The organism is Halalkalibacter sp. AB-rgal2 (assembly GCF_041821005.1).
GTDB lineage: Bacteria > Bacillota > Bacilli > Bacillales > Bacillaceae_D > Halalkalibacter.
This window is the reverse complement of the sequence record NZ_JBGUAV010000001.1, coordinates 230687-288357: the sequence shown is the minus strand read 5'-3', so window position 1 is coordinate 288357 and position 57671 is coordinate 230687. Positions and strand designations below refer to the sequence as shown.

The 57671-nt window shown below is 38.1% G+C and carries 43 protein-coding genes, 1 pseudogene and 1 riboswitch (2 of these 45 running past the window's edge); of the genes and pseudogenes, 10 read left to right on the top strand and 34 right to left on the bottom strand.

Annotated elements, in window-relative coordinates; translation table 11 throughout:
- On the top strand, positions 1 to 944 hold the 3' portion of the coding sequence (locus ACERJO_RS01305; protein ID WP_373646353.1) for a sensor histidine kinase. The gene continues 187 nt to the left of window position 1, outside the view; 944 of the gene's 1131 nt are visible here — the last part of the coding sequence; its start codon lies off the left edge, out of view; it ends in the stop codon at positions 942 to 944.
- 138 nt (positions 945 to 1082) lie between these two features.
- Here the strand turns inward: ACERJO_RS01305 and mgtE are convergent, their stop codons facing one another.
- The gene (gene mgtE / locus ACERJO_RS01300; RefSeq protein ID WP_247105303.1) at positions 1083 to 2444 is read right to left on the bottom strand and encodes a magnesium transporter; all 1362 of its coding nucleotides are present in this window, start codon (positions 2442 to 2444) and stop codon (positions 1083 to 1085) included.
- Between the two features lie 256 nt (positions 2445 to 2700).
- Positions 2701 to 2870, bottom strand: a riboswitch (M-box (ykoK) riboswitch).
- A 215-nt stretch (positions 2871 to 3085) separates the two neighbouring features.
- Between mgtE and ACERJO_RS01295 the strand changes: the two genes are divergently transcribed.
- The 4 genes from ACERJO_RS01295 to ACERJO_RS01280 all read left to right on the top strand — a co-directional run bounded on the left by ACERJO_RS01295 (position 3086) and on the right by ACERJO_RS01280 (position 7758).
- Positions 3086 to 4360 carry an MFS transporter gene (locus tag ACERJO_RS01295; protein WP_373646352.1) on the top strand — a complete coding sequence of 425 codons (1275 nt, stop codon included), beginning with the start codon at positions 3086 to 3088 and terminating at the stop codon, positions 4358 to 4360.
- Between the two features lie 98 nt (positions 4361 to 4458).
- Positions 4459 to 4566, top strand: a complete 108-nt coding sequence (locus ACERJO_RS01290) for an FAD-dependent oxidoreductase (RefSeq protein ID WP_247105301.1) — start codon at positions 4459 to 4461, stop codon at positions 4564 to 4566.
- Positions 4567 to 4892: 326 nt separating this feature from the next.
- Positions 4893 to 5834, top strand: a complete 942-nt coding sequence (locus ACERJO_RS01285; RefSeq protein WP_247105300.1) for a class I SAM-dependent methyltransferase — start codon at positions 4893 to 4895, stop codon at positions 5832 to 5834.
- A gap of 364 nt (positions 5835 to 6198) precedes the next feature.
- Entirely contained in the window at positions 6199 to 7758 is a 1560-nt protein-coding gene (locus tag ACERJO_RS01280) for a Vga family ABC-F type ribosomal protection protein (RefSeq protein WP_373646351.1), read from the top strand.
- Positions 7759 to 8016: 258 nt separating this feature from the next.
- On the opposite strand, the gene ACERJO_RS01275 is transcribed toward ACERJO_RS01280, so the two are convergent.
- The 4 genes from ACERJO_RS01275 to ACERJO_RS01260 form a co-directional block, all read right to left on the bottom strand.
- A complete protein-coding gene (locus tag ACERJO_RS01275; RefSeq protein ID WP_373646350.1) occupies positions 8017 to 8475 on the bottom strand; it encodes a low molecular weight protein-tyrosine-phosphatase in 459 nt (152 codons plus the stop codon).
- A 23-nt stretch (positions 8476 to 8498) separates the two neighbouring features.
- Positions 8499 to 9413 (bottom strand): protease HtpX, encoded by a 915-nt coding sequence (htpX, locus tag ACERJO_RS01270; protein WP_247105298.1) that lies wholly within the window; start codon positions 9411 to 9413, stop codon positions 8499 to 8501.
- 133 nt (positions 9414 to 9546) lie between these two features.
- Entirely contained in the window at positions 9547 to 10269 is a 723-nt protein-coding gene (locus tag ACERJO_RS01265; RefSeq protein WP_247105297.1) for a polysaccharide deacetylase family protein, read from the bottom strand.
- Complete coding sequence (locus ACERJO_RS01260; protein ID WP_247105296.1) at positions 10266 to 10985, bottom strand: MerR family transcriptional regulator; 720 nt, start codon at positions 10983 to 10985, stop codon at positions 10266 to 10268. The genes ACERJO_RS01265 and ACERJO_RS01260 overlap by 4 nt, the downstream gene beginning before the upstream one ends.
- A 140-nt stretch (positions 10986 to 11125) precedes the next feature.
- Between ACERJO_RS01260 and uvrA the strand changes: the two genes are divergently transcribed.
- Together uvrA and ACERJO_RS01250 are read left to right on the top strand one after the other, a co-directional pair.
- A complete protein-coding gene (gene uvrA / locus ACERJO_RS01255) occupies positions 11126 to 13609 on the top strand; it encodes an excinuclease ABC subunit UvrA (protein ID WP_373646349.1) in 2484 nt (827 codons plus the stop codon).
- A gap of 29 nt (positions 13610 to 13638) precedes the next feature.
- Complete coding sequence (locus tag ACERJO_RS01250; protein ID WP_373646348.1) at positions 13639 to 15378, top strand: ABC transporter ATP-binding protein; 1740 nt, start codon at positions 13639 to 13641, stop codon at positions 15376 to 15378.
- 292 nt (positions 15379 to 15670) lie between these two features.
- On the opposite strand, the gene ACERJO_RS01245 is transcribed toward ACERJO_RS01250, so the two are convergent.
- The 19 genes and pseudogenes from ACERJO_RS01245 to ACERJO_RS01155 form a co-directional block, all read right to left on the bottom strand.
- Positions 15671 to 17239 carry a bifunctional metallophosphatase/5'-nucleotidase gene (locus ACERJO_RS01245; RefSeq protein WP_373646347.1) on the bottom strand — a complete coding sequence of 523 codons (1569 nt, stop codon included), beginning with the start codon at positions 17237 to 17239 and terminating at the stop codon, positions 15671 to 15673.
- 22 nt (positions 17240 to 17261) lie between these two features.
- A pseudogene (locus ACERJO_RS01240) lies at positions 17262 to 17504 on the bottom strand (PhnE/PtxC family ABC transporter permease); the annotation flags it as partial.
- Positions 17505 to 17687: 183 nt separating this feature from the next.
- On the bottom strand, positions 17688 to 20084 hold the full coding sequence (gene pelA / locus ACERJO_RS01235; RefSeq protein ID WP_373646346.1) for a pectate lyase: 2397 nt from the start codon (positions 20082 to 20084) through the stop codon (positions 17688 to 17690).
- A gap of 101 nt (positions 20085 to 20185) precedes the next feature.
- Positions 20186 to 21040 carry a helix-turn-helix transcriptional regulator gene (locus tag ACERJO_RS01230; protein WP_247105288.1) on the bottom strand — a complete coding sequence of 285 codons (855 nt, stop codon included), beginning with the start codon at positions 21038 to 21040 and terminating at the stop codon, positions 20186 to 20188.
- A gap of 150 nt (positions 21041 to 21190) precedes the next feature.
- Positions 21191 to 21661, bottom strand: a complete 471-nt coding sequence (locus tag ACERJO_RS01225; RefSeq protein WP_247105287.1) for a DUF4188 domain-containing protein — start codon at positions 21659 to 21661, stop codon at positions 21191 to 21193.
- Between the two features lie 16 nt (positions 21662 to 21677).
- Positions 21678 to 22229, bottom strand: a complete 552-nt coding sequence (locus tag ACERJO_RS01220) for a PadR family transcriptional regulator (protein ID WP_373646345.1) — start codon at positions 22227 to 22229, stop codon at positions 21678 to 21680.
- Positions 22230 to 22438: 209 nt separating this feature from the next.
- Positions 22439 to 23074, bottom strand: a complete 636-nt coding sequence (locus ACERJO_RS01215) for a YesL family protein (protein ID WP_247105285.1) — start codon at positions 23072 to 23074, stop codon at positions 22439 to 22441.
- A gap of 41 nt (positions 23075 to 23115) precedes the next feature.
- Positions 23116 to 23952 carry a carbohydrate ABC transporter permease gene (locus ACERJO_RS01210; RefSeq protein ID WP_247105284.1) on the bottom strand — a complete coding sequence of 279 codons (837 nt, stop codon included), beginning with the start codon at positions 23950 to 23952 and terminating at the stop codon, positions 23116 to 23118.
- A gap of 3 nt (positions 23953 to 23955) precedes the next feature.
- Positions 23956 to 24891 carry a carbohydrate ABC transporter permease gene (locus ACERJO_RS01205; protein ID WP_247105283.1) on the bottom strand — a complete coding sequence of 312 codons (936 nt, stop codon included), beginning with the start codon at positions 24889 to 24891 and terminating at the stop codon, positions 23956 to 23958.
- Positions 24892 to 25000: 109 nt separating this feature from the next.
- On the bottom strand, positions 25001 to 26326 hold the full coding sequence (locus ACERJO_RS01200) for an ABC transporter substrate-binding protein (protein WP_373646344.1): 1326 nt from the start codon (positions 26324 to 26326) through the stop codon (positions 25001 to 25003).
- Between the two features lie 331 nt (positions 26327 to 26657).
- Positions 26658 to 27647: a LacI family DNA-binding transcriptional regulator gene (locus tag ACERJO_RS01195; protein WP_373646343.1), complete on the bottom strand. Its 990-nt coding sequence runs from the start codon at positions 27645 to 27647 to the stop codon at positions 26658 to 26660.
- 206 nt (positions 27648 to 27853) lie between these two features.
- Positions 27854 to 29179, bottom strand: coding sequence for a glycoside hydrolase family 30 protein (locus tag ACERJO_RS01190; RefSeq protein ID WP_247105280.1), 1326 nt, complete (start codon positions 29177 to 29179; stop codon positions 27854 to 27856).
- The gene (locus ACERJO_RS01185; protein WP_373646368.1) at positions 29176 to 31146 is read right to left on the bottom strand and encodes a beta-galactosidase; all 1971 of its coding nucleotides are present in this window, start codon (positions 31144 to 31146) and stop codon (positions 29176 to 29178) included. Before ACERJO_RS01185 ends, ACERJO_RS01190 begins: the two co-directional genes overlap by 4 nt.
- Before the next feature lie 65 nt (positions 31147 to 31211).
- Positions 31212 to 32039, bottom strand: a complete 828-nt coding sequence (locus ACERJO_RS01180) for a carbohydrate ABC transporter permease (RefSeq protein ID WP_247105279.1) — start codon at positions 32037 to 32039, stop codon at positions 31212 to 31214.
- Positions 32036 to 32926, bottom strand: a complete 891-nt coding sequence (locus ACERJO_RS01175; RefSeq protein WP_247105320.1) for a carbohydrate ABC transporter permease — start codon at positions 32924 to 32926, stop codon at positions 32036 to 32038. The genes ACERJO_RS01180 and ACERJO_RS01175 overlap by 4 nt, the downstream gene beginning before the upstream one ends.
- Positions 32927 to 33063: 137 nt before the next feature.
- The gene (locus ACERJO_RS01170; RefSeq protein WP_373646342.1) at positions 33064 to 34359 is read right to left on the bottom strand and encodes an ABC transporter substrate-binding protein; all 1296 of its coding nucleotides are present in this window, start codon (positions 34357 to 34359) and stop codon (positions 33064 to 33066) included.
- A 741-nt stretch (positions 34360 to 35100) separates the two neighbouring features.
- Positions 35101 to 36162: a response regulator transcription factor gene (locus ACERJO_RS01165; protein ID WP_247105277.1), complete on the bottom strand. Its 1062-nt coding sequence runs from the start codon at positions 36160 to 36162 to the stop codon at positions 35101 to 35103.
- Between the two features lie 18 nt (positions 36163 to 36180).
- Complete coding sequence (locus ACERJO_RS01160; RefSeq protein WP_373646341.1) at positions 36181 to 37941, bottom strand: sensor histidine kinase; 1761 nt, start codon at positions 37939 to 37941, stop codon at positions 36181 to 36183.
- Positions 37942 to 38240: 299 nt separating this feature from the next.
- Positions 38241 to 40532: a glycoside hydrolase family 3 C-terminal domain-containing protein gene (locus ACERJO_RS01155; protein ID WP_373646340.1), complete on the bottom strand. Its 2292-nt coding sequence runs from the start codon at positions 40530 to 40532 to the stop codon at positions 38241 to 38243.
- 129 nt (positions 40533 to 40661) lie between these two features.
- On the opposite strand from ACERJO_RS01155, the gene ACERJO_RS01150 reads away from it, so the two are divergent.
- The gene (locus ACERJO_RS01150; protein WP_373646339.1) at positions 40662 to 41882 is read left to right on the top strand and encodes a helix-turn-helix domain-containing protein; all 1221 of its coding nucleotides are present in this window, start codon (positions 40662 to 40664) and stop codon (positions 41880 to 41882) included.
- A gap of 575 nt (positions 41883 to 42457) precedes the next feature.
- On the opposite strand, the gene glpK is transcribed toward ACERJO_RS01150, so the two are convergent.
- Genes glpK through ACERJO_RS01125 form a run of 5 tightly spaced genes read right to left on the bottom strand, consistent with a single transcriptional unit; the run spans position 42458 to position 48687 of the window.
- A complete protein-coding gene (glpK, locus tag ACERJO_RS01145; RefSeq protein ID WP_373646338.1) occupies positions 42458 to 43930 on the bottom strand; it encodes a glycerol kinase GlpK in 1473 nt (490 codons plus the stop codon).
- A 14-nt stretch (positions 43931 to 43944) separates the two neighbouring features.
- Positions 43945 to 44910, bottom strand: coding sequence for a transketolase family protein (locus tag ACERJO_RS01140; protein WP_373646337.1), 966 nt, complete (start codon positions 44908 to 44910; stop codon positions 43945 to 43947).
- Positions 44907 to 45740, bottom strand: a complete 834-nt coding sequence (locus tag ACERJO_RS01135) for a transketolase (RefSeq protein ID WP_373646336.1) — start codon at positions 45738 to 45740, stop codon at positions 44907 to 44909. Before ACERJO_RS01135 ends, ACERJO_RS01140 begins: the two co-directional genes overlap by 4 nt.
- 15 nt (positions 45741 to 45755) lie before the next feature.
- Positions 45756 to 47192 (bottom strand): L-fucose/L-arabinose isomerase family protein, encoded by a 1437-nt coding sequence (locus ACERJO_RS01130; RefSeq protein ID WP_373646335.1) that lies wholly within the window; start codon positions 47190 to 47192, stop codon positions 45756 to 45758.
- A gap of 28 nt (positions 47193 to 47220) precedes the next feature.
- Positions 47221 to 48687 carry a DUF5605 domain-containing protein gene (locus ACERJO_RS01125; protein WP_373646334.1) on the bottom strand — a complete coding sequence of 489 codons (1467 nt, stop codon included), beginning with the start codon at positions 48685 to 48687 and terminating at the stop codon, positions 47221 to 47223.
- A 321-nt stretch (positions 48688 to 49008) separates the two neighbouring features.
- On the opposite strand from ACERJO_RS01125, the gene ACERJO_RS01120 reads away from it, so the two are divergent.
- Positions 49009 to 50070 (top strand): LacI family DNA-binding transcriptional regulator, encoded by a 1062-nt coding sequence (locus tag ACERJO_RS01120; protein WP_373646333.1) that lies wholly within the window; start codon positions 49009 to 49011, stop codon positions 50068 to 50070.
- 114 nt (positions 50071 to 50184) lie between these two features.
- On the opposite strand, the gene ACERJO_RS01115 is transcribed toward ACERJO_RS01120, so the two are convergent.
- The 3 genes from ACERJO_RS01115 to ACERJO_RS01105 are packed head-to-tail and all read right to left on the bottom strand — an operon-like array spanning position 50185 to position 53334.
- On the bottom strand, positions 50185 to 51012 hold the full coding sequence (locus ACERJO_RS01115) for a carbohydrate ABC transporter permease (RefSeq protein ID WP_373646332.1): 828 nt from the start codon (positions 51010 to 51012) through the stop codon (positions 50185 to 50187).
- A 9-nt stretch (positions 51013 to 51021) separates the two neighbouring features.
- Positions 51022 to 51948 carry a carbohydrate ABC transporter permease gene (locus ACERJO_RS01110; RefSeq protein WP_373646331.1) on the bottom strand — a complete coding sequence of 309 codons (927 nt, stop codon included), beginning with the start codon at positions 51946 to 51948 and terminating at the stop codon, positions 51022 to 51024.
- 57 nt (positions 51949 to 52005) lie between these two features.
- A complete protein-coding gene (locus ACERJO_RS01105) occupies positions 52006 to 53334 on the bottom strand; it encodes an ABC transporter substrate-binding protein (protein WP_373646330.1) in 1329 nt (442 codons plus the stop codon).
- Positions 53335 to 53807: 473 nt separating this feature from the next.
- Between ACERJO_RS01105 and ACERJO_RS01100 the strand changes: the two genes are divergently transcribed.
- Positions 53808 to 54779 (top strand): nucleoside hydrolase, encoded by a 972-nt coding sequence (locus tag ACERJO_RS01100; protein ID WP_373646329.1) that lies wholly within the window; start codon positions 53808 to 53810, stop codon positions 54777 to 54779.
- A gap of 482 nt (positions 54780 to 55261) precedes the next feature.
- On the opposite strand, the gene ACERJO_RS01095 is transcribed toward ACERJO_RS01100, so the two are convergent.
- Positions 55262 to 56434 (bottom strand): ROK family transcriptional regulator, encoded by a 1173-nt coding sequence (locus ACERJO_RS01095; protein WP_373646328.1) that lies wholly within the window; start codon positions 56432 to 56434, stop codon positions 55262 to 55264.
- Positions 56435 to 56595: 161 nt separating this feature from the next.
- Positions 56596 to 57671, bottom strand: partial view of a SulP family inorganic anion transporter gene (locus ACERJO_RS01090; RefSeq protein ID WP_373646327.1) — the 3' portion only. It continues 634 nt past the right edge of the window; 1076 of the gene's 1710 nt are visible here — the last part of the coding sequence; the start codon falls outside the window, past its right edge; its stop codon occupies positions 56596 to 56598.

The window sequence follows — 57671 nt, the reverse complement described above, 5'->3', positions numbered from 1 at the left end:
TATCATTAGTTGCTATCCAATGGGCTCTTGCATTCTTCATACAAAGCATAGACGGTACGTTCCTCCCCCAAATCTTTTTCTTTGTTTTACTATCAGAAGCTGCCTTTTCGTCTAAACGGACATTTAGCATTCCATTTTCACTGATCTGTTACTTTGGTTTTGTTGCTGGGGTGGCCATCCACTATCAGTTTCCACCTTTTTCTGAGATTGGCTTTGTGATTCCTCGCTCTTTAGAATACGGACTCTTTTGGGGATTTAGTTATATTTCTAGAACGGCTCTCCTCCAAAGAAATGAATTAAAGCAATCATATGAAAAGTTGAAAGAAAGTGCCATTAAGTTAGAAGAGAAAGCATTAGTTGAGGAAAGAATGCGTTTATCTAGGGAAATGCACGATACAATCGGACATACACTTGTGACAGCATCAGTCGGTCTCGAAAAAAGCAAGCAGCTTTTTCGATATCATCATCATGATGATGCGTTCATGCAGCTTAATCACGTGCACAATCATATTAAAATAAGCTTAGATGATGTTAGACGTGCCATTCACACCCTACATGTTCGTAAATCCTTTATTGACTTTGAGCAAAGCTTACACAATCTTATTAAAGAAACGAAAAAGAATGCTGGCGTTCATATTGACGTACACATCGATCCGATGCCACATTTAACACCCGAACAAGAACGAACCATTTATCGTGCCTTGCAAGAAGGCATCACAAACGGAATTCGTCATGGTCAAAGTACCCTTTTTGATTTTCAACTAACGGTTGACTCTAATACCATTACATTTCGTTTAGAGGATAACGGTACTTGCCCAGAGAAGATTCATTTTGGATTTGGCTTATCAGCAATGGCCGACCGTGTAGCGAGCATTAACGGGAGAATGACTGTAATGCAAACAGAAAAGAAACATGCGCTTCTTCAGCTAACGTTACCCCTTTAAACAAATAATAAGAGGGACATGGCGCTTTGAAAGGACATCATGCTATTAGACTAAAATGTCTAACTAGCATTAGGCAAAATGAAACTCTCTTAATAAAAATAGGCTTCACTTCCTAAGTAAATGAAGTGAAGCCTATTTTTATAAATATTGTAGTAAGGCTGTAGCAATTGAAAAGTAAATGAGTAGACCTAAAATATCATTAACTGTTGTAATAAATGGACCTGAAGCAATAGCTGGATCTAGCTTTAACTTATTGATAATAAGAGGAACCGTAGATCCGATAACAGTCGCAATACTTAACGTACAAAAGATCGAAAAACCGACAATGAGTGCCAGCACCCAATGCTGATGCATAATGGTGACGGTAATACTAAGGACAAGCATACAGATTAATCCTAGCATGATTCCAGTTCCAAACTCTCGTCTTATCATTTTAGCAATGGTCCCTTTTTTGATCGTTCCGAGCGCCAGTCCTCGAACAGCAACAGCTAATGATTGTGTTCCTGTATTACCAGCGGAGTCCATAATTAATGGGATAAATGCCGCTAACAAGACAATCTGCTCTAACGTATCCTCAAATTGCCCAATCACTTCCGCTGTAATCAATCCAAAGAACATTAACATAATAATCCAAGGTGAACGTTTTTTCGCGGCTGTTATCGCACTTACATTAACATCCGTCGCCCCTTTAGCCGCCGAGATTTCACCTAAATCCTCTGTCGCCTCTTCCTCAAGAATATCCATGACATCATCAACAGTAACAATCCCTAGCAGACGTCCTTGCGATGAAACAACTGGGGCAGCTAGAAAATCATATTTCTTAATCATTTTTGCTACTTCTTCCTGTCCCATATCGACAGGAACAGAAACAACTCTTGTACTCATCACAGTCTCAACCTTTTCATTCGCTGGAGCTGTAATCAAATCTCGTAACGACAGCACCCCTACTAGCTTACCTAGCTTATCAACGACATATAAATAATAAATCGTTTCTGCATCTGGACCTTGTTTACGTAGCTTTTCAATAACAGTAGCTGCCACATCCATTGATGATATACTAATAAACTCCTTCGTCATTACTGCTCCCGCTGTCTTCGGGGTATATGAAAGGAGTTCACGTACCTCTTTGGCTTCCTCCGCTTCCATCTGATCTAAGATAGCATTCGCTCTTGCTTCATCTAACCGAGATAAGAACATCGCCACATCATCTGCAAACATTTGATCAAACATTGATGTGAAATAGCGTTCATCCAATTCTGAGGCAATCATCTCTTGAACGTCAAACTCAAGACCTTCAAAAATTTCACCAAAGTCTGCCGGTGACAAGTATGCGTATACCCGTTTTCGATTGAATGGATCTACTTTCAGGAAAATTTCAACTTGATCCGTTCGGTGCAATTCTAAAAAACGCTCTCGAAATAAGGCCATTTCTTCATTTTCAAGTAAATCTAATATCTCTTTCTCGTATTGCGCACGGTTTGTTGAATCTAATCGTACCATCGTCTTCCTCCTCTTTATAGAGGGGTTTCCCTTATTAGGCTATGTGGAATGAACCCCTCCACATTTCTATTGTCTTCATTGAACAACTCTTAATCGACTCCGGTTCAGGACTCAGATCCATCCCACATCACCTCCATTTACGAAACTTGTAATTGTAAATCATCAAAAAGCACCTTCACGAATGAAGGTGCTAAATAACGTCAAAATAACGAACAACAAATACCTATAGCGGTATATTGTTACATTCAACTATTTCATCCTTCCTCCATTCGTAGAGCTTTAGCACTGTACGGCATAGGAATTAGTATTCCAGCTACATTAAAAATCACCTTATGTCGATGATTCCTGTTGACCCATTGGCGTCTTTGGACATTTTTGGGCAGTAGCATATCTCCAGCACAGGAGCCTCACCTAACGAGGTATTCAATTTCACCCTATGAATGATAGCAGACTAAAATTAAAACTGTCAAACTCTTTTATCTTAATAAGATAAGAAGGCTCCTCATTTATTGTTTGAATATTAGACGATTTATCAATAAGATATAAGAATGAATAGCCGTTACTTATTCTATGTACCATGCATTTGATTTGTGAGAATCATTTTATTTATATTTAAACAATTACTCAATGAGGTGGACATCTTGGTCAATCGATTTCAATCTTTTTTTTATGGCTGGATCATTGTTTTTATAGCCGGACTAGCCGTGTTTTTCTCAGGTCCTGGTCAAACATATTCGAATTCTATTTACATTACAGAATATATCGACCACTTCGGCTGGTCTAATACAGAAATATCTAGTATCTATTCCATTGCTACATTTTGTGCAGGGATTTTAATGATGTTTGTTGGTAGGATGGTCGATAAGATCGGTCAAAAGAAGATGTTGATCTTTGCTGGTGTCGCATTAGGGTTAGCTTGCTTTTATAATAGTATCGTTTCAAATATTTGGATGATGGCCATTGGTTTTTTCTTTATTCGCTTGTTTGGACAGGGCAGTATGACGTTAATTCCAAACACCCTTGTGCCCCAATGGTTCATCCAAAAGCGTGGGCGTGCGTTAAGCTTTATGGCAATCGGTGGTTTTGCCAGCGCCGCCTTTTTTCCATTAGCAAATGCGTGGCTTATTCAACGCTGGGATTGGCAAACATCTTGGCAAGTATGGGGTGCACTGCTTCTATTTTTGTTTGTTCCTCTTGTTATACTATTTGTCCGCAATAAGCCTGAGGACATTGGCCTCAAGCCAGATGGCTTGACTCTACGTAAGAATAAAAATCAAAAACAACCTATTCCTATAGCTGAAGTAGATTGGACGTTACAAGAGGCAAGAAAAACGTTAGCATTTTGGGCGCTCATTGTATGTGTTGGGATTCCGGCTCTCGTAAATACTGCAATCACGTTTCATCTAGTATCCATTTTTCGAGAAAATCACATCACACCTGAAATTGCAGCAACCGTTTTAAGTTTAATGGCCATTATCGGATTCCCAATCTCACTCATCTCTGGTTTCATTTTAGAAAAAGTCAAAACTCGGACTTTATTAATTGTTATATTTATTTTAGAAACAGTCTTACTTCTCCTCCTTCTTATCACCCAAAATGTGCTAACAGCTATTATATTTGGAGTCATTTGGGGAATGGCTAGTGGATTAGAACGTATTACAATCAATATTGTATGGCCCAACTACTTTGGCCGTAAATATTTAGGAAGTATTAAAGGAGTCGCCGTTACAGTAACCGTGGTCGCTTCTTCATTTGGACCATTACCGCTCGGCGTTGGTTATGATGTATTACAATCATATACACAAGCTCTAGTTCTCATTATGCTCTTTCCTATCATTGGATTAATTGCAGCTACTTTAGCAAAAAAGCCTGTAAAGGAAGTTGACTCGACAAGATCGAAGTATGTAGCTCCGTAATTTATTTTAGCCGTTGAGAACGTGGTGTTCTCAGCGGCTTCTCAAATCCAATGTTTCTCTATTTTTTGATGGGGAATATATCGAAGTAGGTGGTGAGTATGATAAACGCAGATGTCTGTATCATCGGTGGAGGAGTTACTGGTCTTTCACTTGATCTACGTTTAGTACAAGCGAATATTCGCGTTGTTGTCGTAGAACGTGAATAAGAAAGCAGTCACTTATACAAAGGAAGAATTAATTCAACCAAAAACTATCCATCCTTGAAAAACTTTCGTGTACTAAAAGATATATTACATATTGAAAGACCGTTAGTTCCTAATCGAGCGAGCGAACTTAATCAGAAAGGCCAAACTTTATTAGACAGATAGCCTAACGTGCCTTTATAACTCTTGAAAAGCAACTGAAGATAACAAAAAAGCTTCAAGGTCAACTCTTCAAACCTCATGAAGATTACCCGTGGAGGTTCAAAGAATAGGAGGAGGCATAAATGAAGGTAAAAGAATACAAGCGGCTATGGCAGGCACGATCATGGATGAAGAAAAATGAAGCGTTTTTGCCGACATGGCACGCTCACTTAGGTTATTCACTCAAATTATTTGATCACTTCGGCAAAGCTACAACAATAGATGAAGTAGCTCAACAAGGGTTTAACAAAAAACTTCTCACACGTTGGGTTGAAGTTGGTTTAGCTGTAGGTCATTTAAAAAAGTGTCGCAGAGGAAAGTGGAAAACAAAACGGAAAATTTTACGCTATTTATCTAAGGACAGCCCTGATTCCATCGGCATTTTACTAAAAGAAATGATGGAATTGCATATCCCGACTTTGCTTTCTTATCGTGACTTAATGGTAGGAAATGATGTGGATTTGCTGGAACGAAATTACGAAAATACAGTAGCTGAAACATCACGTTTGCTTGAAACACTTGCATTTCCAAAAGTATATCACTTAATCAAAAATGAAAAGATACAGTCTGTACTAGATTTCGGTTGCGGTCACGGTGGCTATTTAAAACGAATTCATGAGAAAAATAACGCTCTACAACTAACCGGAATTGAAATTGATGAGCAAGTAGCAAAGAAAGCTCGTAGCTCTTGTAAAGAAGCGTCCATTATGATAGAACAAAGAGACTTAATGACCTATCAAGCTCACAAACCTGTTGATCTAGTCATGATGAATAATCTCCTTTATTATTTTTCAACAGAGGATCGGGCTCGCCTTTTTAAGCAAGCATCTAAAGCTTTATATCCTAAAGGCTTTTTGACCATCATGTCTCCTTTAAACGGAAAAGAAAATATTCAACCCTTCACTTCAGCTTTTAATAGTTTTATGTCTGCACATGAACAGATGTTTCCAATACCTACAAAAGAGGAGTTGACTGAATATGGAAAAAATATAGACTTTCAGCTCAAACAAATAAAACCGATTATTAAAGAAGGTGGCTGGTATGTAATTGTTTTTCAAAAAGAAAAATAAATTTGACAAACTGAACTCCCTCCTATAACATAAAAGAAAATCAACGTCTAAACAAGAAAGGGTGACCCGGATAGATGAAGTTCTAATCCTATTTTTGAATGTAGAATAGAATGAGTTTACGTATACTTCGACTAAAAGCGACGACCGCTTTTATGAATTTGTGCGTGCTCTTCGATTCTTTGATTCAGAATAGGATTAGAATGAAACAGACACCTGTTTCTTCTCTATTCGGCATGTGTACCTTTATGCCTCCTATTCTGATCCTGTCAGATAGGAGGCTTTTTCATGTCTCCTACCATCGGCACTAAAAAAGGTCAATTTACTTTTTCAGTCGCCTCTTAAGCACATAAGGAGCTGGATATATATGCTATTACTTGAAGGGCATCAAATCGTCATTGAAATACAAGGAAATACATTATTAAAGGCGGAGAAATTAACGATACATCAACAGGATCGAATTGGATTAATCGGTAAAAATGGCACTGGAAAATCGACCTTGCTACACATACTTGCTCGTAAACAGAAGCCTACTAAAGGAACCATTAACTCTGATGTTACAACATTCCTTCTTCCTCAGCTTAAAGAAATGGTTGATGGAAAAAGTGGTGGTGAAATGACTCAAGCCTATATTCAACAAGCCATACAAGAATCGCCAACTATTCTTTTTGCAGATGAACCAACCACTCACTTAGACAAAGAACATATTGAATGGCTTGAGCAGAAACTACGAAATTGGTCTGGAGCGTTTGTCATTGTTTCCCATGACCGTGCGTTCCTCGATCAATTATGTACGACCATATGGGAAATTGAAGATAGTAATCTTAACATGTATAACGGAAACTATTCGTCGTACATCGAACAAAAGGATCATCGTAGATCTCATCATCACGAGGAATACGATAAGTATATGAAAGAAAAGAATAAGCTTGAACGTGCCATCGCAGGCAAAGAAAAACGTGCTGCAAAAGCGACGAAGAAGCCAAAGAATGTAAGTCGTTCAGAGGCCAAAATAACTGGTGCAAAACCGTATTTCGCCAAAAAACAAAAAAAGCTTCAGCAAACCGCTAAAGCTCTTGAAACCCGGTTAGAAAAGCTCGAAGAAATTGAAAAGCCTAAAGATTTGACCGAACTAAAAATGGAAATACCGAACCAAGAAGCCTTCCACGGGCGGATGATCATTCGAGTTGAACAGCTAGTAGGACAAATCGATAACCGAACTTTATGGAGCAAGCAATCGTTCTTTATTTACGGTGGAGAAAAAATAGCGATCATTGGAAAAAATGGAAGTGGTAAAACAACCTTACTCAACCAATTGATCTCACCAAATAAAGAAGTATCCATATCACCAGCTGTCATCGTCGGTTATTTAAGCCAGCACCTTTCCCTTCTACAAACGAAGGAAAGTATTTTAATGAACGTGAAGGAAACCTCAAAACAAAGTGAAACACTCATTCGAACCGTCTTAGCACGACTCCATTTTTTAGGGCAGGACGTTCATAAGCCTGTGCATGTATTAAGTGGCGGCGAACGAGTCAAAGTAGCTCTTGCTAAGCTATTTGTCAGTCATTGCAATACGTTGATTTTAGATGAACCGACTACATTTCTTGATATTGAAGCCGTTAAAGCATTAGAAGCTCTCTTACAGGAATATGAAGGAACCGTTCTATTCGTATCTCATGACCGCCAATTCATTAAGAGCGTTGCTACAAAAGTGATTGAGATTAACCAGAAGAAGCTTCATTTCTTTGCTGGAACGTATGAGGAATATCAAGCTCACAAAGAAAGACCTACACAAAACAGCGATGATCGGAAATTAATCATTGAAACACGGATTACAGAGATACTAAGCTTACTAAGTATAAGCCCTTCTGATCAATTAGAAAAAGAGTTTCAACAATTATTAGCTGAAAAGAAAAAGTTGTAAGAGAAGCTATGAAGTTGGTAGACAGATTTTCAGTTTGGATGAACGTATTTTACTTTCACGTACGGACTCGACGTCACCAGCGAATTTACTTAAACAGCAAACTTTTCACAAATTTCATCTTAAACCCAGACAAGTCAATAAGGAAAACGCGATAGGGAGGGCACCAAAAAAGTTTGCTTTTTAACTTCTTGGTGCCCTTTAAGTTAAAAAAACTGCCATTGAAAAGGGAGTTCCTTTATCAATGGCTATTTCTTCAGTCTAGATGGTCTTTTTAATTTCCTTCAATAGTGCTTGACATCCATCTAACACTAGATCATACGTCTCCTGAAAATCATTTGTGTAATAGGAATCTGGCACATCCTTCTTATGCTCTGTCAAATCGAGTAACCGAATAACCATCACACCCTCTGGCTCACCTATCACTCGCTTAATATTTGTCAGATTGCTTTCATCCATTGCGACAATATAATCAAATGCTTTTGCATCTTCTTTTTGCAATTGTCTTGCTTTCATGCCTTCAGAAGAAATCTTGTATTCTGTTAGCTTGGCTAGTGTCCCTTTGTGAGGTCGCTTCCCAACATGCCACGGCCCTGTACCTGCAGAATCAATAACAATTTGGTCACTTAACCCTTCTTGCTCTACTAAATGACGAAATACAGCTTCTGCCATTGGTGAGCGACATATGTTGCCTAAGCAAACAAATAACACATGAATCATTCGTACTCACCTCTTCATTATGCCTACCTTTGTTCTAAACGAGCAATTCGATCATTTAAATCAGGGTGAGAGGAGAACAGCTTCATCACATTCCCTTTTCCGCTAATTTTCATTGTCTGCACAGCCGAATCATCCGTATGATCATTCACATTTGCACGTTCAATATGCTGCTGTAATGAACGTAGTGCATGAGCCATTTTATCTCTTCCTGCCAAATCAGCTCCACCTTGATCGGCATGGTATTCGCGATATCGTGAATACGCATTAACAACCAAGCTCCCAAGGATCGAGAACAAGATTTGGAAAATAATTATCGCCGCAAACCGAACAATCCACTGTAGTTCAGAACGAACTAAACGCGAAACCAAAATCGCCGCAATACGTGAGAAGAACACAACAAACGTATTAATCACACCCTGTAGTAGCGTCATCGTGACCATATCGCCATTTACAACATGAGCGACCTCATGGGCAATGACCCCTTCAACCGCATCATCATCCATCACATTCAGCAAGCCTGATGAAACAGCGACTAACGATCTTTTCTTTGATGGACCTGTTGCAAAAGCATTCACTTCTGGTGATTGATAAATACCTACCTCTGGCATATGAACTAAACCTGCAGCTCGTGACAATCTATGTACCTTCTCGACAACCGCTCGCTCTTGGGCAGTCAGGCTTCCATCTGGATCTAGCACCTTCACCCTCATCATCTTTTTCGCAACGAAGCGTGACATCGCAAGTGAGATGAATGCTCCTGTGAAACCTACCAATATACTAAATACCATTAGCGAACCATAATCAATTCCTAACCCCCCACTACCATCTTCAAAAGAACCACTAATTCCCGTGTATCTCGTAATTAACGACCAGACAATAACAATCGTTGTCATGACAAGAATATTCGTAATAATAAACAGTAATACTCGTTTCCCCACTGCCTTCTCCTCCTAAGTAATTATAATCTGTTCATATTGTAACATGATTTCCATTAACAAGCTTATGACTTTTAGCCTTCTTACATAAGTCAATGGACCTAAATCCATTCGCTAGACATTCACTTTAAGTATTTTATCCTTCCATCTCATACTCCAACAATTCTGATACCGTTTGAAATGTATAACCTAATTCCTCTAATTCCGTCACAATTCCTTCTACAGCTTTCAATGATTCAATTCTGCTCTCATACATGACATGGAGCAAAATAATGGAACCAGGTTCGATTTGTTCAACAACATGTTCAACAATAAGATCCGCGTCATCTGCCACATCCGGATAAGATTCAGGCTCAATACTCCACATAATGGTTTTACGATCACCCTTAGATAAATAATATGGAAGAAACACAAGCTTTTTGCCATAAGGAGGACGAAAATGGATGTCACCCTCATAGCCAATCGAGCGAATCAGCTGATCTGTTTGCTCAACTTCAATTTCTATAAATGATGGAGATTTGAAAACCATTCGTGGATGAGAATATGAGTGATTCCCTACCTCATGCCCTTCCTCTACGATTCTCTCTGCCGCAGCAAAATCTTGCTCAATTTCTAACCCTGTCAAATAAAAAGTCGCTTTGATCCCTTTCGCATTTAAAATAGCTAAAATATCATCCGTAAACTCCCCTGGTCCATCATCAAACGTCAAAGCAACGACTTTGTCATCTGTGTCCACTTTAGGAACAATATTTCCAAATAACTGAACACTTCTAGCACTAGAAAATTCATTTAAGCTATAACCTATTCCCATCATAACAAGTAAACTCACACTGAGAACCACTATGCTCTTTCTTTTCATAATTCTTCCTCCCCCCCTTTTTTTCGATCTATTATTTCACATAATTGATATAAAAAGCCCATTCCTCTAAGCTGTTCCTTGATAATATAATCCAAATAAACTAAAGACTCCTTCGTTTTTTTAATCGCTTCAGCAATATTATTTTGATCCATCTCCTCTAATACTTCTCGCACAGTTTCTAATGATTTCACCGCTGTCTGTAGCGACCTAATAACAAGGAGTTTACGAAGATCTGGTGCATAATAAATCCTATAACCATTTTCACCATCTCTCTTTGGTTTGATTAGCCCTTCCTTCTCCCAATGCCTTAATGTTGAAACTGGAACACCAATCTGCTCAGCGGCTTCTCCAATTGTATACGTTTTTTTCTTAAAAGCTGGAACATTTTCACCACTTTCATCTCTTTCCAGTATAGCAAGAGCTTGCTCAGCTTTCTTTTTATGATTATGCATGTCCACTTGGACGTTATTGACAATCCATAATGCCTCCGTAATGCGCGCTTCTTGAATGAGTGGCATTACTTCTCTAATAACATTCATCCCAAAACCTGTATTCATTGCCCGGATACATTCAAAATAGGCAACATGTTCGTCTGTGTACTCTCGATAACCATTTGAAGCTCGCTTTACTTTTGGTACAAGCCCCCATGATTCATAATGACGAAGTGCACTTGTACTGATCTTCAAACGTCGTGCTACTTCAATAGGCCTTATCATCTCACCACCCCCATCCTTATTGTAAAACCTTAAATCTACTTGACGGATTAATATTTATTATATCATGAAAAATCTTTAAAACCTTAGCACTTGCATTAATGTTATAAGATGAAGTGGTAATGACAAAAGGAGGGAATCATTTGAAAGATTCAATTATTATTCAAAGAGCACGAGAGCATAACTTAAAAAGCATTTCACTGCAAATCCCCAAAAATCAATTAGTTGTACTAACTGGACCTTCTGGCTCAGGCAAATCAACACTTGCGCTAGACACTCTACAAAGAGAATGTCAACGTCAATACATGGAATCGATGGGCATGACAACAGACTCTGTTAGTAAACCAAAAGTCGACTCTATTACAGGTCTCTCACCATCTATTAGTATTAATCAACATGTCACAAACCGTAACCCACGATCCACAGTAGGAACGATCACAGATATGTATACATTCTTACGTGTACTTTACGAGAAATTAGGTGAAAGGTCTTGTCCTAGTTGCGAAAATACTATACATCCAATCATCGACAAAGAGGAATTTGAAGATCATCCATTCAAGCAATATCAAACTTGCCCCCACTGCAAACATCGGTTTGAAAAATTAACACGTAGTCATTTCTCATTTAATAAACCTGAAGGAGCATGTCTCTCATGTGATGGACTTGGACACGTTGCAGAATTGCAAACTAGCCTAGTTTTTAATGATAATCAGACTATTCAAGACGATGGTGTCACCATTTGGAAGGGGCAATTACGTGATTATCAAATAAGTATCCTACAAGCAGCTACTCGCTATTATGAGATTGATATTGATTTAACCCTTCCATTGAAACAATGGAACACTCTTCAAAAGGATTTGCTCTATTACGGTGTAGAAAGTGCGGCTTTTATGGCTCATTTCCCAGATAAACAACCACCTAAGACAGTAGGCCAAGGAAAATTCGAAGGGGTACTTACAAGTATTTGGAGGAGGTATAAGGAAAAAGGCGGACTATCCGGTGAAGCACAGCTATTTTATACAAAAACATGTCCTACTTGTAACGGGGAGCGCTTAAAATCAGAAGCACGAAAAGTAAAGATGTGTGGACAATCTATTACAGCTTTAGCTAACCGATCTCTTGAAGAGGTGCTTCAATGGTTAAATGAGCTTAAGCAATCACTTTCGACTGATCACTATGACTTCACGGAAACGATTATCCATGATTTTAAAACTAAATTAACAAGGATTATGAAGGTTGGTTTAGGATATCTAACCTTAGATCGCCAAACCATTACGTTATCTGGAGGTGAAGCACAGCGGCTACGCTTAGCGATAATTCTCGGATCAGGTTTAACTGGAGTCTTATACATTTTAGATGAGCCAACTGCCGGTCTCCATCCAAAAGATACAGATGGACTCATTACGATTATGCAGCATCTACGAGATTTAGGAAACACAGTTCTCTTAATCGAGCACGATCGTGATGTTATGAGAAGTGCTGACCATATTATTGATATCGGACCTGGTGCTGGGAAGTTTGGCGGAACGATCGTTGGTGAAGGAAGTCCAACTGAAATTATTAATCAACCATCTTCCATTACAGGCTCATACCTTAAACATACCACTCAATCACCTGATCGAAGTCAATACAGACAAGGCGACGGTCATTATCTTACTATCCACCATGCCACTAAACATAATTTAAAAAACATTACTGCCAAATTCCCACTCCAATGCTTTATTGCTGTAACTGGAGTGTCTGGCTCAGGAAAATCCAGCTTAGTATTTGACATCCTTTCAACAATTTCAACAAAAGGATCAACAGGTTACGAAAGAATCACAGGCCTTGAACATATTAAGAATTTAGTTACAGTTAGCCAAGCACCACTTACAAGAATGCAACGATCGAATGTTGCAACATACACAGATGTCTTTTCATTTATTCGTCACGTCTATGCTGCCCTTCCTCTCGCAAAAGAATGCGAACTCAAACCAAAGGATTTCTCCTTTAACACCGTTGGGGGAAGATGTGAGCCTTGCCAAGGCCTTGGTTTTGTAACGACAAATATGCACTTCTTACCTGATGTAGAAGTGACTTGCCCTGCCTGCAAAGGAAAAAGATTTAAAGACCAAATTTTAAGCGTTACATTTAAAGGCTATTCAATATCCGAGTTATTAGATATGTCTATTGCCGAAACTCAAGCTCTCTTTCAAGACCATAAAAAAATAGCACCTATTATTAATCTTCTATGTGAAATTGGACTCGGTTATTTAAACTGGGGACAATCTGTAACAACACTATCTGGAGGGGAAGGTCAAAGATTAAAGCTAGCAAAAGAATTATATAAACAGAAAACTGGTCATACATTGTATATACTCGATGAGCCAACAACCGGATTACATCAAAGTGATATTAAGCAGTTACTTCTCCTCCTAAATCGACTTGTTGATGCAGGAAACACCGTAATCGTTGTCGAACATACTATCGAAGTTATAGCACAAGCAGATTGGATCATTGACATGGGTCCTGAAGGAGGGGAACGTGGCGGTGAAATCGTTGTACAAGGTACACCTAAACAAATCGCACTTACACCTCAATCCTATACAGGTCGTTATTTAAAATCGAGCCATAAGCAAACAACATAATCTCATCTTTAAAATGAAGGAGCCCTTAAATGGATAACGAACAAAACAACAGTCTCAAACCTTTTTTCTCTTTAATCTTTTCAACAAGTATACCAAAGCTAGCGTTAACACTTGGCTTAGTAGGGAGCTTCATTACAACATTAGTTGGCCTTTCCATTCCATTATTAACTCGCGAAATGGTCGATGGCTTCTCAGCCGAATCCCTTAACCTTACCTTAATTGGGATCATTGCGCTTGTTTTCATCATACAAGCCGTTATTGACGGCTTCTCGACATACTTACTTGCCTATGTCGGGCAGAAGATTGTCGCTTCTCTGCGACAAAGAATGTGGTTTAAACTTCTACGCCTCCCTGTCCGATATTATGATAAAAAAACAAGTGGAGAAACGGTTAGCAGGGTCGTCAATGACACAGGCATCGTGAAGGATTTGATTTCTCAACACTTCCCTCAATTTGTTACTGGGATTATTACGATTATTGGTGCGGTAATCATTCTATTCATCATGGACTGGAAAATGACATTACTTATGCTTATTTCCGTTCCTATTACAATTAGCATTATGGTTCCACTAGGTAGTCGAATGGCGAAGATTTCTAGAGGGTTACAAGACGAAACAGCTACCTTCACAGGAGGTGTTCAACAAACATTAAGTGAAATCCGTCTAATGAAAGCATCTAACGCAGAGCAGATGGAAGAAAAGAAAGGCATGTCTGGAATTGAAAAGTTATTAAAATACGGTCTACGAGAAGCACGTATCTTTGCTCTTATTGCTCCATTTATGTATTTAGTTGTCATGATCGTCATTGTTGTCATCATTGGATATGGTGGTATTCGAGTAGCAGATGGTTCAATGACTACAGGCTCACTCGTTGCCTTTCTTCTTTATCTATTTCAAATTATTTTCCCTATCACATCCTTTACGATGTTCTTCACACAGCTTCAAAAAGCAAAAGGAGCCACTGAGCGTATTGTAGATATTCTTGATATCAAGGAAGAAGAGGGACAAAATGTCGGAATCGACATGGATATTACAAACGAACCGATCTCTGTCGAAGATGTATCGTTTTCTTATACGGAGAATGAGCCCGTTTTACATCACGTTTCATTCCGAGTAGAGCCAGGTCAAATGATCGCGTTTGCTGGACCGAGTGGTGGTGGGAAAACAACGATGTTCGGACTCCTCGAACGGTTTTATGAGCCGAATACAGGATTGATTAAAATTGGACATACACCTATACAGCAACTTTCTATGAAATCATGGCGCAGTCAAATCGGTTACGTCTCACAGGACAGTCCGATGATGGCTGGGACCATCCGTGCAAACCTTTGCTATGGTTTAGATCATATGAAAGACATTGATGATAGCAAGCTTTGGGAAGTAGCAAAAATGGCCTTCGCTGATGAGTTTATCAAACAATTCCCAGACCAGCTGGAAACAGAGGTCGGAGAAAGGGGCATAAAGCTTTCGGGGGGACAACGGCAACGAATCGCGATCGCAAGGGCTTTTTTACGTGATCCAAAAATATTAATGATGGATGAAGCAACAGCGAGTTTAGACAGTCAATCAGAGGGAATCGTTCAACAAGCTCTCACACGCCTTATGGAAGGGAGAACAACCTTTGTTATTGCCCACCGATTATCAACCATCGTCAATGCCGATCAAATTATCTTTATTGAAAAAGGGGAGATCACAGGTATTGGTAGTCATCAGGAGTTGGTCGCTTCTCATACACTTTATCGAGAATTTGCAGAGCAACAGCTGACATAATGCTCAAAAGAGACTAGGGAGGAGGCGGGACACAAGCTCATGATCATGCGCTCCATGCGGTTCCTCATTCCTCTATTCTCTCTCTATCTCGCATTTTCATATTGTTACGGTTCCTCATTCCTCTATTTTAGTTTTTCTTACTCAAATTAGCCTCATTTTGCTCGAATAGCGGAATGAGGATTACCATTCCTTCTCGGACAAGGGTCTTTTCGCCTTTTAGCGGAAAGAGGTTCACCAATTGAACGTCCCTTTACCTGAAGCTCTTTTGATGCAGTCTCTTTTATGCACTTCTTTAATAAATCACCTTCCAATTCTGATTTACTTCAACAAGTAATTCCCCCTCTCTTTTCAAGTCTTCAACAAGTAGCTCTACCATATCCCGATTGTAATCTTTGATGATTTTATCCTTGCCAAACATATAGTATCCTCCTGAACCACTCGCGCGATAACTGCTTGTAACGACTTCATAAAGTCCATTCTTTAACGGCTCTCCATCAAGTGATAAGTCCACCACTCTCTCGCCAATCGGACGTCTCAAATCAATCGTATACTCAATCCCCTCCCACATGTCATAATTATAGCTTAGTAGACGTGGCCTCTCCCAATCTGAGTTAATATACACTTGTCCATTTTCATGAACCATTAAAAAAGAAGCAGATACTTCTAACGCTTGACGAATATCCTCGCTTGTTAATTCAACAACGGCAAGGGAGTTAGGATATGGGTAGAGCGCATGAACATCACGACGACTAACCGCTTCATTTATATCGAGTGTATCTGGACGTAGCAATGAAGTACAAGCAATAGCTGCGCCTGTATGCTTCATCATTGCTCGATTGATCCATTCAATAAAAGGATGCTCTTGAAGCCACACATCATGTATTGGATCCTCTATGGCTACTCTATGAGAAACTGTGGCAATTTTCTCATCTAACCATTCATCCACTTCTAACTCGATTGGCTTTAACATACTCACAATCGTATCATCAGGCATACACAAATTTATCGGAATTAACTCCGCAATAACCTTTTGAATACTAACTTCATTTCCTTCTTTTCTAACAGTCAAGTCCACTTTGCCAACAAATTCAGCCTGAGTTCCCGGTTGCAGCATCGCTTTCTGCTCCTCTGTTACAACTGCATATTGTAAATGCTGGTGTCCCGTCAACAGCACATCGACACCTTCAAGAGCTTGAAGCTCGTTTGCTTGGTTTTCCCCCGTATGTTCAGCGATCTTTTTATTCGTCACCGGATCATATTCAAACCCTCCATGATAAGAAACAATGACAATATCACTTTGCTCCTCCTCCTTTAAAAAGCGAACCCATTCCCTCCCTTTATCTACGGGATCAAGAAAATCAAATGCTTCTATATGACGATCTGATTCCCAATGAGGAATATACTTTGTCGTTAATCCTAATACTGCAACCTTCACACCATCAAACTCCTTTATCATATAAGGCTGTCCAAAATAAGGTTCATTCGTCCCTTTTTTCACAATGTTAGCAGATAGCCAAGGAAAAGAAGATTGAGATACGACTTTGTCTAGCCTTTCCTTCCCATAATTAAACTCATGATTTCCTAGCACAGCAGCATCATACTGTAAATAATCAAGTACTTGTACGATCGGATTCAGTACTTCCGTTTCAGTCATCGCATAATGAGCAAAGGGAGTCCCTTGAATTAAATCTCCATTATCAATTAACAATACATGTTTATTCAATTTTCGTTCAGCCTGGATATATGTAGCAGCTTTCGCCATACCTTTTTGGTCATCTTTCGTTTTATCTACATGGTTAACGGAAGAGATTTTCCCATGAACATCTGATGTTGCTAAAATGACAATTTCTATTTCTTTCATCACTTAATCACCCTTTCGACATTTAACCATTTACAAGCTTAGCTCTCATACGATTTGAAAACCACTCGACCATTAAGATGAGAATGACAAGTCCTATTAATATAGACCCTACCTCTGACCAACGATAACTATTCATCGCGAATATAAGAGGAGCGCCAATCCCGCCCGCACCAACTAAACCAAGTACAGCTGCATCACGCAAATTCATATCGAAACGATAAATCATAATAGAGAGATAAATCGAAAATAATTGTGGAATGATTCCATTGAAACTTATAGACATCATACAAATCAACTATTAATGTGCTATTAAGAAGAGTTTAAGTTTATGTAAATCAAGTAGTTTCACATTTCAAAATGATAGATTCCACATAAATAATCATTCGATATCCATCAATTCATAAATGAAAAATGCACCGCCATTCATATGCGATGCATTTCCCAACATTTAATCAGCTTGAATACGATTAGTCGTTTTCACAATCGAATCAAGAGCAAGTGAACGATTTAGATGATCCTTTGATTGATCACGTAAAACCCGAGCATAAACCTTATTTTCATAATAACCTGTTGTTTGTGCCACCTCTAATAGTTGCTGTGGCCAAGTTCCCGCCCAAGAATATCCTAATCTTCTTTCCTCTTCTATTTCGTCTAAATTATGCTTAATTACACCATCTCTACCTGAAAATATTGGGAGATCCGTTCCAATTTGATAAAAACGATACCATACTGTACTCCCTGAATGATCCAAAAAGTAAGGATATGTTCGATTATCATAACGAGTATTCTCTATTCTCACTTGATCAAAATAAGACAGGGCACTACTCACCGCCGTTTGAACCTCTTCTGTTTGCTCAGGTCTAGCCATTAACCAACGGATCACAGGTATTGACTCACTCGCCGTTATCGATGGATGTTCATAACTTCGGCCATGTTGCGGTTCATACGTAACAGGATCATGCTGCTGCCCCCATGCTGTTAATTGACCATCTACTTCAATTTGTGCTTTTAATATATAATCTAATGCTAACTCAATAGAAGACTCCATCTCTTGAATGAACTCATCATTCACTACATCTGTATGGAATGGTTCTTCTCTATTTACCACCTCGTCAAACAATTCAAGTACATTTGTCATGGCCGCATCATTGAACGTCACATAATTTGAATACCATACTGAGCTAGATTCATCAGCGCCCCTTTGTGGGTAAACTTGCCTTATGCCACCAGATGGATATTGCAGCTTAAATAAAAATTCAAAGCCTTGATCAACACTTTCCTTAAAACGTGGGTCACCTGTCATATTATAAGCAGCTGCAACGGTTCTTATTTCATTAATCGTTGCATCATTATCAATTGTTCCTAGCTCGACACCATTGGAAACCCATTCAGATCGCGATTCAACCCCGTCCCACTCTCGCGTATAAATATGTGGGAAGTTCTTCGTCCAACCTCCGTGCTCCATTTGCCATGTAATCAAGTTATTAGCCTGATCCACAATGTCTTGGTTATAGGAATCATCCGGAATGTGTTCAATCGCTGCAACCTTGGCATCATTCGTTAGCGCATGCTCCAATTCATACAATAAAACGCTGTAACCTAGTTGGTTCACACCAATACTAGCTTGCGTCACTTCAAGCTTGCTTAGTTGTGGATTTAATGTAGCCCATGCACCTGCTCCATATGCCACTTCGATATCATATGGACTAATTTCCTCAAAGAAGCCATTTAACGTGACTGCTATTGTTGTTGGGCTTAGTGCATCCACGCCTATAATACGAACCTCTTGATCTCCCACTTGGGAATATTCTTGAATCTTCTCAATGATTAGTTGTAAATTCTGAAAGGTAAGGGGCTTATTAGGGTTAAACGTTTTATTTGTATGTGGCTCTAATAGCTCACTAGCAATGACTGCACCAATGGCTCCTTTCACTAATTCATCTTGTCTATTCAAATCGCGAAATTGGTTCGCTGTCTCAGTATCCTCATCTAACTGTAAAGCGTTGGCAATCATAAACGCCGCCTCCGCTCTTGTAATAGGCTTGTTTACATTGATCGAATTCATGTCCTCTAAATATCCAGCCTTATGTGCAGCTTGCAGTACATAGAGATACCACGAATTTTCTCCTACACCCCAATCCTGTGAAAAAGGGACAGGATCAACCCCTTTAAAGGTCACTTCATTCGTATAGCCAAAAAGGGAATTAATCGCCGCCAAAAACTGTAGCTTCTTTACAGGTTGATTTAATTGCTTCGATTGCTCAGTAAGCAATAGCCCTTCTTCATGCCAACGTTTAATAGGCTCTTCATTGAAACGCTCCTCCAATGGAACGACTGGATAGCTAGGGGCATCTGGTTGTTCCCCTTCATCATAACCTTCAATCACCTTTAAAACATCAATATTAGGTCCTCCCTCTGGCCCTACACCAGTGAGTCGGATTGTATGCACTCCCTCTGCCAATTCCACTACCATCTCAGAAGTCCCCCATGCATTCCAAGCTCCCGTAGATTCAAAGGCTAATTCAGCTTCTACTACTTCATCATTTACGCGTACTTCACCAGGCCGATTTAAGAAGGCACCATGGGCATAACGAAATTGTAGTGTATACAGCCCATCTGTAGCAATCTCCACATCCCACTCGACATAGCCTCCAGGTACATTAGGAGTGAACTGAATAAAAGCATCTCCAGTATACCCTTGATGATTATCGTTCAGAATAAACCCTTCACCTTTTGCGTCCTCTGCATGATAAATGGCTTCCTCTGCATTTACAGACCCTACCACTATCAACATTAGAAAAACAAGCAAACTTATTCGTATTGAACCTTTTAATCTGTTTACCATAAAGAACAGCTCCTTTCATTTTTTATTCAAGTCAATTGTAAACGTTTTCATTTTACAAATGTTGATCGAAGGAGCCTCTATTCTTTACATATATTGTTCTACTAACCTTTTATCCTATGTTTATCCCGGTAAGTTGATGGTGAGATTCCTAAATGTTGCTTAAAAACCCGACAAAAATGAGCATGGTTGGAGTAACCTACTTTTTTTCTAATGTTATTTACGTATTCATCGGTTTCGATAAGAAGTCTTTTAGCTTCATTTACCCTGACTGCGCTAATATATTGGACTACTGTACAACCTGTCCATCTACTAAATATGCGACATAAATGCTGCTCACTAATATGAAATTCTTTAGCTAATTGTTGTAATGAAAGGTCTTTTTCAAGTTGATCATATATATATTTCATAACTCTACTAATAAGTATTTCTGAAGGCTGATTATGATGAATATTTGCGGAACTATCACTTTGTTTTTCATATAATCTTTTACTTAAAATAAGTAATTGAATAAGCAAAGCTTGAATATACAAAGAGGATTCACAACGACGCTCATTGTACTCATATAATAGAATTTCTACTATTTTATAAAATCTCATCGTATCTTGATCACTTAATGTCACAACGGTTGGACTTTTACGAAAAAGAATATTAATTAAGTACAAAGCATGATGAGGAATAAATGACTCTCTAAAATTCATTACAATTCGATAATAGTTATCGTTATTAAGAGTGGCCGTTCTATGGGCAATATGACGATTAATAAAGACTAAACTTTGCTCTTTAATCGGATAATGAGTATTGTGTACTATATAAGCTCTTTCACCCTTAATAAGAAAGTAAATCTCAAAATCATCGTGCAAATGATACGTTCTCATTTCTCCTTTTGAAGATCCGTCAGGCTCAGAATGAATATAAAAAGAATGCTCCCTTTGTGAAAAATTAATATTTTTGACCATCAGTAGCCTCCTTCATTATATGTAGGTACCTTTTTAATCAGTATATCATTTCTCATTTTAACAAAGCTGATCATTTAACATAAAAAAATGTCCCATTAGGAAATAACCATAATGAGACATCTTGTTCTATTAAAATGTATGATTTACCATTCACCTCCTCAGTCTTTGCTCCGCTGTATCAAGCTTAGAATCAACTGAAATATGTGCTGTTGCATTTGCCAAACCGAACTTGGGCATATTGACATAAATTGATTCCGAGCTACCTTTTGGTACTACATAGGTTTCATGATAAAAGCCAACTGCTGAGTTATTTCGAGCTCTCTTATTAAAGGATTTCCACGCTGGGAGATGGAGATCGCCTCTCGCATACGTGAATAAATCCTTTTCTGAACGCCAATATTGCAATAAATACGTCGTACGCAAACCTGTAAAGCTTTCCATCGACAAGCAGCCTAACTCTTTATTCGTTGCTAACTCCCTCATCATTGGGGGCATTGCTACAAACACTGGCAACCACTTATGAACTGCCCACCACTGATTGACTCTCATCCCAATCATGAATACGACAATATCCTCTTGATTATCAGCCGTAAAACGTCCCGGATAAATTGATTTCCCCACGGTTAACTCCTCCTCATCAGCTTTTTGATAATGTACGAATCGTTTCTTCACACCATTCAATTACAGCGTTTGTCGTCCTTTTTCCATAATCAAGTGTAATGAGCCAATAGTGTTCATCATCAAGCCCCGTTGAATAGCTTTGAATCATCTTTTCAATTGTTTGATACACAGCAAAACGTTCTTTGTGTAAGTGTAAATACGAACTTAGTTGTTCAATGGAATAGTTCTTTTCCACGTTACGACTGAAAAAAAGCTTTAGAAGTAATTCATTTTTTTCTACGGGAATACTTACAATCGGTCTTTGCAGCCAGTCACGTAGCTCTTCTTGCCCCTTTTTCGTAATAGAATATTCCTTCTTCTCACGCTTGCTTCCATCATCAACGACGTCTGACTCTTCTGCTAATCCCTCATCTACCAACACCTTTAGCATCGGATAAATTTGACCATAGCTTACTTTCCAAAAATAGTTCAAGCTCGTATCGATCATTTTTTTCATCGAGTACCCTGACCGACAATGTGTCGTCAGTAAGCCTAAAATGACGTACTTCGTATAATTTTCTTTTGACATCCAACCACCTATCTTTTTGATATATCATTTAGATACATAATACTTTAATCTGAACATTTTGGCAACTATTTCTTTTAGATTCAGTTCCGTATACTCCCCATACAAATAGTGAAGCTTAGTGTTAAATCTTTCTACACTAAGCTTCACTATTTTCTATGCACCGTAAATATGAACCATAGAATCCTACTCCAAAAAAGATTCACGATCTCTTAAGCTATATTGGACTCTTGCTTCATTCGTAGCCTTTCTACTTTCATCTCGATTCTATGAAATGACCGAACCGCAAGCCACATTTGAATCATCGCTTGTACACTTCCTAAGAAAAATAGAGCAGAAGCAGGGTATGAAAACATGACATAATAAATCGCCGATTGGCTAATGATCATACCTCCTGAGAAGTGTATATTTGAAAGACTCATAATAAAAGCATTTTTGATAATGATTAATAATGGAACTTTATAGTGAATATATAATGGAAACACATGAGTAAGTGTGACAATATAAAGGAAAGCGATTAAATAAAAGGAAAATATAAAAATGATACTTACACTCTCTACATTCGCTTGTATAACAAGAAAGTTGGCATACAGAACAGCTCCAATCGATACAAGTATCCACCCTAATAGATTTCCTCTCAGCTTCTCTGCTTTTAAAACATTCATAAATGTTTTAAAAATCGGTAATTCTTCCTCGCCATTCAACCACTTTTTACAAATTGTCAGCATTGCAATGGTAGAAGGGAAAAAGCCAAAGATAACAAGACCTACTAAGCTAAAAAGGATCCATAATCCATTCAAATATGCCATTTTGAAAATCCAATTAAAGATAGACATCAGCTTATTCATAAGCACATTACCTTCCATATTTTCTCCCTTCACTATTTACTCTAACCTTTCACTCCACCAACTGTTAATCCGGAAATAAAATAACGCTGGAAAAACAAAAATAAAACAATAACCGGTATAACTGTCATGACAGAGCCGACAATAAGCACATCGTAATTGTTGCCATATGGTGTTAATAATGTAGCTAAACCGATCGGTAATGTAAACATATTATTTGAACGTAAAACAACTAACGGCCAGAGAAAGTTATTCCAGCTTGCTAATCCTTGAAGAATCGCCATTGCGGCAAAAGATGGGAGCATTAACGGTGCCATAATCCTGTAGTAGATACCATACTCTGTACAGCCATCAATCCTAGCGGACTCCATTAATTCCTTCGGTAGTCCCACAGCATATTGTCGAAAGAAGAAAACCGCTACAGGCGCTACAACCATTGGCAGAATAACAGCTAGATAACTATCAATTAAGCCGAGTGTTGTCATTAAACGGTATAATGGGAGCATTAATATTTCGAATGGTACCATAAGTATTAAAAGCACTAAAATAAATATCGTATTCCTTCCTCTGAATTGATAAACGGCTAATGCATAACCGACCATTGATGAAAAAAACAAAGAGAGGACGATCGTTAATGCCGAAATGAAAATACTATTTACATACCACTGCCAATAGTTACCCGATTGTGTGAAAATATAAGCATAGTTTGAAAAATTTAACTGATCCAATGATATTGCCAATGTGATTCCATTTCGCATTAATTCTGAAGATGGTCTAAATGAAGAAACGACAAGTGCTAATAATGGAAAAACTGCAAGAAAGGCTACAACCGCAATCACAACAATTAAGATTGTCGAAAACACCTTACGCTTCGTAGTCATCGCTTAGTCCCCCTTCTTTAACGCACCAAAGAACTTAAGTTGAATGATGCTTACAATAAAGATAATAGCCATTAGTACGACCCCTATAGCGGAACCAAATCCCATATTATTCATTTGAAAACCTTGCTGATATATATATCCGACAACCGTCAACCCAATGTTACCTGGTGAAGCGTTCTCCCAAAAAACGAAGCTCTCTTCATACATTCTAAAGCCATTAATAACCGTTAAAGTTACGACATAAATCGTTACTGGCTTTAATAACGGCAATGTAATATGGAAGAACTTCTGAATCACACCTGCTCCATCTATTTCAGCTGCTTCATACAGCTCCTTTGGGACATTTGTTAACCCCGCCATAAAGTAAATAATATTCACACCAATCCAACGCCAGGATGCTAAAATAACCATTAAGAACATACCTGTTACAGCACCATAACGCCATTGCAATGGTTCAAAGCCTAAAAACCCAATTATTGCGTTAGCAATGGCCTCATCTGATTCACCAAACATTAAACGAAACACAACCCCAGCGACAATAACAGATGTTAACGCAGGAATGAATAACGAAGCACGAAAAAAGTGGGAAAAGCGCATCATGCTTGAATTTAATATTGTTGCCAAAACCATCGGAATCGCCACTAGAATAATCGTTGTCAATATTACATACACTGACGTATTGTACAAAGCGCGATAAAACGTTGGATTTAAAATACGTTCAAAATTACTAGAGCCTACAAATGTCGTTTGACCGGGCAGAATGCTTTGAAAACTCATAATAATTCCATTAACAAGCGGGTAAAAAAATAATAGCAAAAATGAAATAATAAATGGAGATACAAATACATATGGGGCTACCTTTTTTGATAATAGGAATTGTACAAATGTACGCTTTGGCTTTGGACCATACTTCTTTTCACTTGAAACGACACGTTCCATCTTATTGACTCCTTTCCATCTCAAACAGATCATGGTAGTGAGGAAAGGTACTGAAAAAAGTTCTATAAGATGTATGAACAATCAGTACCTTACTACATGCATGAAAGGTTTAATTGTTACGAATCTCATCCGCAGCTTGTTTTAGCGCTTCCTCAGGAGTTTGTGATTGAGCCCTTAACACGTTATTAAATACATTTGTCGTTAACTGCTGTTGAGCAATTGGATTTCGATCTGTAATGTTGATGGAGTTAATCTCATCACGTATTTCAAGTAATGTATCAAAAATATCTGTACCAAAATATTGATAATATCTATTATCCTCACGAATTGTCTCTGAGTCCCATACTGTCCACATTGGCGGATCAAAGCCCATTATTTCCCAAAGAGCTAAGTTTCCTTCTTCAGTTAGCTTCGTATAAGCTAAAAATTCTTTTGCAAGCTCTGGATGTTCAGTTTGATTCGTTACAACAGTCCCTGTACCCCCAGCACCTGCTGAACGATTTCCATCCTCTGTCCACCTTGGCATTGGTCGAATAACAATTTTACTTTCTAAATCTTCCATATAATCTGTAAACCGTCCCATATACCACATTGGCATAATGACCGAAGCTGCTCCACCATCATTCATAAAGCCGTAATACTCTTCTGCATGATGACCGCCACCTGGTGTCAATTCCGCAATCTCATGTTCATACACCATGTCATACATAAATTGCAAAGTATCGATATTTACTGAACTATCAAGAATAACTTCTCCGTTCTCGTCAAAGAAATCAGACCCTTGCTGAGCCAGAAGTGGCCAATAAGACCAATAGTCTTCCGTTTCTAACGTCACCATCGCAGCATCAGTATTGGCAACTACCTGTTTTCCAGCCTCGACATAATCATCCCATGTTTGAATGGAATCAATATCTACGCCAGCTTCATCCATAATTTCTTTGTTGTAATAAGCAACTGTTGCACCTACGTGTGTAGGAAGCCCATAGTAAATACCATCCTTCGCATAAATATCAAATCGTGATTCGATAAAGTCGTCTAATACTGGCTCTACGTACTCATTCATCGGCAGTAATTGTGGCTCACCTTGTAAATAATTAGGGAAACGTCCGAGCTCGATATCAACAAGGTCAGGTGCACCTGTCTCTGACTGTAGAGCAAGTAAAAGATTGTTATGCATATTATCATACGGGTATGTTTCTGCAACTAATGTAATCGGCCGATCTGGAAACTCTTCATTCCAACGGGTGACTGAATCTCTAAATATGTTCATATGCAATTCATTAAACGTCCAGAATGTTAATTCTATTGCATCCTCTTCATCTCCACCGATTACCTCTGAAGCATCGGCCTCTGAACTTGTATCCTCTCCTCCACACGCAACTAAAATCAAGCCCACTAATCCTACAAGCATTATGGATAAGCTTTGTTTCTTCATCCTTCTTATTCCCCCTTTACGTATTCGAATAATACACAAATTCACAAGCGTATAACGATAATTAACAAAGCCACCTCCTTCTATACCGTGTACGTACACGGTTTTCTAATAAGAAAAGAAAAATAGATCTACAAAGTAAACGCTTACAAAAAATGAGTAATCTCTACCTTCTAATCAATTGTGTACGTACACGAATGAAAGCAACGTCCTAGAAAACGATATGATGTAGAACCTTATAAACTATATGCACGGTTCTCTTCTTTCATTCGATTAAACGTAAAAACTCTTTTGACTTATTGGACAAAATGTATAGTACTAGCTTCTGTGTGCGTTAAATCGAAGCACCTTCTACGATTTCATAATTTAGTAAAGGTGTTTTTATAAAATGCCCTTGACTAATTTTATGAATCATACTTGCAACCGCTCTTCTTCCAATCTCCTCAATCGGATATTTTACAGTCGTCAATCTCGGTGTAATATACTTCAACATATCAATATCATCAAAGCCCATAACCCCTACCTGACTGGGAATATCATATCCCTGCCCTTTCAATTCATTCATCACTTCTAACGCGTACAAATCTGTAGAACAAACAATGGCTACCTTTTCATTTAGGTTATAGACGATATGCTTTAATTCCTCTACATAATCATCGCTTTTTATAATCAAAGGCTTTGATACGATCCCATTTTGCTCTAATCCTTCGATAAAGCCATATAACCTTTCCTCTTGCGTATAAACATTAGACTTTCCTACATAACGTAACGGTGGGCTCACATAAATATAGTGTTTATATCCTTTATTAGCCATATAATCAACAGCTTCTTTCATAGCTTGACGTTCTGGTATGCCGATGTATTCAATTTTTCCAGAAATATAATTAAAGATTGATATAAGAGGAACTTCCATACTTAATAGATACGTTTCAAATTTTTTCCCTTTATTCACAGAGAACAGAATCATACCATCCACCTTTCGCTTGACTAAATAGTCGATACATTTCAACTCATTTTCACGGTCTTTATCCGTTAATGTAATATATACAAAGTAACCTAACTCTCTAGCTTTTCGCTCTATCGCGTTTAGTAATTGGGCAAAGGAGCGATTATATAGATCAAATAAAACAACTCCTATTGTCATCGTATTACCTGTTACTAAGCTTCTAGCGGTATAGTTCGGATGATAATTCACCTCCTCAGCAACCTCCAATACCTTTCTCCTCGTTTTCTCACTTATCCCTACTCTGTTGTTTAATGCTCGATCCACTGTCCCCGGTGATACACCGCAAATTCGAGCAATGTCTTTAATCGTAATTCTCAAGACAATCTCTCCTCTACCTTCATAAAATTGGAAGCTATTTATACTTATTAGATGTCTATCTATTTCATTCTAATTATTTCCGATCCATTACAGGCATAGTGAACAACTAGAATCCATTAGAAACATTCCTCAATTTTTATACATCCTGATTTCACATTTAAAAAAAAACTTAGTGCAGTTTACACTAAGTTTTCTTCATTTCTACTTTATAGAACGATAGAATTAAACGACTCCGCTTCCAAGCTAAAGGAATACTGCTGACCATTATGTTCAATCACCACTTCACGCTCTTCTTTAAACGGATTCTGAATCACGACTACCAACGAGCCATCTTTATTCTCAAATACGAGTGAATTCCCAGTCCATGATCCAGTTGTTTCAATCCGTCGTGCATCAGGACGAACAAAATGAGAAAAATGCTTCATCACATAGTATTCAGGGTTCTGAGTTAATTGTTGCTGTTCTTTCTCGATTGTTAACATCGAGTTTTGCTCCCACCCCCATGTACTGCGCCCTTTCGGCTGAAGAACCATGTTCCAATAAATATAACTGTTAACCCCATTCGTAAAGTAATGCTGATACAGGTTAAAGATATATTTCGCGTAAAACCATGTATTCGTACCGTCTCCACACTCATTTTCCGTTTGCATGTAACGAAGCTCGGGATAGCTCAAGACCGTTCGTTGAATGCCATACTTACCTGCCCATTGATAACCAACACCACTTACATATTTATATGCTTCTGGATCACTTAATACTGTATGAGCATACTCATCGTGATCTTGTGCTTTTCCTTTCATCCACTCATCCCAAGGCTCAGGAGCATTGATTGTCCCTAGCCAAATTTCAGTCTCAATGTGATGCCGTTTAAAAGCCGGCCCTAAGTAATCACGAATAAATTCTCGCAATTGCTCACCTGTCCATACACAAGACGGAAACTTCTGATCAGCAACGACTTCATTTTGCACGTGAATTTGATGAATCGTAATACCTTCTTGTTTATAAGCTTCGATAAATTTCACAAAATAGAGGGCATACGCCTCTAGCACCTCTTTTTCCCATCGTAACGTCCCGTAATTATAAGCCTTCGGTGTTTTCATCCAAGTTGGCGGGCTCCACGGTGAAGCAAATAACGTTAAATTCGGATTGAAACGAAGCGCTTCTTTAATATAGGGAATTAAATACTTTCGATCCCTTTCAATCGAAAAGTGCTCCATCTCATAATCATCGTCATGTTCATTTAAACTATACCATTCTAATGCATAATCACTTGCTCCAATTGGCAGACGGCAAACAGAGAATTTACAATCGCCATCAGGATGAAACAAATGATAGAGCACCTGCTCTCGATCTTCCTCACTCAAGAAAGAAAGAGCCTCATACCCTAACTCATTGAAGCAACCACCAAATCCTTCAACGAGCTGACGAGCTGTTGAGGTAATCGTCAAACTCGACTGTTTCTTTTGATTGGTTTCTACCTTAACATCTTTCTCCTTCCATCGTCCTGACTCTGTTGATGAAAGCCATCTCATAAGCTCCTCTCCTCCAATACACAAAATCCCCAACGGTCAAGCTTTACTTCATCCCCTTGTACACATTCGTTTCCTGATAATAAATCAGTCCCATGAGCATATGGATACGTAAATAAAACAGCTGTATCTGAATAGTTAAAATAGTAACGAATCGTATTACCTGCATCATTTTTTCCTGACTTCGTAATAATTGGGAACGAAAGGTCTTGATCGCTTCCCCATAATCCAGCCTTTTTCACTGCCTGCTCTAATACCGCCTTCATCGCCTTCGAGCTAATAAAGCAACCGATATACGTCGCTACTCCTTGTCCATATTCATTTTGTGTGATCGCAGCATACTTTCCCCAATGCGGATGGTCATAATAGGCAAGAACATCAGCAGTCGTTGGCGTTAACAGCTCCATCCATGTATCTACTTGATTATGCTCTACCCCTACGTTAAATGGGTCACTCTTTAATGTCACTTGTTTCGGCTCGACAAATTGACTATAGGTAACGCCACATACTTCATCAATTATTCCGGGCTGTGTTGTCGTACGAACCTTAACATGTTCATCAGTAAAACCACTCTTAAACGTATAAACGACGTGACCTCCTTGCTCAACAAAGTGATTCAAACGCTCTAAACATTCATCAGAGGCTGAATAGAGAGCAGGTACAACAATCAAATGATACTGATCCAGATTTTCTGACTTAGGATGAATGAAGTCACAACCTACATTCATATTATATAGCTCGTTATATATCAGTCGAACGACGTCATTGTAGTTTTTCTCACTAGTGAAATGGAACGGAAACCATTCAAGAGACTTTAAAGCTTCATTACTGATAAGCATGGCGACATCATTTTTCTTGTTCAAATTAACGAGCTTAGAAGATAGCTTCTTAAAATCCGCCCCAACTGTCTTTGCTTCTTCATAGGTAGGGTTCGACTTCAGATCATGACTTAATAACCCCTTCCAATACGTTTCGAATGAATTATGGATCGAATGCCAATGCCAATAAGCAACCATGTTAGCTCCAGAAGCAAGGTGACTAAACGCTTGAAGACGTAGCTGCCCTGGATATGGTGTCCAATGAATAAATGCCTGTGCTTGTGTTTCTAATACGAGATAATTGTCATGCTTCAATGAACGAGTGATATCGCCACCTAACGATATTTCTGCTCCTGTTAATTCATCCTGTGACGGGTGATAAATGTCCACTCCCGCAATATCAAACGGCTTCGCTGCCTCGAAATGATCAACATCAGGTTGTACACCATACGAATAGCCTCGCCATTCAAAATCAAAATTTTGCGTCACAAATTGATCCTCTCTTTTGTATTCATTAACGAGAGAAGCTTGCCAGGCAAGAAAATCTGTCACAAGCGTTCGTTGAAACTTAGCAAACTCCGAACCGAGACTACCATTAATCGTTCCAACAACAGAGGGGAAGTCCTCCCAACTATTAATGCGATTGCTCCAATAATCTAGGCCGAATTTTTTATTTACCTCTTCAAGTGAACCAAACTTCTCACGCATATATTTCACAAACTGAACTTGAACATTTGGCCCCACCGTCCCGTAATGCTTCGTTTCATTATCAGTCTGATAACCAATCACTGCAGGGTGATCCTTCACACGGGAAATGAGCTTGCGAATGATTCTTTCGGCATAGAACAAATACGTCGGATTCGTAATATCCATGATTTGTCTTGCTCCGTACTTCCCCTTTCCTTCCTTCGTTTCCGCTAGTACACTCGGATGCTCCTTCACCATCCATGTCGGAACAGCATAGGTTGGCGTCCCAACAATAACGTCAATTCCAGCCTTATGCATAGCATCTAGTACACGATCCACTGAGCTAAAATCGAAGACACCATTTTGTGGCTCATGTGTACTCCACGTCGATTCAGCAATGCGGACAACTGTAATGCCCGCATCCTTCATCATTTTAATATCTTCATCTAATCGATCATATGGCATATATTCATCATAATAAGCAACACCATAGTATAACTGATTCTTCACATTACCCCTCCTAACATCGTTTAACCTTTAACAGCACCTTCAGCAATACCGTGTAAAATAAAGCGTTGGAACACTAGATAAAAAATAATTAATGGTAAAGCCGTAATAACCAAGGCTGATAAAATTTGTGGCCAATCATTGTTATATTCTCCAAACAGCATGTTGATCGCAAGAATTAACGTGTAATTATTAACATTCGTTAACATTAACAACGGTAAAAGGAAATCATTCCACAGCCATAAAATATTTAAAATCGCAATCGTAACAAGAATCGGCGTTAGCATTGGGAAAATAATTTTCATGAAAATTTGTATTTCGTTTGCCCCATCTATTTTTGCTGATTCTTCTAATTCTTTCGGAATCGTTTTCGTAAATCCATGACATAAGAAAATCGCCATATTAACACCTAAACCAATATAAATTAATCCAAGCCCATAAGGTGAGCCTTGAACACCAATGTTATTCGCTACTTGCGTTAACGTAATCATAATCGAATGAAACGGGATAAGCATCGATGCAATAAAAACAAGGAAGAACAATGAGCTCAACTTGCTTTTTGTCCGTGCTAGCTTATAGCCAGCTAACGAACCACAAATAATGATACCGAGCAAACCAATCGTTGTGACGATAAGCGTATTCCACATACTACTAAAGAAATTAACCTGCTGCATCGCATTAATATAATTATCAAAGTTTAAAGATGTTGGTAACGCCAACACATTAGCAAAGATTTCACTTTGAGTTTTAAATGAATTTACAACAGCCAAGTAAATTGGGAATAATGTCAAAGCGCCAAACAAAACTAGAATAACTGTATTTAAGGAAGCTGCCACTTTATTTGTTCTCATGACTCAATTTCCCTCCTCTTCATAACCGAAACTTGAATCACCGTAATGACTAATACGATAAAGAATAAAATCATCGCTTTGGCACTCGCATACCCAAATCGATAGTTTCCAGAAAACGCCTCATGGTATATATTCAAAGCAATAACTTGCGTACTCCTACCTGGGCCCCCACCTGTTAAAGCAAACACAACATCAAAGATTCGAAACGCCTCATTAAGTGTGAGGAATAAGCAAATCGTAATCGCATGCATAATCATTGGTAAGGTAACATTTCTAAAACTTTGAAATGCTGATGCCCCATCAATGACCGCTGCTTCCTTCAAATGCTTTGGAACTCCTTGCAATGCTGCAATATAAATAATCATCATGTACCCAATTCCACGCCATAGCGACACAATTAAGATCGAATAAAAGGCAGTCTGGGGATTTCCAAGCCACTCTTGATCGAGAAATGTGAGAATCGCCCACTCAGACAATTGCGGTAGAACTGTCACGAAAATAAAATACCACATAAACGCACTAATGATTAAACTTACCATATTCGGCATAAAAAAGACCGTACGGAACAACCCTTTACCTCGTGATCTTGATTCAATCATAACCGCTAAGAAAAGGGCAACCACATTTTGAACGACCAATATAACGACTGTTAATTTTAATGTAAACCACAATGAATTTAAAAAATCAGGATCATTCCGAAGAGCTTCTACATAATTACTTATACCAACAAAATTCGAGCTTCTTGATAGACCGTTCCAATCGGTTAAACTGTAGTAGGCTCCACCTATTGCAGGTATAAGTAAAAAGGTAATGTAAAATAACAGCGCAGGCGCTAAAAATAAGAACAACGATAAAGTTCCTTTATTCTTCCCTTTTACAAACCGCATCCATTTATCTCTAAATTTCGGGTCATTCACCTGATTTGCTCCACTGTTTAATTGAGCCATTTTCCCCACCTCTTTACTTATAATGAAAGGAGATGACTCAAGAGAGCGTATCACTCTCAAGAGTCATGTGAAACAAATTAATCATCACCATTTACTTGATTAGCTTGTTGCCAAGCGCGATCAAGCGCTTGAATTACTCCCTCTTGATCTAAGCTTCCAGCTAAATAACTCTGCAATGCACTTTCTGATTCCGTTTTAACTGCTTGTGGAATGGCTGGATCTTGATAAGCGCGACCATCAACAATATACTCATTTGCTTCAATTAACCACGGGAATGGATCAAAATCATGTGAATGAGCCACTTGATTAAACATTAAGTCTTGGAACAACTGAGATGAATCTTCCTCATCTAAAATATAGTTGAGTAAATCTTTCGCTACTCTCTTATTTTCACTTAAGCTTGAAACCGCCAATGACGTCGTTGTTGATGAATTAATCATTGTCGCCTCAGGACTTTCATTAATTGGCAACGGTGCTACACCAAAATTAACCGATTCATTGGCAGAAAGAATGGACTCTGCAAACCATGGACCTTGAACCCACATCGCCGCCTCACCATTGGCAAACATCGCACTTCCTTGATCGCCATCAATTTCAAACCCACGAGGCGTCGTATGTGCAGCAACAAGATCGATTACCTCAAAGAATCCATCTAACTCAGCAAATGAACCTTCATCATTATTCATTCTTTCCATAAAGTCTTCGTTCTCTGTTTCCATTAATGCCCCTGTAATAAGTGGTAAGAATAGCTGTGGAATCCATCCCTCATTGTAAGACGCAATAAATGGAGTAATATCATTTTCTTCAAGAACTTGAATCACTTCTTCCATTTCAGAAAGTGTTTCAGGTAATTCAAGACCAAGCTCTTCAAACATATCGATGTTATATAAATAACCCCAAGATAATGTTTCTAGCGGTAGCGCCACGACTTCCCCATTATGTGTCACCGCTTCTCGTGTAGCATCAAGAAGATTCTCAACAAACGGCTCATCTGATAAGTCCTCTAGGTAACCCGCACGATTGTACACGGGTATATCATTAACTGCATGAACAACAAAGATATCAGGACTATCACTTGTTGCTAAACGCGTTTGTAAAATTTGTGTCGCTTGATCGGCAGCAGGGAATTCTAATTGATAGGTTACTTCTATCCCTGTTTCTTCTAAATATTTTTCAGAAAATTGATTAAAATAATTTTCATACTGTTCTCTAAAGCGAGGTTGTGGAATAAACACTCTTAGCTCAACAGAGTCGCCCTCTTGAAGCTCATTTTCATTCGGTTCTGTCTCTCCTGCCGAATCTGTGTCGTTACCACCACAAGCAACTAGCACAAACATCATGAAGATACTAACCATCAATAATAGCTTTTTCATAGTAAAACCCCCTTATTATTTTTGAATACGCTTTCATTATATAAAGATTCTGTCTTTTTAAAATTAGAGAATGTTAATATCTTTTATTGCATTTTTTTAAACCGCTTACATAAGAAAAACCGCAATAGCGGTCTTTTCTTAATTACGTTGTGCGAAGCTGTTACAGCGGGTTTAAGTTTTTATGAAAGAAACCCACTTTCATAAAAACTCGTAAACGGGCGAAGCCAACGCTCTTCTTTGAATCTGCCAACTTCTTCTATGCTTATTCCACATTTCTTCCTCGATTTTTATATAATTTTATCTTTTAAGAAAAACCGCGATAGCGGTCTTTTCTTAAAATAGTTCCGCGGAGACGTGACGACGCTTTCTTTTTATGAAAAGGGGAGGCAACGATTCAACCTAATCCTCTCTTTCTCCGCTCACTGAAGTGCATACCAGGTGCACACAAAAAGCAAGGGGAATCCTCATTCCGCTAATAGTGGAAACACCACTTCCTCAGATGAAAAAGTAATCCTCATTCCGCTATATGAACTTAACAAGGACAAAAGAAGGAATAAAACCCAAAATAGCGGAATGAGGAGCGCTTAACGACTGTAAATAGTGCCATACAGAGTGAATAGAGGAACGAGGATCACATGTGTCGCACGAGGTCATCTGCCTCGTCGCCATGCTCTTCTCTTCCAGTAAAAGTCGAAATAGAGGAATGAAGAACTGCATACATGGGCATCTTCTCTACCTCACTCACATTTGCCCTGGAGTCACACCATGATATTTCTTGAAAACACGATAGAAATAGGACACATCCTCATATCCAACCATTTCTGCAACATTTTTTATTTTGATTTTTTCATCTACGATTAGCTTCTTCGCTTTTTCCATCCGTAATTGCATAATGTATTCAGTAACATTCATACCAAATTCCTTTTTAAATGCTTTACTTAAATATTCTTTACTAACATAAAACTGCTGCGAAAGTTGCCCCAAAGAAATGGTTGGATGACTATAATTGACATCAATATATTCCTTCACCTCTTCAAGCTTAAACTTGCCGGTCACACCTTTTGCCTTTTGGATATACTCAAATAACTGCCGATACACTTTAATGTACTCATTGAACAAGTCTTCCATCGACATTTTCGGATTGTACAACGAAAGCTCCTCTTGAACAAATTGACTAGAATTTAAATTATTACGATAGATTTGATCTTCGGCAATGAACAGAAATTCATTATAAAGCTTTAATTTCATGCTTTGATCAATGGGTTTACACGTCGCTATAATTTCTTTATATAGCTGGTGAAAGCTACGCGTTAATTCATAATGATCACGTTCTTGAAAAGACTTATGAATACGCACCTTAAATTGATTCAGCAGTGGCAATAATTGAATATTAATTAACTTGCCGTGATCTATTTTCTTCATTCTTTCCTCATCCAAACGTTGAATGCAGCGACCTAAGGCTGCGTGAAGGTCATCAGAATCAACAGGCTTCAACAAATATTCCACAACATTAGAGCGAATAGCCTGCTGCAAATAAGAAAACTGGTCATAACCACTTAGGACAACAGAGGCAATCTGAGGATGCTTCTCATGAATAAATCGTAATAGCTGTACACCATCAACACCAGGCATATTCATATCCGTAATCACAATGTCTACTTGTTCCTTTTGAATAAAATCAGCTGCTTCCTGACCGTTTGCCGTTTCTCCTACAACCTGTAATCCTAATTCATTCCAACGTCCTAACCGTTTAACCATTTGTAACGCTGATTTTTCATCATCGACAAGTACTACACGTAACATTTCAATCCCTCCAATCATTTATTTTGGAATACGTATCGTAATAGACGTTCCAATATCCTCTGAACTTTCTATTTCTACCCCATACTCTTGTCCAAAAAGTAACTTAATCCTTGAATCAACATTCGAGACACCTATGCTATCTTGTTGTTCTAGAGGACTTTGATTACTGTTCTGCAGTCGTTTCTTTACCTGCTGTAATTTCTCCTCATCTAATCCGATGCCGTTATCAGTAATCATAATCTCTACTTCATCAAAGACAACTTGTACACTTATATCTAATATCCAATGATCCACACTCGATGCAAAGCCGTGTACAAAAGCATTTTCAACAATCGGCTGTAACGTTAACACCGGTAGCTCAACATACTCAGCTTCTTCATCGACATACACTTCAACCGTTAGTTTCCCGACAAAGCGTCGTTTCTGAATCGCTAAATAGTGCTGTAAATAATTCACCTCTTCGGATATCGTCACTAACGTTTTTTGCTGCTTCACAACGTAACGGAACATACGACTTAGCGCTTGAATAATTTCATACACTTGTTCACCTTTATTAGCAAATGCCCGATCACCAATAAGCTGTAGTGTATTATAGAGAAAGTGCGGGTTTACTTTTGATTGTAATGCCATTAATTGGGCATCCTTCTTTTCAATTTCACTCTTGTATTCTTGATCAATTAACTGCTTAATGCGGTTAATCATATAAGAATAACTTCGCTCTAAGCGGCCTACTTCATCCGTTCGATTCGACAACCTTGTCGTCGTTTGAAAGTTCTCCTTCTCTACCTGCTCCATCTCACTAGCAAGCTTTCGAATCGGCTTTGTAATCGTACTTGAGAAAATCAACGTAAACACAAAGGCAAAAACCATCGCAATGAGCGCTACTAGAAGACCGACACGAACAATTTGCATCGAACTAGCGAACACAATCGATTTCGGAAATACTTTAACAATGTACATATGGCCATTATCAATTTCAGCAAAGAAGACATAAGAATCTTCAAGCGTTACATATGACCTTTCATCCACTGAGTTCGTTACAACTTGTTGAACATCTTGAAAGAGCTGACGATCAATCGACTGTTCGTGATAAGGCTGATGCAATAGCTCGCCTTCCTCACTCATTAAAAAAACAGAGCTTTCTTCTTCCGTTTTCAGCATATCCATATTATCTTGGATCATATCCCATTCAACATCTATAATAATGCTACCAATGCTTCCTCTTGTTTCAAACTGATTAATACTCCTCATAAAGGAGAAGGTTTGATCGCGATAATGATTCATAAATTGATAATGGGGAGTAGGTTCAATCGAGGGCCATGTTACTAATGAACGCTCTTGATCACCGATACTAATGATTTGTGGCGCCTCATCTGCAAACAACGTAATCGATCTTATACGCTCCCTGTTCGTATAATGAAGTGAATAGAGTGTACTTTCTATCGTCAAGGTCGCTCCATGCCTTCTGTATGAATCTTCATGTGACAGCTCTTTAAATTGAGTAATAAAATGACCGTCCATCACTAATGATTGCATCACTCGATCAATAGCATCAAATTTCTCCGTAATAATAGCACTTGCTTGCTGTACACCAGACGTATTCGTCGTAAAAATCTCATCAACCATATTTTTCGTCGAATAGTACGTAGCCCATGTTGTTACAATGACAATAGGTAACGTAACTAAAATCATGACGGCAATGATTAATTTATAATACAAATGACTATTTATATATATATAAAGGCCTCGCAAACGTGCAAGCCACTTCTTAGGACTCATCAAGGATTCACCTTCTTATTGCCGGAATGACCTTATCATACCATAATGACTTCGACGATTTTCAAACGAAAAAATAGAGGTGTTCGTACGTTATGACTTGTACGAACACCCATTTATGATCACTGATTTTCGAAAGAGAAGGACTTAGAAAATTCTTAGAAGTTGAACAAATGAAGGTGTAAGTGAATTTGCAGGTGGCACCGGTTCGTTACTTAAAACCCCTCTTTCAGAAAAACTCAAAAGCTTGTATCAACTACACACGATGCAGTTAAGAAAAGACGCTAACGCGTTTTTCTTATTTAACCATTATTGACTGCCTCATTTAAATGACTAATCATCGCTTGAAGCCTCTCTTCTGTTAGCTGCCCATTACTAAAGTTAGACAAAGCTCGTAACGGCATGTATCTCATCATCGCTGCCATCATTTCAGCAGCATCTCCCTCTTCTTCAGCTGCACTCGCAAAAGGACTATCCTTCTGTGCCTCAGCTAGCATCTGCTTGGCGAGTGGTGCTATTTTCGGATGATCTAACAAATCACCAACGGTCGTATTTCGATGGACAGTAAATGGTTTCTCACTCATTGACTCCACCGTAACCATTTCAGATAACACGATATCATTAGAATTTCTTCCGATTAGAATCGTAAAATCGCCACTTTCCACATGCCAATCAGCTAACTCTGTATCATAGTAAGCAAACGAACGTTTATCCAACGTGAATTCTACTGTTTTTTCTTCACCTGGTCGTAAGTCCACCTTCGCAAAGCCTTTAAGCTCTTTATCAGGTCGACTTATTCGACTTTCGACATCCTTAACATACAGTTGTACAACTTCTTTTCCTGACACACTTCCCGTATTCTTCATCTGAACCGTACATGTCACAAAATCTGTATCACTTATCTTCTTTTGACTAACGGTTAAATTTTCATAGTCAAATGTTGTATAGCTTAAACCAAAACCGAATGGAAATAGCGGTTTGACCTTTTTCGTATCATAATATCGATACCCGACATAAATCCCCTCACGATACTCTACGCGATCACCATCTCCCGGGAAGTAAAGGTAAGAAGGATTGTCGCTTAATCTTTCTGGGAACGTTTCCGCTAATTTACCACTTGGATTGACATCGCCGAATAACAAATCAGCAATAGCCCCTCCAAGAGCTTGACCTCCTAGGTATGCTTCAAGCAACCCCTTCACCTTTCCTAACCACGGCATTTCAATCGGAGCACCATTACTTAAAACCGCAACGATATTTTCATTTACAGTCGCAACCTCTTCTATTAAACGCTGATGGTTCTCTGGTATATTTAAATGCTGCCGATCATATCCTTCTGATTCATAACGATCAGGTAGACCGACAAATAGAATCACTGTATCTGCATCTGCTGCTACACGTTTCGCTTCCTCAATCAACTGTTCATCAATTGTATCTTGATCACGATGATACCCTTGAGCATACGTGATTGTCGCTCCTTCACCAACGACCTTCTCAACCTCTTCGACAATGTCTTCTAGCTTCGTCGGATTAATATGTGAGCTTCCTCCTCCTTGGTAACGCGGAGCTTTGGCAAACTCACCGATAACCGCAATCTTTCCTTCTTTTTTTAATGGAAGAAACTGACCTTCATTCTTTAATAGCACCATACTTTCACGCGCTGCCTCACGAGCTAATTGATGATGCGCCTCCCAATCATACGATGCATTCTCTTTCTTCTCCTCAACCGATTTGAGGATAATTCGAACGATGCGTTCTACTGCAGCATTCAATTTCTCTTCCGATAACCGTCCTTCCTTCACAGCAGCAATGACCTTATTCTCACCAATACCTTGACTAGCAGGCATTTCAAGCTCAAGACCATTCTTCACCGCTTCATCACGCTCATTAACAGCTCCCCAGTCAGAAACGACAAAGCCTTCAAAGCCCCATTCTTCCTTCAATATATCTTCAAGAAGCGTTTTGCTTTCTGAAGCAAATTCACCATTAACCTTATTATAAGCACACATCACCGTCCACGGTTGTGATTGCTTAACAGCCCCTTCAAAGCTCGCCAAATAAATTTCACGCAACGTTCTCTCATCAATAATCGCATCTGTCGACATTCGCCGATGTTCCTGGTTATTCGCAGCAAAATGCTTAAGTGACGTCCCTACCCCTTGACTTTGTACACCTTTAATATGATTGGCAGCCATTTCAGACGATAGATAAGGATCTTCGGAAAAATATTCAAAATTGCGCCCACATAACGGTGATCGCTTAATATTGGCACCAGGTCCTAACAACACAGCGACATTCTCAGCTTGACACTCTTCACCTAAAGCAATACCGACTCGTTCAATCAAACTCCGATCCCAAGAGCTCGCCATTCCAGCAGCTGAAGGGAAGCACGTTGCTGATACACTATCATGCAAGCCTAAATGATCAGCCCCTAACCTTTGCTTACGTAAGCCATGTGGACCGTCTGTTACCATTACTGATGGAATCCCTAATCGCTCTACCCCTTTTAAATGCCAAAAATCCAGACCAGAGCAAAGCCCTGCTTTTTCTTCTAATGTCATTTGACTAACTAGCTCTTTTACCTTATTTGTCATCATAACTACCTCCATCAATAAAATGAAACCGTTACCTTTTTCATTATAAGAAGAAAAGGAAGCTTTTTATGGTATTTTATAAATATTTATGGTACTTTATAAACAATATTTCGCTAAAGGGGGATTCCTTTGCAACATTCTACTATCCAGCCAAAGCCGTTACTCAAGCTTATTTACGATACAATTAAAGCACCAGTTACGTATTGGGGGGCACGAGTAAATACAACCTATACTCACCTTTCACGTCATACGACCCAGGCATTACAGCTTGAAGAAACGTTTCAATCTATCCATGCTAAAACCGTCGAATACCCCTCTATTCACTTAACGAATTCTAGCCTTCCCATTCACTTTCTCTCTATCCCACTACAGGAGAGTTCCTCTTCAATTGGAGCGATTATTATCGGGCCACTTTCATTCTCGCCCATCCAAAAAGAAGAACTCCAAACCTATTTAATAGATTCAGAGAGCACGCATAAGCAAGATCCTTTCTATAGCATCGTCGGAAGTATTCCAATCATTCATCAAACTGAACTGATCAACATCGGGAGGCTCGTCTATTATCTTTTGTATGCAAAAGAATTGGATACCACTGAAATTATTGAGGAGCAGCTTTCGGTTCCTTTTCTAAATGCCGAAGCGACACAACCACACATCGAATTATTTAAAAGACGTCAAGATTCGCATTACCACCATGACCTGCTCTATGAGAAGGAAATCCTTCAAGCTATTAAAGAAGGGAACAAAGAACTGTATTTAGAGAAGGCAGGGGCTCCACCTACTTCTGGACACTTCGGCATACTATCTAAGAAGAGTTATTTAAGAGGAAGAAAGAATTTAGCCATCAGCTTTGTCACACTTGCAACAAGAGCCGCGATTGAAGGAGGGTTACCAACTGAACTAGCGTATACTCTCAGTGACCTTTTCATTCAAACGATTGAAGAAATCAATGAGCCACAGAAGGTTGATGCCTATCGACTTGAAGCTGGATTAGAATTTATTGAACATGTATCAACCAACAAGAAATTAAACTATTCTCGCTATGTCAATCAATGCTTGAATTACATCTTTACGCATCTCTATGAGAATATTTCGCTAAGTACACTCGCTACAATCACCGGCACTAGTACTGTCTACCTCTCTTCTTTATTTAAAAAAGAAGTCGGTATATCACTTTCTCGCTATATTCAGCATGAGCGTATCGAGGAGGCAAAGAAACTTATGACACTAACCGAGCATTCTCTCTCTGACATTTGTGCGATGCTAAACTTTCATGATCAAAGCTACTTTACGAAGGTTTTTAAAAAGATTACTGGAATGACGCCTAAGCAGTACCGGGATCGTATGTAATTATGACTCTTTTGCGTTTAAGAAAAATCGTACAGCTGTCTTTTCTTAATTTACGTCGTACTCATTCGTTACAATGGCGTGCACTTCTAACTTTTGATACTGGAACAAACTCTTGAATGATAATTAGACGTCATGAAAATGAGCGGTTCATCATTCCTCTATTTGCTTCATTTTGATGATTTCAGTCTCTATACGGCCTCTCATGCCGTTATTTCTCTTTTCACTCTGCATTTCACACACTTTTCTGCCAAATAGCGAATCCTCGATTACATATCGGGGTACTCTTTCGTAATTTCAGATCTTTAGCGGAATGACGATCCTCTTATGAGCGCGAGCCGTACGTAGTCGTAGAAAGCTTTTTAAATTGGGGGAAAGTGCCCTTCCCCCCCGTGAAACGGACGAACCTGAAGACACTCGTACCCCCCCTGAATTCTAATTATGCAAAGAAGGCACTGAAAAAGTTTGGTTTTTCACTTTTTCGGTGCCCTTATGACCATTTTTGATCATACTTTTCCAGTCGTTTCAACAAAAATGCCTGAAGTTTCCTCTTTTTTCGACACCTTCACTAAATCTTATTAGCAACTAATCATTGAGTGAATATGATGTTTCCATCCGGTATAATAATTCTTTCTCATTGCTGCGGGCATTTTAGGTTGAAAGTCCTCTGTATGCTGATACAAACCTTTCAATTCCTCTAAAGAGCCCCAAATACCTGCAAATAACCCAGCTAAATAAGCAGAACCTAAAGCCGATAAATCGGACATTCTCGAAACCTTGACTTTATTGTTTAACATATCTGCTTGATACTGCATCAAAAATTTATTCGATGTCGCCCCTCCATCTACACGTAATTCTTTAATGGAAATACCAGATTCTTCTTCTATAAGTTGAATCACATCAGTAACTTGATATGCGATACTCTCAAGTCCTGCACGAATAAGATGAGAGCGGTTTGTTCCTCTAGTCATCCCAACAATAGCTGCCTTTGCCTGAGGGTACCAATAGGGTGCGCCTAATCCTACAAAAGCTGGTATTAAATATACACCTTCATTTGAGTTTATCGAACTAGCAGCTTCTGAAACTTCTTCTAAATCTGTGAAAAGCCTCAGATCTTCCTTCATCCACTTCATAATATCACCAGTCGTATTTATTATTCCTTCTAAACCATACTCAACTCGATTACCAATTCCCCATGCAACCGAAGTTACTAGGCCATTCTTCCCCTCTATAAGATCACCTGTATAAATCATAACAGATGTACCTGTTCCATATGTCGCCTTAGCCATCCCCGCCTCTAAACACCTTTGACCAAATAAAGCAGCTTGTGAATCTCCAATTACCCCCGAAATTGGTAATCCTTTTATACACACAGAATCGTCATTTATATAACCAAAGTTCACATTTGAACTCCTTACTTCTGGTAACATTTGATTTGGAATTGAAAAAATATCAAGTAACTCTTGATCCCATTGAAGAGAATGAATATTAAAGAGTAGCGTACGACTTGCATTTGAATAATCAGTAGCATGTACCTTTCCGCCTGTTAAGTTCCAAATCAACCAACTATCGATTGTACCGAATAGCAGACTCCCTTGTTCCGCTTTTTTCTTTGCACCTTCTACATTTTGCAAAATCCATTGAACTTTAGTCGCTGAAAAATACGGGTCTATTCTTAGTCCTGTTTTCGCTTGAACGACCTCTTCATATCCATCTACTTTTAGTTTCTCGCATAAATCTGATGTTCGACGACACTGCCAAACAATTGCATTATATATAGGTTGACCTGTCTCTCTATCCCAAACAACAACTGTTTCACGTTGATTTGTAATTGATATACTCACAATCTCTTTCTCGTTTATCTCTGTCATACTTTCGTTTACTAACTTTTTGACACATTGATAAATCTCAATAGGATTATGCTCAACCCAGCCTGGCTGAGCATAATACTGTTTATGATTCATCGCTTTCTTATAAATAATTTGTCCTTCCTTATTTACAAGTAATACCTTTGTTCCTGATGTACTTTGGTCAATGGAGAGTATATGCATTGTCCTATCCTCCATTATTTAGACATTAATCCTTCAGACAATTTCACAATATTCTCAATATTAATTCCATAATAATCAAATACTTGAGCTGTATTTCCTGTAACAGCAGGTTCATCAGGTATACCAACTATCTCCATCGGCACCGGACATTCTTGCACGACTACTTCTGAAACGGCTGCCCCTAAACCTCCATGAATACTATGCTCTTCCACGGTTATGATTCTCTGCGTTTCTTTAGCCGCTTTCACAATTGCTTCCGTATCAAGCGGTTTTATCGTATGCATATTAATGACACGACAATGAACCCCTTTCTTCTCCAATTCATTCGCACTAGCTAGAGCTACCCTAACCGTTTCTCCTACAGCAATAATTGCTATATCTTTTCCACTTTTTAATTCAATTGATTTCCCAATTTGAAAGTCATAATTACAATCCGCATAAACATCTTCCACAGGGTTACGTCCAATACGTACGTAGACAGGTCTATCATAATCGACTAACGCTTCAATCATCTTTTTCGCTTCATGCCGATCAGCCGGCATCATGACATCAAGACCTGGTATTGCTCGTGTCACCGCCACATCTTGTAATGAGTGATGCGACATTCCTAATGCACCATAGCTAACGCCACCACTAATACCAATTAATTTCACATTCATCTGCGAATAGGCCACATCTACTTTAATCTGTTCAATACTTCTCATACTTAGAAAACAAGCAGGAGAGGCAACGAAGGGCTTCTTGCCGGAATGAGCTAATCCTGATGCAATTCCGACAATGTTCTGTTCAGCAATTCCAACTTCTATGATTTGATCAGGCAATTCTTTTCCAAACTGAACCATCGATGCTGAACCTCTTGAATCGCTAGTCAGTACGAGAATATCTTTATTTTCCTTTGCTAGATTCAATAAATTCTCACTAATAGCTTGTCGGTTAGCAATTTTATTACCAATTTCATTGCTGATTGCTACAATACTCATCCTAGCACCTCCAATTGTTGATCAAGTTCGTCCATCGCTCGATGATAATCCTCTTTTGATGGAACCTTATGGTGCCAACTAACTTGATTTTCCGCAAATGAAACGCCTTTACCTTTAATCGTATTTGCGATGATTAACGTTGGTTTCCCTTTTATCTTAGGAGCACCTGTTAAAACATTAACTAGGGACTCTATATTATGACCATCAACTTCCACAACGTGCCATCCAAAGCTACGCCACTTTTCATCTAATGGATCTATAGCCATGACATCTTCTGTCCCTCCCGTAATTTGCAAACGGTTACGATCGATAATCGCCACTAAATTATCTAAGTTATATTGAGCGGCAGCCATTGCTCCTTCCCATACAGAGCCTTCAGCTTGCTCACCATCACCCATCAATGTAAATACTCTATATGATCGACGATTCAACTTAGCCCCCAGTGCCATACCAACTGAAATCGGTAATCCATGACCTAAAGCACCTGTATTCATTTCAACACCAGGTACTTTATTATTCGGGTGACCAATTAAACGCGATTGAAATTGAGAAAATGTCTTGAGTTCTTCTTCTGGAAAGAAACCTTTGTCAGCCAAAATCGCCCAATACGATTCGACTGCATGTCCTTTACTTTGAACATAGCGATCACGTCTATCCCATTGTGGATGTTTAGGATCGATGTTCATCACCTTATAATATAAAACTGTTAAGATATCAGTATTTGATAACGAACCTCCGGTGTGACCAGTCTTTGCTTCATAGATCATTGTTAAAAGCTGTTTTCTAATTTCAATAGCTTTTCGTTTTAATTGTACTATCTCTTCACTCATTTCAATCCCTCCAAACTATTGATTAATGTCACTTCCACGTAACCAAGCTTTAATTTCCTCTTTTGTTGGATCAACTGGATCGGGGTTTAACCCCGGAATATACTCACAGGCTTCATACAAAGCTGGGACAACATTAGCATGAATCCCAACAGAATGATGGATGTATGGACCTTTCACCAACTTCTCTTCCCATAATGGCCAATCATTTACTTCAATCCAAACATATGAACCTCTCGTGAAGGGACCAGTTGTTCCTTTTGCTTTTCCTAAAAAGATAGAGTATTCTCCATGGTCTCCATCAAATCGAGCAATGGTCATATCTCCTCCTTTAATTTCCCCTTCGTGAGTTCCAGGTGAATGATCTTCAAATAGGAAATGTTTATTCAGCTTTGGTGTTTCTTCTACACTTAATGAAACCGGGAAGTTCCCACAGTGAAATAGTAGCTCTCCGTTAGGGTTATCTGGATGTCGAACGGTAATATCAGCAAAAAATGTCGGTTCGGTATTTAACGTTGCTGCTTGAACCATAATTGATGTGATCGCTCCATGGATATCAGTCTCACATGTTACTGGTATTTGTTCGTCTGTTAAGATCGCATTAGCTAGACACGGCATAATTCCAATTAAATCTTGTAATGCTGACCAACATTGAATCGCGATAGCCGTACTATTTGTTTCATCAGCGTATTGCTTCATCGCCACCTTCAAAGCTGCGATGCGGCGTACATTGTCCTCTGATACAGAGCTCCAATCAAGTGTCTTCTTAATATAAGCTATTGCTTCATCTAACTCTTCACAACTGGACTTCTCAACTGTCAACGTTTTCTGTTTTATGTCTTCTAACGTAATAGGATGAACTTGAATATTAAACTTCTCTAATAATTCACCTTCATTACATATAACAGACCAAAAATCAGAGGGTCTTGTTGAAATTTGTAAGATTCGTAGTTGATTAAAATGTTTCACCACGTTTGATGCCGCAATAAAATTCTTGAATCCTCGTTCAAAAACCAGATCATCGACATGACAATTCGTAATATATGTGAACTTCACATTGAACCTACGTAATACTTTACCTGTCGCAAACAATCCGCATTGGGTATCACGTAACCTCATTCCATCAGCTAACGGCGCTTCATCACGCGGCCCCCAAAGTAACACTGGTTTTCCTAATTCCTTTGCAATTCGAGCTACAATATCCTCTGTACCAAAATTACAGTGCGGAACAAATAATGCATCTACCTTCGCATCTTGAAATCGCTTTATTATTTGCGATTCCTCCGAACGGTTAAATAATAACCCTTCTTCATTTATGCCCTCTAAATCCACTATTTCGATAGGTAAATCAAAACTTTTCATTTTTTGAAGAATTAGCTCTTTATATTTATAAGCATCCTCTTTACTGAAGACAAAACGTCTTGTTGGCGCAAACCCTAGTACTAGATTTTCCATTTTATCCCTCTCCTTGACGAATACGTATTTATTTCTTAATTAGTCTTAATGCTAAATAAGGCTTACTCGGTAAATCGATTTTACTTTCATTTGTGTAAAGTCCTTCAAGTTTAATAATTGTCATTTCCCATGTATCTATAAGTTCTATTTGATACTGATTCCCTTCAGGTAACGGAAACGTTTTGAAGGAAGGTTGACTTGAACCTAAGTACACTAAAATATACTCATCACCTACTGATGCCGCTGCTACATCCCATTGATAATAAACAGGTGTTAATCGTTTTGTAGGACCTTCTTCAATGATTTCTTTCAAAAACTGAATACGTTTTGGGCTTTCACCACGTAATTCTCCACCGTGTGACCACCATATGATTCCGCTTTCATTTAAATATGCCTCTCCATGCGTCGCATAACCCCCACGACAAAACGCCTCCCAAAACTGTTCGACCATTTTCTCTCCTGTTATATTTCCCCAACCATGATTTAGATCCCCCTCATATCGACACTCATCATTAATAACCGGCTTCCCGTATTCATTTCTCCATTCTTCTATAAAAAACATGTCATGATATTGAACACTTAAATGTGTTACCCATGGTTTACGATGGTCATACCAATGAGCATTACTACGATAATGCAGATCAAGGCTATGCCAATTATGAATGGACCTTAGATGTTGACTCGGATCATGTTCCTGTACAAATTTGAAAAAAGCATCCCAATCTTTCATATCCTTATTTTTCATAAGGTCATATTCATTCGCAAACGACCACCAAATATTGCGATATGCTGAAAGTCTTGCAACAATATATTTTAAATACCTGAAATCAACCTCTTTACCCATATCAGAAAAACCCCAACGGTCATAAGGGTGAAATAAGATCAGATCTACTTCAATCCCAATTGACTCTAATGCCTGAACTTGCTGTTCAAGTCTTTCAAAAAACTCCACATTAAATTTAGTAAAATCAAAACCACCTTTTAGTGATCCTTCAAACGGGTAACGGACAGGCTCTAACAAGTTATAATCATAGTGCTTCGGGAATACACACATTCGAATTTTATTAAAAGGAGAGTTTCTTAAAGCTTCAATTGTCTTATTCTCCAACTCTTCCCCTTGATGGTTCCAAACGTAAGCAGTCGTTCCAAATGGATAAAATGGCGTTCCATCTGCGTACTCAAAATGATACGTTTCACTGACTTGAACGGGTCCCTGTTTACTTTCTGTCGTTTTTATACAGGAAAACACTCCATCAATCTTATCTAAGTTAGGATCGTTACTTATTGTGAAAAATGCCCACTCTCCGACTTTATCAGGCATAAACCTAACTTTATACGTATTTCCCCCATCATAAAAACCGTCCACTTCAACTTTCCTATTCCCTAATCTAAATTCACACTTAATCCAAGAATCGATAAAAGGATTGTCGGTAGGTGTTCCCTCAAACTCCAATTCAAACCTTCCCCACTGTTTAACAGGTTGGTAACTAGACATTTCTACTCCTCCTCATTTTTTACAGGAATCGCCAAATAAAAAAGTTTAAATAACAAACTAAATATATTTTATATAATATCAATGAAACAAACACGAGTCAATGAAACAACTAAAAAAGTTTAGTTGTTTCATTGACTCGTGTTTAATAAATAACGACAAATAATCAAGATAAACATTCCCCTCCATACCTAAATTCAAGGATTTACATAAATAATTTACAATGAACTTTACTCGCATATACTAAAAAATGATTACATATGGTATAATTTAAATGTAATTATTTCATAAACAATATTACTATTACGAATAGGAGATTTATATATGAAGATAGATGATATCGCTAAACTAGCTGATGTTTCACGTTCAGCCGTATCTTTAGCTCTAAACGGGAAAAACGGAGTGAGCCAAAAAACACGTGAAAAAATCTTAAAAATAGCTCAAGATCATGGATATATTCCACGCTCCATTGTTAAGGCTGAACATTTTATAAAAAACAACTCAAAAATTTTGCGTTTTGTCGCTTGCACTAATGCTGGAATTGTCACTGAACAATTCGAGTCTTTACCTTTTTTCATGGAATTAATTAATAACCTTGGTGAACATATTAATACGAGTGGTTATTCTCTATTAGTTTCTTCTATAAAAATCGAGGAATTAGAGAAGTCCTTATCATCACTTGAGCAACAACAACCATCATCAGGCATTTTACTTCTCGGAACAAATTTATCACCTTCCCAAATCGAAACAGTATCAAAAATTCAACCAAATTTAGTTGTTTTAGATACTTGCTTTGAAACGATGAATGTCAATTTTGTTGTGATGAATAATATATATGGGGCGTACCATGCTGGAGCGCATCTTATTAAACTAGGCCATAAAAACATTGGTTATATCGAATCTACCACACGTATGTATAATTTTAATATGAGAAAGAAAGGATTCTTTCAAGCTATGGATGAGTTTGGAATAACGGTGCGAAACAAACATATTTATTCTTTACCACCTACGACAGTTTCCTCTCAAGAAGAATTCAAAAAAGAAATAACTAAAAATAGAAACGACCTTCCAACAGCTTTCTTTTGTGAATGTGATTACATGGCAATCAGTGCAATTAAGTCTTTTCTTGAACTCGGTATTCATATACCGAATGATGTTTCAATCATTGGCTTCGATAACATCTCTGAATCCCAGGTCATTTCCCCTGAATTATCGACGATTCATGTGAAGAAAGATCGAATCGCTTCACTGGCAGTTGATATGCTTATCAAGCAAATACAGAAAGAAAATTTAGACATCATTAAATCATTTGTTAACACTGAACTCATCATAAGGAAGTCGTGCAAAGAACTTATTCCTGTTAACGAAATAAAAACTTCAAAGTAAAACATTTAATAAATGATTTTTTCTCAACTAAAACCCCATATCCTAGACTTCAAAAAACCTTTAAGTAAGGAGTTTACTCGATCCCTTGCTTAAAGGTTTTTTACCTATATTTTTTTATTTAACTGCTCCTGATGCCACTCCTTGAGTAATTTGTTTGGAAAAGAATAAATATAAAATCAACAACGGAAGCGTCACTATACTTAAGCCTGCAAATAATATACCTGTATCTGTACCTTGCTCACCACTTTGCAAAATAGCGATAGCAACTGGAAGAGTCCTTGATGAAGACTGTACCAGTAATACAGAAGCAAATAGATATTCACTCCAAATATTAATAACATTTATGATGGCTAACGTCGCAATTGGCACTTTAGCCATCGGAATCGCAACATGCTGAAATACTTGCCATGTATTACAGCCATCGATCATGGCAGCTTCTTCGATCGCACGAGGCATTTGATCAAAGAAAGCACGCATAATGATCATACTGAACGGAATATTTATAGCCGTATACAAAAGAATAACTCCTAATAAACTATTCCTCAGGTTCATTGCATCCATAAAATAGTAAATAGGAACGAGCAATGAATGAACAGGAATAGCAATTAATGCAACTAACGAGATAAAAACGATTTTATTACCAGGAAATGCATACCTTGATAAGGCATACCCTCCCATTAAAACAATAAATAATAGTAATACTAAAGTAGCAACTGTTACGATAATACTATTCAAAAAGTTTCTACCTAATGATGTATCTATCCATGCTCGTACATAGTTCTCAAAATGAGGATCCCATGGTATAGAAAAGGGACTAAGAATAATCTCTTGATGAGGTTTTAACGACGTCATAAACATAAATATGAGTGGAAAAGCAACTGAAATCGCTGCAACTATTAACAACACATTAATAATAATCTTTACAACTTTGCTATTTGACAAATTTCTCACCTACTTTTCTTGATTTGATATATTCGTTAGTTTTAGGTAAAGAATTGTAATAACTGCAATAATAATTGTCATTACAACCGATATAGAAGAAGCATATCCAAACCGTTGATTTTCAAAAGCTTCTCTATATAAAATTGTCCCCAACACCTCTGTAGAATAGAATGGACCTCCACCTGTCATAACATAAATCAAATCAAACGTTTTAACCGACGCAATAATTTGTAACATAATGAGAATAAATGCCATTCTTTGTACCATTGGTAAAATAATCAACATAATCCTCTGAAAAGGTGTGACACCATCAATTGTTGCAGCATCATGAACCTCTTCAGCTATACCTTCAATCGCAGCTAAAAACAAAAGCATACACCAGCCACTCACTTGCCAAATAGCAACAAAGATGACTGAGTAAAGAGCAATATCTGGATTCCCTAGCCATAGCTGTTGCCAAGATTCAAGACCAATAGCACCAAGAAAGGAATTTAATAGCCCATAGCTCGGTTCATATATTCTTGCCCACAGAACAGCAATAACAGCTGTTACTAAAATGACCGGAATAAAAAAAACAAATTTATATATTTGCCACCCTGGCACTTTTCTAGAAACCGCAACTGCCGAAAGAAAACCTAAAATGACTGTAAATGAAGTAAAAAGTACTAGAAATATTGCATTATTCTTTAGAGCAAGCCAGAAATTATTATGATCTAATAATCGTTCATAGTTATTAAACCCGATAAATTGCGGGGGAGAAAATCCATCCCACCGATAGAAACTCATCGTAATTGAATAGATGAGTGGAGCCACCATAAAAATAATTAACAGTAGCAATGAAGGCAATAAAAAGATATACGCTGCCTTGTTTTTCTTTATTTTCTCTAATAATGTAGTTTTCCCATTAGGATTTACCGCCTTAGATTCTACGTTCATACTCCTCACTCCTTTAATAAAACCCGTTAAACCATTCGTCTAACGGGCTTAATCAAACTACTCCCTAAACTCAACCACTTCTTCAACCATATTCGTAAATTCTTCTCCCATTTCCTCAGGAGTTAAACTACCTATGACTAACCCTTGAATTAATTGAGTGGCATTTGAACGATACTCGCCATACCATGTGGAATTATACAACCCATGTGTACCTGCTCCCTGCATTAATTCGTACATTTCAATAACAATTTCAGGATAAAGATCTTCCAATTCTTCAACAGCGATATCAGCCCTAATTGGAAATGCTGACGTCGTTTCACCGATTCTAGACTGAACGTCATAACTTAAGGTGAACGAAACAAATTCCTTAGCAAGCTCTTCATTTCCAGTACCTTCAACAATCATTATCCCAGTTCGATCATAGAAACCTGCAGTTGAGTCAACATCACTGCGAAACTCCGGATACAGCGCAACACCCAATTCAAAATCTTCAGGAAGTTCCCCTCCTAAAGCATTCGGCCCAGCTTGCCACGAGCCATCGCTGTACATAGCCGCTCTGCCCTGAGCAAAAATTTGCCTCGCTTCAGCCTCACCTACACCTGCAGCTCCAGGATCCATTAACTCATCTGCCATCCTTCTAATAGTATTGAACATTTCTACTGTATCTTCATGAGTAAAATCTAAAGTCTCGTGATTCATAAATTGTTGATAATGTTCTTCACTAACGTGCCTTCTTAAATTGATATCAAATAATTGAGTCGCTTGACTAGCATCTGACAACCCAGAAGTCCAAGGAATATACCCTGCCTCTCTTAATTCAGGACCAATTTCGAATAACTCATCATATGTCGTCGGAACTTCTACCCCTGCTTCCCTAAAAGCGGCTTTATTATAATAAAGAATAGGACTACTAATTGATTCAATTGGAACGGCATATTTATGACCATCTGGTGATGTTACACTTTCAACTGTCGATTGATGCAAAGCGTCATACCAGCCCTCCGACTCAAATAAATCATCTAATGGTACAAGAGCTCCCGAACTAACTACATCTTCATAGAAGCCTGTTGTCCAGTACCAAGCCACATCAGGTCGATCATCTTCAGAATTTAACAACCGTACAATATTTTGCGTATATGAATCACCATCATATTCATCAATTTGTACGGTAACATCTGGGTGTTCATTCATAAATTCATCAGCAACCCATTCCATTAATAAGTTTCCAGCTGGCAATGATAGAGTTAATGTTCTTTCATCATTTTCCGAACTAACCCCTGCGTTGCCGACATCATTTTCATCATTACTAGCTGAATTATCAGAACACGCAACACCTACTATTAAAATAATCGCTAATAAACAAATCGAGTACATAAATCTTTTCATCATTTTTCCCCCTTAAAGATAATAATAGAATTCTAGTATAGAAAGTTAATAACCCTCCTTTCTTTAATAAACTCTTATGATGAAAGGCAAAAAAACCTTTTATCACTATCTCCAAAAATGAAAGCGCTTACTATTATAGTACAATTTAAAGATAACTCCTTTGTATTAGACATTCATAAATTTCTATTATTTTTTAGTGAATGTTAAGTAGATTGTATATCCACATGAAACACCAGTCAACACTTTTCTCAATTTTTTTAGTTATTTAATAAAGTACAACTAAAAAATTTATATTTATACACTACCTAAAAATATTGAAAAACCTGTATTAACCCTATATTCACACTTATACAGGCAATTTTCTAACCTACTAAAAACTTTAAAACACCTAAACAAAAAACTAAATTTTTTTATTGATAGCGTTATTTTCATATGGTATATTTTGTTTTATAGCGACTATAAAGGAGGAACATATGAATCACACATTTACTATTCCAGAATCAAAAAAAATTAGGCTAATCATTAACACGGATGCAAAAAATGAAGCAGACGATCAATTTGCCATTGTTCACGCCCTACTAACGCCACGATTTAATATAAAAGGCATTATAGGAGCTCATTTTGGATCTTTAAGAACAGACAATTCTATGCAAGAAAGCTATGACGAAGTAAAAAAAATACTAAACATTATGAATTTAACTAATGACGTCCCTGTGTTAAAGGGATCTACTGAAGCCATCCCTAATGAATCAGACTATATCGAATCGCCAGGGGCAGATTTTATTATTAACGAAGCTTTAAAAGACGATCCCACTCCGTTGTACGTAGGATTTTTAGGTCCTATAACAGATTTAGCTATCGCTTATATGAAAGAACCTAAAATCGCAGATAAACTTACTGCGTTATGGATCGGAGGAGGAGCTTGGCCAAATGGAGGGTTTGAATTCAATTTAATGAACGATATTCACGCGGCGAACGTCGTTTTCTCCTCAGACATTTCTCTTTGGGTCATACCCGAAAACGTATATAAACTCATGAGAGTTAGTATTGCCGAATTAGCTGTTAATGTACAACCCTATGGTGAAATAGGTGACTATTTATATCAACAATTAATCCAGTTCAATTTTGACATGGTTGAAAAATACATTCCGACTATTATTGAACGTAAAAAAAAGTCAAATATACCATTTACTAATGAGGAAATCCACGGGCTAAATTCGTGGCCAAAAGGAGAGATGTGGCATCTTGGTGATTCACCTATTGTCAGTTTATTACTCGATGACCATCAATACGGTTACGAAATGCGACCAGCACCACGTATTACGAGTGATATGAGGTATGTTCATCATCAAACTGAACGACTCGTACGTTGGTATAACTATGTTGATTCTACTTTTACATTACAAGATATGTATGCGAAATTAAAACTTCATTATCGCTCATAACTTCTCAACACTACACTTTACTACTCGAGATATTAAGGGCGATCCATTACTGAGAACCCTTAATATCTACCTTTTATATGAAAAAGATGCATCGATCAAGACCTCTCAAACAGAGTCATCACTATTTTTTAAATATTTATCTACATATTTACTTCTCCTGAACTTTTATACTCGAAAACTTGTACATGTGTTACGTTCATTTAACCAATCTCAATTAAAATCAAAAGCTTCTTTAATTCAATCACATCTAGTGATAATATCTCCTTCCATCCTTACCTTCAAGATGATTCGAGTCTAATAATTGATTATGCATTCTTAATCAAATTATCGGTCAATTATAACCAAAACAAAAATAAATTAATGTAATGGAAAAAATTAGTTTCATCACCACTCACGATTTAAAGAAATATTAACTTCAAACACCAAAAGTAGCACAAGTGATTCTATCAAAAATCACTTGTGCTACTATTTCATTTTAAAAGTTATACTTCTACAAAAAAACCCTGAAACAGCTCAACCGCAGCCCCAATTGCAACAGCCTCCCGCCCCAACTTTCCCTTGCCAATATGTAAATCCGTTAAATGACTAGCGTAAATATGCTCCTTAGCCACAGCGATAACTCTATTCAAATAACGTTCATTCTGCTCTATTAGTTTCCCTTGCAGTAATACGACATCAGGGTGAAGAACATTCACCATATTCGCAATCGCTAATCCATAATAGTAGGCAGCTTCATGAGTAACTGCTTCCACAGTTGGCTCTCCGTTTTGAAGAGCATCAATCAAATTCTCTGGTGATGTTAATACTAATGATGAATCTATTTGCTGTACTAGATCAAACATAGCTCCAAATGAGCTATACGCATTTAAACAACCTTTTTTTCCACACGTACACATCCTGCCTCCAGGTTGAACAATCATATGTCCATAAGAGCTTGCATCTCCTTGCTTACTGTTCAGGGAAGAACCTGCTTGGATTATTCCACAACGGATCCCATACCCACTTATGCAATACAGTAAATTTTTGTTGGAATATTCCTGTATCTTATATTCAGCAATCGCGGCTGTATTCGCTCCATTATTTAAGATAATTGGAACATGAAACTGTTGTTCCATTTTTCCAACTATCGAAACCTCCTCCCAGCCAAACGAGCGGAATGATTCCGGATGAATCATTTTTCCTTTTTCTCGATCGACTGGCCCGATTGCTCCTACTCCAATCCCAACTAGATCACTATCATTTAATTGATGATTTGCCATCATTTGCTTCATGTCATTCATGATACGAGACATCATCTCATCTGGTGTAAATTTCTTCGTAACAAGGAACACTTTCTTATCAATCACAGCAAATTCTAAATTTAATAACAGAACTTGGACACTTCTCGCAATTTCAATTCCAAAGATATAACTAGAAAGAGGATTCGCTTTATACAAAACAGGTGGCCGACCTCCTTTAGACGGTCCTATCCCTCCTGATTGAATCCAGCCCTTCCTTTCTAAATCATGAATCATTCGTGTTAAAGTCGTTTGCGGGACAGCAAATGCATCTAATAAATCACCCTTAGATACTAGTCTTTTTCGGTGAATAAGCTCATACAGTGCTTTTTTATTTGCATTTTTTTTAGAAGGATCCAGCAAAAATTCCCTAAACAAAGTAGCACCCCATTTCCAATTGCTATAGTCAGTATACCATAGTGAACCGATCAGCATTATATGATAAGAAAAAAGCTGATACACAAAGCAAATCCAAGCACTTTCTCTTATCCTTCAAACAAAAAGCTCCGATCTTGATATGTTCAAAATCGAAGCAAAGTCTAAATAATATAGTCATGAACCCGTTCCTTTGAGCTGCTTATATAATTGAATGCAGGATCGAAATAAGAACGCAGCCCCTTTTCACGTAGTAGCTGCTCTAATGTAAGGTGATTGCACTGCTCACTATACTTCTCCTTCCACCCTACCTTATATACCGTATCCCTTATAGAACCCTTCATATTAGAAAAGAGCATCGTAATCTGCCGTTTCCTAAAGTATTCAATAACCTCTTCTAATCGTTGTATCGAGACAGAATCTATGTCATTGACACCACTCATATCTAAAATGAGCCACTCTGCTTCCTCTAGATCACTTAGCCCTTTTAATTTCTCGTCTAAAAAAGCAACGTTAGCAAAGTGCAGACTAGAATCAACGCGAAGAATCCGAACTTTTTTAGCTGTAATCGCTTCTGGATATCGGCTAATATCACGAAACGTCTTTTCTCTTTCTACATAGCCTAATTGTACAATTTCTGGCTTAGCACTTTTTCTTATAATAAGAAGCAATGTAAAGATCGCTCCAACGATAATCCCCCATTGTATGCCAATAAATAATGTTGTCATAAAAGTCGTGACCCAAATCCATCCTTCAAACCGTTTCACTAGGAACAATCGCTTCATTTCCGGAAAATCTATAAGCTTATAAACAGCTACGATAATAATAGCCGCAAGAGCCGCATTGGGAATATAATAAAATGCAGATGTAAAAAACGTCACCGTAATAAGTACAAATATCCCTGTCATAACAGCTGTCAATTGAGTCGCACCACCAGCCTGATGGTTGACTGCCGTTCTTGAGAAACTTCCATTGACAGGAAAAGAAGAAAAGAACGATCCGACAATATTTGATAGACCGAGTGCCGTAAACTCTCGATTTGGATTAATTTCATAATTTTCCTTTTTGGCAATCGCCTTTCCAATTGATAATGATTCCATAGAGCCTAATAATGCAATTGTAAGCGCCATCGGAGTCAACATCATGACCGTTTCAATCGTCAATTCTGGCACAAAAAAGCCAGGAAATCCACTAGGAACATCACCTATAACTTGAAGCTGATGTCCCTCTAAACGAAACG

Excerpts from the sequence above, each read along its gene's own strand:
- mgtE (WP_247105303.1), bottom strand. The coding sequence starts at position 2,444 with ATGGTACGATTAGATTCAACAAACCGTGCGCAATACGAGAAAGAGATA.
- ACERJO_RS01260 (WP_247105296.1), bottom strand. The coding sequence starts at position 10,985 with ATGATAAGGCCTATTGAAGTAGCACGACGTTTGAAGATCAGTACAAGT.
- ACERJO_RS01160 (WP_373646341.1), bottom strand. The coding sequence starts at position 37,941 with ATGAGTCCTAAGAAGTGGCTTGCACGTTTGCGAGGCCTTTATATATAT.
- ACERJO_RS01250 (WP_373646348.1), top strand. The coding sequence starts at position 13,639 with ATGGATAACGAACAAAACAACAGTCTCAAACCTTTTTTCTCTTTAATC.
- ACERJO_RS01210 (WP_247105284.1), bottom strand. The coding sequence starts at position 23,952 with ATGACTACGAAGCGTAAGGTGTTTTCGACAATCTTAATTGTTGTGATT.
- ACERJO_RS01230 (WP_247105288.1), bottom strand. The coding sequence starts at position 21,040 with ATGGTCAAAAATATTAATTTTTCACAAAGGGAGCATTCTTTTTATATT.
- ACERJO_RS01110 (WP_373646331.1), bottom strand. The coding sequence starts at position 51,948 with ATGAACGTAGAATCTAAGGCGGTAAATCCTAATGGGAAAACTACATTA.
- ACERJO_RS01175 (WP_247105320.1), bottom strand. The coding sequence starts at position 32,926 with ATGCGGTTTGTAAAAGGGAAGAATAAAGGAACTTTATCGTTGTTCTTA.
- ACERJO_RS01170 (WP_373646342.1), bottom strand. The coding sequence starts at position 34,359 with ATGAAAAAGCTATTATTGATGGTTAGTATCTTCATGATGTTTGTGCTA.
- ACERJO_RS01190 (WP_247105280.1), bottom strand. The coding sequence starts at position 29,179 with ATGAGATGGCTTTCATCAACAGAGTCAGGACGATGGAAGGAGAAAGAT.
- ACERJO_RS01220 (WP_373646345.1), bottom strand. The coding sequence starts at position 22,229 with ATGTCAAAAGAAAATTATACGAAGTACGTCATTTTAGGCTTACTGACG.
- ACERJO_RS01290 (WP_247105301.1), top strand. The coding sequence starts at position 4,459 with ATGATAAACGCAGATGTCTGTATCATCGGTGGAGGAGTTACTGGTCTT.
- ACERJO_RS01275 (WP_373646350.1), bottom strand. The coding sequence starts at position 8,475 with ATGATTCATGTGTTATTTGTTTGCTTAGGCAACATATGTCGCTCACCA.
- ACERJO_RS01200 (WP_373646344.1), bottom strand. The coding sequence starts at position 26,326 with ATGAAGAAACAAAGCTTATCCATAATGCTTGTAGGATTAGTGGGCTTG.
- ACERJO_RS01155 (WP_373646340.1), bottom strand. The coding sequence starts at position 40,532 with ATGACAAATAAGGTAAAAGAGCTAGTTAGTCAAATGACATTAGAAGAA.
- ACERJO_RS01130 (WP_373646335.1), bottom strand. The coding sequence starts at position 47,192 with ATGGAAAATCTAGTACTAGGGTTTGCGCCAACAAGACGTTTTGTCTTC.
- ACERJO_RS01120 (WP_373646333.1), top strand. The coding sequence starts at position 49,009 with ATGAAGATAGATGATATCGCTAAACTAGCTGATGTTTCACGTTCAGCC.
- ACERJO_RS01215 (WP_247105285.1), bottom strand. The coding sequence starts at position 23,074 with ATGAATAAGCTGATGTCTATCTTTAATTGGATTTTCAAAATGGCATAT.
- pelA (WP_373646346.1), bottom strand. The coding sequence starts at position 20,084 with ATGGTAAACAGATTAAAAGGTTCAATACGAATAAGTTTGCTTGTTTTT.
- ACERJO_RS01125 (WP_373646334.1), bottom strand. The coding sequence starts at position 48,687 with ATGTCTAGTTACCAACCTGTTAAACAGTGGGGAAGGTTTGAATTGGAG.
- ACERJO_RS01205 (WP_247105283.1), bottom strand. The coding sequence starts at position 24,891 with ATGGAACGTGTCGTTTCAAGTGAAAAGAAGTATGGTCCAAAGCCAAAG.
- ACERJO_RS01245 (WP_373646347.1), bottom strand. The coding sequence starts at position 17,239 with ATGAAAGAAATAGAAATTGTCATTTTAGCAACATCAGATGTTCATGGG.
- ACERJO_RS01165 (WP_247105277.1), bottom strand. The coding sequence starts at position 36,162 with ATGTTACGTGTAGTACTTGTCGATGATGAAAAATCAGCGTTACAAATG.
- ACERJO_RS01280 (WP_373646351.1), top strand. The coding sequence starts at position 6,199 with ATGCTATTACTTGAAGGGCATCAAATCGTCATTGAAATACAAGGAAAT.
- ACERJO_RS01185 (WP_373646368.1), bottom strand. The coding sequence starts at position 31,146 with ATGCCATATGATCGATTAGATGAAGATATTAAAATGATGAAGGATGCG.
- ACERJO_RS01105 (WP_373646330.1), bottom strand. The coding sequence starts at position 53,334 with ATGAAAAGATTTATGTACTCGATTTGTTTATTAGCGATTATTTTAATA.
- glpK (WP_373646338.1), bottom strand. The coding sequence starts at position 43,930 with ATGCATATACTCTCCATTGACCAAAGTACATCAGGAACAAAGGTATTA.
- ACERJO_RS01140 (WP_373646337.1), bottom strand. The coding sequence starts at position 44,910 with ATGAGTATTGTAGCAATCAGCAATGAAATTGGTAATAAAATTGCTAAC.
- ACERJO_RS01100 (WP_373646329.1), top strand. The coding sequence starts at position 53,808 with ATGAATCACACATTTACTATTCCAGAATCAAAAAAAATTAGGCTAATC.
- ACERJO_RS01135 (WP_373646336.1), bottom strand. The coding sequence starts at position 45,740 with ATGAGTGAAGAGATAGTACAATTAAAACGAAAAGCTATTGAAATTAGA.
- ACERJO_RS01180 (WP_247105279.1), bottom strand. The coding sequence starts at position 32,039 with ATGAGAACAAATAAAGTGGCAGCTTCCTTAAATACAGTTATTCTAGTT.
- ACERJO_RS01265 (WP_247105297.1), bottom strand. The coding sequence starts at position 10,269 with ATGAAAAGAAAGAGCATAGTGGTTCTCAGTGTGAGTTTACTTGTTATG.
- ACERJO_RS01285 (WP_247105300.1), top strand. The coding sequence starts at position 4,893 with ATGAAGAAAAATGAAGCGTTTTTGCCGACATGGCACGCTCACTTAGGT.